54 protein-coding genes (1 of these 54 cut by a window edge) are annotated in these 56,233 nt (G+C 67.0%); 15 read left to right on the plus strand and 39 right to left on the minus strand.

All coding sequences use genetic code 11. From position 1 onward, the window contains the following. Positions 1-913 carry the 3' portion of a bifunctional 3-(3-hydroxy-phenyl)propionate/3-hydroxycinnamic acid hydroxylase gene (locus CDO44_RS10645; protein ID WP_087780212.1) on the plus strand. Its footprint begins 704 nt before the window's first position, so 913 of the gene's 1,617 nt are visible here — the last part of the coding sequence; its start codon lies beyond the left edge, outside the window; it ends in the stop codon at positions 911-913. A 38-nt stretch (positions 914-951) separates the two neighbouring features. Here the strand turns inward: CDO44_RS10645 and CDO44_RS10650 are convergent, their stop codons facing one another. Together CDO44_RS10650 and CDO44_RS10655 are read right to left on the minus strand one after the other, a co-directional pair. Beyond that, entirely contained in the window at positions 952-1,929 is a 978-nt protein-coding gene (locus tag CDO44_RS10650; protein ID WP_087780213.1) for a tripartite tricarboxylate transporter substrate binding protein, read from the minus strand. A 70-nt stretch (positions 1,930-1,999) separates the two neighbouring features. Then, positions 2,000-3,196, minus strand: coding sequence for a CaiB/BaiF CoA-transferase family protein (locus CDO44_RS10655; protein ID WP_087780276.1), 1,197 nt, complete (start codon positions 3,194-3,196; stop codon positions 2,000-2,002). Positions 3,197-3,363: 167 nt separating this feature from the next. Between CDO44_RS10655 and prpR the strand changes: the two genes are divergently transcribed. Beyond that, complete coding sequence (gene prpR / locus CDO44_RS10660; RefSeq protein ID WP_087780214.1) at positions 3,364-5,349, plus strand: propionate catabolism operon regulatory protein PrpR; 1,986 nt, start codon at positions 3,364-3,366, stop codon at positions 5,347-5,349. Here prpR and CDO44_RS10665 read toward each other — a convergent pair. Beyond that, a complete protein-coding gene (locus CDO44_RS10665) occupies positions 5,312-6,046 on the minus strand; it encodes a TetR/AcrR family transcriptional regulator (RefSeq protein ID WP_087780215.1) in 735 nt (244 codons plus the stop codon). The genes prpR and CDO44_RS10665 overlap by 38 nt on opposite strands. A 317-nt stretch (positions 6,047-6,363) precedes the next feature. Here CDO44_RS10665 and CDO44_RS10670 point away from each other — a divergent pair, with 317 nt between their 5' ends. Both CDO44_RS10670 and CDO44_RS10675 read left to right on the plus strand, forming a co-directional pair. Beyond that, positions 6,364-7,392 (plus strand): aromatic ring-hydroxylating dioxygenase subunit alpha, encoded by a 1,029-nt coding sequence (locus CDO44_RS10670; protein WP_233146127.1) that lies wholly within the window; start codon positions 6,364-6,366, stop codon positions 7,390-7,392. Between the two features lie 111 nt (positions 7,393-7,503). Next, positions 7,504-8,715 carry an ABC transporter substrate-binding protein gene (locus CDO44_RS10675; protein WP_087780217.1) on the plus strand — a complete coding sequence of 404 codons (1,212 nt, stop codon included), beginning with the start codon at positions 7,504-7,506 and terminating at the stop codon, positions 8,713-8,715. Between the two features lie 69 nt (positions 8,716-8,784). Here CDO44_RS10675 and CDO44_RS10680 read toward each other — a convergent pair whose 3' ends face one another. The 7 genes from CDO44_RS10680 to CDO44_RS10710 all read right to left on the minus strand — a co-directional run bounded on the left by CDO44_RS10680 (position 8,785) and on the right by CDO44_RS10710 (position 16,133). Then, positions 8,785-9,576, minus strand: a complete 792-nt coding sequence (locus tag CDO44_RS10680; RefSeq protein ID WP_369824605.1) for an ABC transporter ATP-binding protein — start codon at positions 9,574-9,576, stop codon at positions 8,785-8,787. Further along, positions 9,576-10,352, minus strand: coding sequence for an ABC transporter ATP-binding protein (locus CDO44_RS10685; protein WP_087780218.1), 777 nt, complete (start codon positions 10,350-10,352; stop codon positions 9,576-9,578). Before CDO44_RS10685 ends, CDO44_RS10680 begins: the two co-directional genes overlap by 1 nt. Next, positions 10,349-12,241 carry an ABC transporter permease gene (locus tag CDO44_RS10690; protein WP_087780219.1) on the minus strand — a complete coding sequence of 631 codons (1,893 nt, stop codon included), beginning with the start codon at positions 12,239-12,241 and terminating at the stop codon, positions 10,349-10,351. The genes CDO44_RS10685 and CDO44_RS10690 overlap by 4 nt, the downstream gene beginning before the upstream one ends. Positions 12,242-12,320: 79 nt before the next feature. After that, a complete protein-coding gene (locus CDO44_RS10695) occupies positions 12,321-12,905 on the minus strand; it encodes an amino acid synthesis family protein (RefSeq protein ID WP_087780220.1) in 585 nt (194 codons plus the stop codon). A 91-nt stretch (positions 12,906-12,996) separates the two neighbouring features. Continuing rightward, positions 12,997-13,620: an amino acid synthesis family protein gene (locus CDO44_RS10700; protein ID WP_087780221.1), complete on the minus strand. Its 624-nt coding sequence runs from the start codon at positions 13,618-13,620 to the stop codon at positions 12,997-12,999. 100 nt (positions 13,621-13,720) lie between these two features. Beyond that, the gene (locus CDO44_RS10705; protein ID WP_087780222.1) at positions 13,721-14,614 is read right to left on the minus strand and encodes a UPF0280 family protein; all 894 of its coding nucleotides are present in this window, start codon (positions 14,612-14,614) and stop codon (positions 13,721-13,723) included. A 7-nt stretch (positions 14,615-14,621) separates the two neighbouring features. After that, positions 14,622-16,133 (minus strand): 6-hydroxynicotinate reductase, encoded by a 1,512-nt coding sequence (locus CDO44_RS10710; protein WP_233146134.1) that lies wholly within the window; start codon positions 16,131-16,133, stop codon positions 14,622-14,624. A 258-nt stretch (positions 16,134-16,391) separates the two neighbouring features. Between CDO44_RS10710 and fdxA the strand changes: the two genes are divergently transcribed. Genes fdxA through CDO44_RS10725 form a run of 3 tightly spaced genes read left to right on the plus strand, consistent with a single transcriptional unit; the run spans position 16,392 to position 18,737 of the window. Continuing rightward, complete coding sequence (gene fdxA, locus CDO44_RS10715) at positions 16,392-16,715, plus strand: ferredoxin FdxA (protein WP_087780223.1); 324 nt, start codon at positions 16,392-16,394, stop codon at positions 16,713-16,715. Positions 16,716-16,732: 17 nt separating this feature from the next. Next, on the plus strand, positions 16,733-17,506 hold the full coding sequence (locus CDO44_RS10720) for a ferredoxin--NADP reductase (protein WP_087780224.1): 774 nt from the start codon (positions 16,733-16,735) through the stop codon (positions 17,504-17,506). Positions 17,507-17,540: 34 nt separating this feature from the next. Then, the gene (locus CDO44_RS10725) at positions 17,541-18,737 is read left to right on the plus strand and encodes an amidohydrolase family protein (protein ID WP_087780225.1); all 1,197 of its coding nucleotides are present in this window, start codon (positions 17,541-17,543) and stop codon (positions 18,735-18,737) included. A 167-nt stretch (positions 18,738-18,904) separates the two neighbouring features. Here CDO44_RS10725 and CDO44_RS10730 read toward each other — a convergent pair whose 3' ends face one another. From CDO44_RS10730 to CDO44_RS10740, 3 genes are all read right to left on the minus strand, one after another. Next, positions 18,905-19,441 (minus strand): phosphoribosyltransferase, encoded by a 537-nt coding sequence (locus tag CDO44_RS10730; RefSeq protein WP_087780226.1) that lies wholly within the window; start codon positions 19,439-19,441, stop codon positions 18,905-18,907. A 141-nt stretch (positions 19,442-19,582) separates the two neighbouring features. After that, a complete protein-coding gene (locus CDO44_RS10735) occupies positions 19,583-20,878 on the minus strand; it encodes an adenylosuccinate synthase (protein ID WP_087780227.1) in 1,296 nt (431 codons plus the stop codon). Positions 20,879-20,918: 40 nt separating this feature from the next. Continuing rightward, positions 20,919-22,112 (minus strand): ATP phosphoribosyltransferase regulatory subunit, encoded by a 1,194-nt coding sequence (locus CDO44_RS10740; protein WP_087780228.1) that lies wholly within the window; start codon positions 22,110-22,112, stop codon positions 20,919-20,921. A gap of 379 nt (positions 22,113-22,491) precedes the next feature. Between CDO44_RS10740 and CDO44_RS10745 the strand changes: the two genes are divergently transcribed. Together CDO44_RS10745 and CDO44_RS10750 are read left to right on the plus strand one after the other, a co-directional pair. Further along, a complete protein-coding gene (locus CDO44_RS10745) occupies positions 22,492-24,027 on the plus strand; it encodes a UbiD family decarboxylase (protein ID WP_233146128.1) in 1,536 nt (511 codons plus the stop codon). Positions 24,028-24,101: 74 nt separating this feature from the next. Next, a complete protein-coding gene (locus CDO44_RS10750) occupies positions 24,102-25,118 on the plus strand; it encodes a tripartite tricarboxylate transporter substrate binding protein (RefSeq protein WP_158213255.1) in 1,017 nt (338 codons plus the stop codon). Positions 25,119-25,296: 178 nt separating this feature from the next. On the opposite strand, the gene hflC is transcribed toward CDO44_RS10750, so the two are convergent. The 12 genes from hflC to ndk form a co-directional block, all read right to left on the minus strand. Beyond that, on the minus strand, positions 25,297-26,169 hold the full coding sequence (hflC, locus tag CDO44_RS10755; RefSeq protein ID WP_087780230.1) for a protease modulator HflC: 873 nt from the start codon (positions 26,167-26,169) through the stop codon (positions 25,297-25,299). A 130-nt stretch (positions 26,170-26,299) separates the two neighbouring features. Continuing rightward, the gene (gene hflK, locus CDO44_RS10760) at positions 26,300-27,610 is read right to left on the minus strand and encodes an FtsH protease activity modulator HflK (protein WP_369824607.1); all 1,311 of its coding nucleotides are present in this window, start codon (positions 27,608-27,610) and stop codon (positions 26,300-26,302) included. Between the two features lie 38 nt (positions 27,611-27,648). After that, positions 27,649-28,800, minus strand: coding sequence for a GTPase HflX (hflX, locus tag CDO44_RS10765; RefSeq protein ID WP_087780231.1), 1,152 nt, complete (start codon positions 28,798-28,800; stop codon positions 27,649-27,651). Positions 28,801-28,834: 34 nt separating this feature from the next. Further along, positions 28,835-29,071: an RNA chaperone Hfq gene (hfq, locus tag CDO44_RS10770; RefSeq protein ID WP_087780232.1), complete on the minus strand. Its 237-nt coding sequence runs from the start codon at positions 29,069-29,071 to the stop codon at positions 28,835-28,837. 163 nt (positions 29,072-29,234) lie between these two features. Further along, complete coding sequence (gene der, locus CDO44_RS10775) at positions 29,235-30,629, minus strand: ribosome biogenesis GTPase Der (RefSeq protein WP_087780233.1); 1,395 nt, start codon at positions 30,627-30,629, stop codon at positions 29,235-29,237. 20 nt (positions 30,630-30,649) lie between these two features. Beyond that, entirely contained in the window at positions 30,650-31,828 is a 1,179-nt protein-coding gene (gene bamB, locus CDO44_RS10780; RefSeq protein ID WP_087780234.1) for an outer membrane protein assembly factor BamB, read from the minus strand. Beyond that, on the minus strand, positions 31,828-32,460 hold the full coding sequence (locus tag CDO44_RS10785; RefSeq protein ID WP_087780235.1) for a tetratricopeptide repeat protein: 633 nt from the start codon (positions 32,458-32,460) through the stop codon (positions 31,828-31,830). Before CDO44_RS10785 ends, bamB begins: the two co-directional genes overlap by 1 nt. 125 nt (positions 32,461-32,585) lie before the next feature. Next, positions 32,586-33,884, minus strand: a complete 1,299-nt coding sequence (hisS, locus tag CDO44_RS10790; RefSeq protein ID WP_087780236.1) for a histidine--tRNA ligase — start codon at positions 33,882-33,884, stop codon at positions 32,586-32,588. A 236-nt stretch (positions 33,885-34,120) separates the two neighbouring features. Further along, complete coding sequence (gene ispG / locus CDO44_RS10795) at positions 34,121-35,416, minus strand: flavodoxin-dependent (E)-4-hydroxy-3-methylbut-2-enyl-diphosphate synthase (protein WP_087780237.1); 1,296 nt, start codon at positions 35,414-35,416, stop codon at positions 34,121-34,123. A gap of 13 nt (positions 35,417-35,429) precedes the next feature. Continuing rightward, positions 35,430-36,335, minus strand: a complete 906-nt coding sequence (locus tag CDO44_RS10800; RefSeq protein WP_158213256.1) for a RodZ domain-containing protein — start codon at positions 36,333-36,335, stop codon at positions 35,430-35,432. Positions 36,336-36,392: 57 nt separating this feature from the next. Further along, positions 36,393-37,604 (minus strand): 23S rRNA (adenine(2503)-C(2))-methyltransferase RlmN, encoded by a 1,212-nt coding sequence (rlmN, locus tag CDO44_RS10805; protein WP_087780239.1) that lies wholly within the window; start codon positions 37,602-37,604, stop codon positions 36,393-36,395. Positions 37,605-37,636: 32 nt separating this feature from the next. Then, positions 37,637-38,062 (minus strand): nucleoside-diphosphate kinase, encoded by a 426-nt coding sequence (gene ndk / locus CDO44_RS10810; protein ID WP_087780240.1) that lies wholly within the window; start codon positions 38,060-38,062, stop codon positions 37,637-37,639. Positions 38,063-38,275: 213 nt separating this feature from the next. Between ndk and CDO44_RS10815 the strand changes: the two genes are divergently transcribed. Further along, positions 38,276-38,977 (plus strand): Bax inhibitor-1/YccA family protein, encoded by a 702-nt coding sequence (locus CDO44_RS10815; protein ID WP_087780241.1) that lies wholly within the window; start codon positions 38,276-38,278, stop codon positions 38,975-38,977. A 113-nt stretch (positions 38,978-39,090) separates the two neighbouring features. Here CDO44_RS10815 and rlmD read toward each other — a convergent pair whose 3' ends face one another. The 6 genes from rlmD to CDO44_RS10845 form a co-directional block, all read right to left on the minus strand. Then, positions 39,091-40,482 carry a 23S rRNA (uracil(1939)-C(5))-methyltransferase RlmD gene (gene rlmD, locus CDO44_RS10820; protein WP_087780242.1) on the minus strand — a complete coding sequence of 464 codons (1,392 nt, stop codon included), beginning with the start codon at positions 40,480-40,482 and terminating at the stop codon, positions 39,091-39,093. Positions 40,483-40,538: 56 nt separating this feature from the next. Further along, entirely contained in the window at positions 40,539-41,309 is a 771-nt protein-coding gene (locus CDO44_RS10825) for a 3'-5' exonuclease (RefSeq protein ID WP_087780243.1), read from the minus strand. Between the two features lie 8 nt (positions 41,310-41,317). Then, positions 41,318-42,187, minus strand: a complete 870-nt coding sequence (locus tag CDO44_RS10830) for a peptidoglycan DD-metalloendopeptidase family protein (protein ID WP_087780281.1) — start codon at positions 42,185-42,187, stop codon at positions 41,318-41,320. 80 nt (positions 42,188-42,267) lie between these two features. Next, positions 42,268-43,044 (minus strand): protein-L-isoaspartate(D-aspartate) O-methyltransferase, encoded by a 777-nt coding sequence (locus tag CDO44_RS10835; RefSeq protein WP_369824612.1) that lies wholly within the window; start codon positions 43,042-43,044, stop codon positions 42,268-42,270. 125 nt (positions 43,045-43,169) lie between these two features. Beyond that, positions 43,170-43,934 carry a 5'/3'-nucleotidase SurE gene (gene surE, locus CDO44_RS10840; RefSeq protein WP_087780245.1) on the minus strand — a complete coding sequence of 255 codons (765 nt, stop codon included), beginning with the start codon at positions 43,932-43,934 and terminating at the stop codon, positions 43,170-43,172. Positions 43,935-44,198: 264 nt separating this feature from the next. Further along, positions 44,199-45,110 (minus strand): LysR family transcriptional regulator, encoded by a 912-nt coding sequence (locus tag CDO44_RS10845; RefSeq protein WP_087780246.1) that lies wholly within the window; start codon positions 45,108-45,110, stop codon positions 44,199-44,201. Between the two features lie 145 nt (positions 45,111-45,255). On the opposite strand from CDO44_RS10845, the gene CDO44_RS10850 reads away from it, so the two are divergent. Then, positions 45,256-45,894, plus strand: coding sequence for an FMN-dependent NADH-azoreductase (locus tag CDO44_RS10850; protein ID WP_087780247.1), 639 nt, complete (start codon positions 45,256-45,258; stop codon positions 45,892-45,894). Between the two features lie 34 nt (positions 45,895-45,928). Here the strand turns inward: CDO44_RS10850 and CDO44_RS10855 are convergent, their stop codons facing one another. After that, entirely contained in the window at positions 45,929-46,831 is a 903-nt protein-coding gene (locus tag CDO44_RS10855) for an EamA family transporter (RefSeq protein WP_198951341.1), read from the minus strand. A gap of 19 nt (positions 46,832-46,850) precedes the next feature. Then, the gene (locus CDO44_RS10860) at positions 46,851-47,681 is read right to left on the minus strand and encodes a helix-turn-helix domain-containing protein (RefSeq protein ID WP_087780248.1); all 831 of its coding nucleotides are present in this window, start codon (positions 47,679-47,681) and stop codon (positions 46,851-46,853) included. A gap of 101 nt (positions 47,682-47,782) precedes the next feature. Here CDO44_RS10860 and CDO44_RS10865 point away from each other — a divergent pair, with 101 nt between their 5' ends. The 3 genes from CDO44_RS10865 to CDO44_RS10875 all read left to right on the plus strand — a co-directional run bounded on the left by CDO44_RS10865 (position 47,783) and on the right by CDO44_RS10875 (position 51,054). Then, entirely contained in the window at positions 47,783-48,979 is a 1,197-nt protein-coding gene (locus CDO44_RS10865; RefSeq protein ID WP_087780249.1) for an MFS transporter, read from the plus strand. A gap of 255 nt (positions 48,980-49,234) precedes the next feature. Continuing rightward, positions 49,235-50,065, plus strand: coding sequence for an alpha/beta fold hydrolase (locus CDO44_RS10870; protein WP_087780283.1), 831 nt, complete (start codon positions 49,235-49,237; stop codon positions 50,063-50,065). Beyond that, positions 50,065-51,054 carry a tripartite tricarboxylate transporter substrate binding protein gene (locus CDO44_RS10875; RefSeq protein ID WP_087780250.1) on the plus strand — a complete coding sequence of 330 codons (990 nt, stop codon included), beginning with the start codon at positions 50,065-50,067 and terminating at the stop codon, positions 51,052-51,054. The genes CDO44_RS10870 and CDO44_RS10875 overlap by 1 nt, the downstream gene beginning before the upstream one ends. A 15-nt stretch (positions 51,055-51,069) precedes the next feature. On the opposite strand, the gene CDO44_RS10880 is transcribed toward CDO44_RS10875, so the two are convergent. From CDO44_RS10880 to CDO44_RS10890, 3 genes are read right to left on the minus strand one after another with little or no spacing between them, the layout of a single operon-like run. Then, a complete protein-coding gene (locus tag CDO44_RS10880) occupies positions 51,070-51,981 on the minus strand; it encodes a D-hexose-6-phosphate mutarotase (protein ID WP_087780251.1) in 912 nt (303 codons plus the stop codon). Positions 51,982-51,987: 6 nt separating this feature from the next. Further along, complete coding sequence (locus tag CDO44_RS10885; RefSeq protein WP_087780252.1) at positions 51,988-52,803, minus strand: siderophore-interacting protein; 816 nt, start codon at positions 52,801-52,803, stop codon at positions 51,988-51,990. A 32-nt stretch (positions 52,804-52,835) separates the two neighbouring features. Then, complete coding sequence (locus CDO44_RS10890) at positions 52,836-53,381, minus strand: PadR family transcriptional regulator (RefSeq protein ID WP_144389504.1); 546 nt, start codon at positions 53,379-53,381, stop codon at positions 52,836-52,838. Positions 53,382-53,621: 240 nt separating this feature from the next. Between CDO44_RS10890 and atpC the strand changes: the two genes are divergently transcribed. Beyond that, on the plus strand, positions 53,622-53,999 hold the full coding sequence (gene atpC / locus CDO44_RS10895; RefSeq protein ID WP_087780253.1) for an ATP synthase F1 subunit epsilon: 378 nt from the start codon (positions 53,622-53,624) through the stop codon (positions 53,997-53,999). A 134-nt stretch (positions 54,000-54,133) separates the two neighbouring features. On the opposite strand, the gene CDO44_RS10900 is transcribed toward atpC, so the two are convergent. From CDO44_RS10900 to CDO44_RS10910, 3 genes are all read right to left on the minus strand, one after another. Next, complete coding sequence (locus tag CDO44_RS10900) at positions 54,134-54,850, minus strand: MgtC/SapB family protein (protein ID WP_087780254.1); 717 nt, start codon at positions 54,848-54,850, stop codon at positions 54,134-54,136. 95 nt (positions 54,851-54,945) lie between these two features. Next, complete coding sequence (locus tag CDO44_RS10905) at positions 54,946-55,269, minus strand: hypothetical protein (protein WP_087780255.1); 324 nt, start codon at positions 55,267-55,269, stop codon at positions 54,946-54,948. 260 nt (positions 55,270-55,529) lie between these two features. Further along, positions 55,530-56,225, minus strand: a complete 696-nt coding sequence (locus tag CDO44_RS10910; protein ID WP_087780256.1) for a TetR/AcrR family transcriptional regulator — start codon at positions 56,223-56,225, stop codon at positions 55,530-55,532. Between the last annotated feature and the right edge of the window lie 8 nt (positions 56,226-56,233).

A 56,233-nucleotide genomic window follows, 5' to 3' on the forward strand; every position in this document is an offset into this window, starting at 1 on the left:
ATTCCTGCTGCTGCCCGATGAGGCCGAACGGCGCGATACCTCCGACGAAGCCATCTGGAAACTGCTGGCCCCCTGGCTTTCACCCGGCCAGGCGCGGATCTGGCGCGCGGCCGCGTATCGCTTCCATGCCGTGGTGCTCGAGCAATGGCGCCGCGGTGCCGTGCTGCTGGCCGGCGATGCCGCCCACCAGATGCCGCCGTTCCTCGCCCAGGGCATGTGCCAGGGCCTGCGCGACGCGGCGAATCTCGCCTGGAAACTGGACTGGGTGCTGGCCGGCCGGGCCGCCGCTTCGCTGCTCGATACCTACGGCGCCGAGCGAGGTCCCCAGGTCGAAGAGACGACGGCCACGGTCAAGCGCCTCGGCCGCATCATCTGCGAACGCGATCCCGGTCGCGCGCGGGAGCGGGACCGGGAGCTGCGCGGGCGGCAGGATGGGCAGGTCCGGCCGCAATTGCGCCAGAGCCTGCTGCCGGGCATACGCCATGGCTTGGTCGATGGCGACCGGCTCCCGGCGGGGACGCCTTTTCCCCAGCCGCTCTGCCGGACGGACGCGGCGCAACCGCCACGCAGGATGGACGACCTGCTTGCGCACAGTTTCGTACTGGCGCTGCGCTCGCCACCCGACGCCGGGATGGCGCGGCAGTGGGCCGAGTGCCTGCGTGTCCTCGATGCGACGGCGGTCTGCTTCGAAAGCGCAGGCCCGTCCCCTGCCCCTACCGGCATAGCCGTGCTGGACGAGGCCGACGGCATCATGGCGGACTGGTTCGCGCGTCACGAATGCGACGCGGCCCTGGTCCGCCCGGATCGGGTCGTATACGGCACGGCACGCCGCCTGGCGGACGTCCTGCAGCTGTTGCAAGGAGCGGTTCGGCGCCTGGAAGGGTTGAAGGAAGCGTCGGATACCACCGCCTGAGGCCAACGGCCAACAGGCCGAGCGCTGCCGGCGGCGCTTCAGTCGATGCGGATTTTCGCCGCCTTCACGACCTCCGCGTACTTTTGCAGGTCGGCTTCGATCTGGCGCCGGAACTCCGCCGGCGTATTTCCCGACGCCACGATGCCCAGCCCGGCCAGCCGCTCCCTGACCTGCGGCTGGTGGACCACCGCATGCACTTCCCGCTGCAGACGCTCGATGATGCCGGCGGGCGTGCCGGCCGGCGCCAGCAGACCTATCCAGGAAGTGACCTCGAAGCCGGGCACCGATTCGGACACCGTGGGCACGTCCGGCAACGATGCCAGCCGTTGGGCACTCGAGACCGCGATGGCCCGCATCTGCCCGCGCTGGATGAACGGATAGGCTCCGGCCACCGCGGTGTAGAGCATGGGCAGCGTGCCGCCGACCACGTCCGCCATGGCCTGGCCGCCGCCTTTGTAGGGAATGTGCACGAAATGGGCGCCGGTGCGCACGCGCAGCAGTTCTCCGGCCAGGTGCGGCGTACTCCCGGTGCCCGCGCTGCCGTACGACACGCCGGCCTCGTTGCGCTTGGAATAGGCCACCAGCGATGCGAAGTCGGTGACCGGCAGCGTCGGCGCGGTCACGATCACCAGCGCGGCATCGCCGATCTTGCTGATCGGCGCGAGGTCCTTGAGAGTGTCGAACGGAACCCTGGCATACACATGCGGATTGATCACCAGGGTGCCGTCGAACCCGACCACCAGCGTATAGCCGTCGGGGGCGGCGGCCGCCGCCATCTGCGTGCCGATATTGCCCGAGGCGCCGGGCTTGTTCTCAACGATTACCTGCTGGCCGAGCCGGTGGCCCAGTTGTTCCGCCACGATGCGCGCGCCGGTGTCCGTCACGCCGCCGGGCGCGAACGGAACGATCAGCCGGATCGGCTTGCCGGGATAGTCCCCGGCCTGCGCGGCGCCGGCGAGCAGGCATAGTGCGGCGAGGCACGGCATGCGGAACCGGGTAAGCCATCTCATCGCCATGGTGTCTCCTCCTTGGGGCGAGTTTTGTCGTTGTCGAAAGCGCCTGCTGGCGCGCCGTGGTCCGCGTCGTTCAGCCGATCGCTCCTTCCGCGCGCAGCCGCGCAAGCTTGTCCGCCCCATAGCCCAGCCAGCCGCCGAGCACGGCGTCGGTCTGCGCGCCCAGGCGTGGCGGCGCGCCGAACGATGCCGGCGCCGCGCCGGAGAGCTTGACCGGATTGCCCGGCATGCGCAGGGATTTGCCATCGCCAAGCGGCACGGCCGCGACCATGCCGCGCGCCTGCACTTGCGGATCGGCCAGGGCCTGCGCGAAATCGTTGACCGGCCCGCAAGGAATGCGGGCCGCCTCCAGCCGTTCCAGCCAGTGGGCGGTCGGCTGCTTGCGAAGTTCGGCCGCGATGATTTCGTCGATGCGGGCCTTGGCGGCAAAGCGCGCCGCCTGCCGGCGGTATTCGGGCTGCCTCAGCTCAGGTAGATCGATGAACTCGACGAAACGCTCGAAGAACGCGTCGCCGATGCAGGCGATGATGATGTGGCCGTCCGCCGTCGGGTAGCAGTTGTACGGCACGTGCACGAAGTGGCCGTTGCCGATCCCCTCCGGCACTTCGCCGGACATGAAGTACATGGTGGCCATGTAGTTCAGCAGCGATATCTGCACGTCGAGCATGGCGATGTCCACGTGCTGTCCGCGGCCCGTCCGCTCGCGTTCGACCAGGGCCGCCAGCACGCCCAGCGCGCCGAATACGCCGCCGCCGAGATCGCCGATGGGAATGCCGCTGCGCATGGGCCCGGTAGCCGGCGTACCGGTGATCGACATGCCGCCGCCCATGGCCTGCACGACCTGGTCGAAGGCGGGGCGCTCGGTGGCGGGACCGGTCTGGCCGAAGCCCGTGACCGAGCAGGTGACGATGCGGGGGTTGATCCGAGACAGCGCCGCGTGATCGATGCCCAGGCGTTCCGTAACGCCAACGCTGAAGTTGTCGAACACCACGTCGGCCTGCCGCACGAGGTCCAGGAATACGTCGCGTCCCCCGGGCTGCTTGAGGTCGACGCAGACGCTTTCCTTGTTGCGGTTGAGCGTGAGGTAGTAGGCGCCCATGCCGTCGTGCGAATACTGCGGATCGTTCTCGAGCAGGCGGCGTGTGCCCTCGCCGCGTCCCGGCGGTTCGATCTTGATGGTGCGGGCGCCGAGGTCGGCCAGCAGCATGGTGCCATAGGGGCCCGAAAGCATGTGGGTCAGGTCCAGCACGGTGATGTGTTCGAGGGCCAAGCCGGTATCTCCCGAAAAATGGATGCCGGGATCCTGCAATCGGCATGCCACGCGGGCCGCCACCGCCAAGGCATTGATTCTTCATTGTTTTCCCCGGGGACCGACTTTGTCCGGACGTTTCATGGGACAATCGTGAAACGACACAGGCGTTTCATCGAGACGATCCCATGCCCCCCTTTCCTCCTCCCGCCGCCGACTTGCCGCGTCTGTGTTTCGCCAGCTATCGGCATATCCGCGAGCTGGCCATGCCCGTGGTGTCCGAATACGCCGCCCGGGCGCAAATCGAAGTCGTCGATGCCACGTTCGGCGACGCCCTCGCCCTGGCCGAGGACCGGATCGAGCGCGGCATGGTGGATGCCTTCGTCAGCGCGGGGTCGAACGCCGCCATCCTCCGGGCGGGCCTGCAGGCGCCCGTGGCCACCATCCACCTGGGCGGCTTCGACCTGCTGCAGGTCCTGATCAAGGCACGCCGCATCGCCGACCGGGTCGGCGTGGTGATGTATGGCCAGACGATTCCCGAACTCGACGCCGTCAAGGACTTGCTCAACATCGGCATCAGCCAGCATGCCTACCTGACGCCCGACGATGCCCGGCATCGCTTCGAGACGCTGCGCCGCGAAGGATTCGAAGTGATCGTGGGTTCGAGCCTGGTGGTGGAACTGGCCGAGCAAGCCGGTCTCAAGGGCCTGCTTGCCTATTCGCTGGCCAGTATCCGCAAGGGATTCGACGACGCGCTGGACCTGGCCCGCGTCGCGCGGCTCGAGGCGGGCCGCTACGAGCAATTGCACAGCGTGCTGCACAACCTGCAGGAAGCGGTCGTCGCCGTCGACCGCGAAGACCGCATCATCGCCATCAATCCGCCGATGCAGCAATTGCTCGGCAAACCGGAGCTGCCGCTGCGCGGCCAACCACTGGGAGCGCTGGAGCCGGCGCTGTCCTTGCGCGCCACGCTGGATAGCGGTCGCCAGGAACGGGCCATCGCGCTGCGCTTCGGGCAACGCGACTGGGTGGTCGATCGCACGCCGATACGCGAACATGGCGACATCGTCGGCGCTGCGCTTACCTTGCACGACGCGGGCGCCATCCAGGCGGCCGACACCAGCCTGCGCATGCTGCAGCGGCGCCAGCAGCACACCGCTCGTCATACGTTCTCCAGCCTGGCCGGGTCCGGGGCGGCGATGCGCGCGGCCATTGCCAGCGCGCGCCGCTACGCCTGCACCGAGCTGGGCGTGCTCATCACGGGCGAGAGCGGCGTCGGCAAGGAGTTGTTCGCGCAGGCCATCCACAACGAAAGCCGGCGCGCGCAGCGGCCCTTCGTCGCGGTCAATTGCGCCTCGTTTCCCGAATCCTTGCTGGAAAGCGAACTCTTCGGCTACGAGGAAGGCGCGTTCACCGGTGCCCGGCGCGGCGGCAAGCGCGGCCTGTTCGAGGCGGCACATACCGGCACGCTGTTCCTCGACGAGATCGGCGACATGCCCCTGCCCCTGCAGACGCGCCTGCTGCGGGTGCTGCAGGAACGGGAAATCACCCGGCTGGGCGCCACGGCCCCCATCCCCATCGATATACGGGTCATCGCCGCCACCCACCAGCCGCTCGAGCGGATGATCGCCCAGCAACGCTTCCGCCAGGACCTCTATTACCGGCTCAATATCTTGCGGCTGGCCTTGCCGCCGCTACGCGGGCGTCGCGAGGACATTCCCACCCTGGTCACGCCCATGGTCGCGCGGTGCCTGGCTCGCCTCGGGGCGAGGCTCGACCCTGCCGCGGCGCTGGCGCCCTGGATGGCCAGGCTGCAGGCCTACGACTGGCCCGGCAACGTTCGCGAGCTGGAGAACCTGGCCGAAAGAATGGCCGTGGCGCTGGCGCAATACGAACGCCCCGAGGACGTACCGGCCGATGCGTTGCGGCACGATTGCCCGGAGCTTTTCGCCGGCGATGCGCCGCCGGAGGAAGACGGGATGCCCATGGCCGAACGCGTGCGCCGCGCACTGGCCCAGGCCGGCGGACGGCGGGCCGAGGCGGCGCGCCGGCTCGGCGTGAGCCGTTCCACCCTCTGGCGCTGGCTGGCCGAGCTCGAGCGCGAGGCGGCCCCGGGCGAGACCCGCTCCTGGCCTTTCAGCGAGGCTTCAGATCGCCCAGCACGACGCCGGTAATGTGCGCCAGCCAGGCGTCGCGGCGCTGGCTCTCCATCAGGTCCACGCCCAGCCAGCGTGAGCAGGTATGGTGGTTCGAGACGTAGAAAAAGCCCAGTGCCATGACCGTCATCAGTACCGTCTCGGCATCGACGTCCTTGCGGAACACCTGTTTCTGCTGCCCGCTTTCTAGAAGACTGCGGATCGTTTCGACCAAAGGCATCGAGACGCGCTTGATCTTGGCCGATTTCTTCACGTACTTGGCGCGCAGCAGGTTCTCGGTCATGAGCAGGCGCACCAGGTCCGGATTCCGGTTGTAGTGATGCCAGGAGTGGGCGATGAGTTGCTTCATGCCCTCCACGGGATCGCTTTCGGTCTGGACGAAGCTGCGCTGCTCCTCGACCATCTCGGCGTACAGGTGCTCGAGCACCGCCTGGTAGAGCCGCTCCTTGCTGCCGAAGTAGTAGTAGAGCATGCGGTCCACGGTCTTGGCCCGCTTGCTGATCTTGTCGATGCGCGCGCCCGAATAGCTGTGCTCGGCGAATTCGGCAATGGCGGCCGCCAGGATGCGCGCCTGCAGCTCCTCGGGGCTGCGCCGCCCCTTGGTCGGGCGGGTGGGCGCCCCGGCCGTGCCGGTCTTGGCGGCGGACCGCTTCCTGGCCGGCCGCTCGGGCGCTTCCTGCTCGATCTGCTGCTCCACTGCGGTGCTCTCTTTCATGCTTTGGACCTTGAAATTCTAGTGCATAGGCTGCACGAAGCGCTGCGCACCGACCGCGCAACCGCGGCCACGTGAGCCCTCTTGCAGTGCGGCCGGCACATCGGCGGGTCGCGCAAGGCATGCCTGCGCACAGGTTTCGTGCATCGGTATTTTCCCCTCCCAGTTTAATGTAGAAAATCCTCCATAAGTGGAGTATCTTCTTTTCGAAATGCGCATATGGCCCGGAATTTGCCTGCCACCATGGCATGGCCATCCGGCGCCACGCCGAACGTTCTTCCATCCGGGCTTGGCCCGGCCCAGCGAACAGGAGTGAAGAAGTGGGTCGATATGCACGCAATACCTGGTATCCCATCGCGTGGTCGCGCGACATCGGCCGGGCGCTCGCGCGCCGCACGGTCATCGAGGAAGACGTCGTCCTGTACCGCACCGAGGGCGGCGAGGTCGTCGCGCTGGAAGACGCCTGTCCCCACAAGCTTGCCCCGCTTTCCATCGGCCGCCTGGTCGGCGACGAAGTGGAATGCGGCTACCATGGCCTGACTTTCGACTGTGCCGGCCGCTGCACCAAGGTGCCGGGCATGGCCCATGCGCCGGCCAACATCCAGGTGCGCAGCTTCCCTACGGCCGAGAGCATGGGCATGGTGTGGATATGGATGGGCGACCCGGAGCGCGCCGCCGCCACCAAGGTGTTCGATCTGCCCCAGTACCACGATCCGGCCTTCAGCCTCGTCGAGGGCGACGCGCTGCTGGTCAAGGCGAATTATCTGAACCTCGCGGACAATCTCTGCGATCCGTCCCACGTCGGCTACGTGCATCGGTCGACTTTGTCGAACAGCCACCACGAAGCCGTGCCCGTCATGAACGAACGCCAGCGCGACAAGGTCGTGACCTGGCGCTGGGTGCTCGATTCGCCGCTCATCCCGGTCTTCCAGGGCCTGAAGGATTTCGGCGGCAACGTCGACAGGTGGCACTACTACCACTACTACGCGCCCAGCATCGCCGTCATCGATTTCGGCTCCGCCAAGACCGGCACCGGCGCTCCCGAAGGCAACCGGGACGACTGCATCCAGATGTATGCCTGCCACTTCATCACGCCGGTGGACGAGCGCACGTGCGTGCAGCATTGGCTGTGCCTGAAGAACGTTCCGTCCGATCCCGAGATCGACGCCCGCCTGCTGGCCGGCTTGCGTACCGCCTTCGACGAGGACAAGGCCGTGCTCGAAGCCATACAGCGCAATGAGGACCGCGTGCGCGACTGGCGGCCTGTCAAGCTCGCCATCGACGTCTCGTCCGTGAAGATGCGCAAGATGGTCGACGAAATGATCCAGGCGGAACACGCTCTCTCCTAGGGCCGGGACGCCGGGCTCCGCCCATGGGCCCAGCAACGGCCCGAGGGGCGTGGTTCCGGCGGCTCGCGGCCTCCTTGCAGCCTCCACTCTCGACCCACTGAGGAGCATTACATGAATCGGATTTTCGGGATCGGCGCGCTTGCCGCCGTCGTGCTGTCGGCAGCCTGCGGTCCGGCGTTCGCCGCGGACGACGTCATCCGCATCGGCGAGATCAACAGCTACAAGCTCTTGCCCGCCAACATGGTGCCCTACAAAAAGGGCTGGGAGCTGGCCCAGGACGAGATAAACGCCGCGGGCGGCCTGCTCGGCAAGAAAGTGGAAACCGTTTTCCGCGACGACAACGGCAACACCGGCGATGCCGTGCGCATGGCCGAAGAGCTGCTCTCGCGCGAGAAGGTCGACATCCTGGCCGGCGTCACGCTCTCGCACGTGGGCCTGGCCATCGCCGATTTCGCCAAGCAGCGCAAGGTCTTCTTCCTGGCCTCGGGCCCCTTCACCGACAGGGTGGTCTGGGAGAACGGCAACCGCTATACCTACCGCCTGCGCTATGGCACCTATTCGATGACCGCGGCGCTGGTCCAGGAAGCCGCCAAGATGAACAAGAAGCGCTGGGCCATCGTCTACCCCAACTACGAGTACGGCCAGTATGCCGCCAAGACCTTCAAGGAGGTGCTCAAGCAGGCCCAGCCGGACGTCGAGTTCGTCGCCGAGCAGGCCCCGCCCTTCGGCAAGATCGACGCCGGCGCGGTGGTGCAGGCGCTGGAGCAGTCCAAGCCGGATGCCATCTTCAACGTGCTGTTCGGACCCGATCTGACCAAGTTCGCGCGCGAAGGCCAGACACGGGGCCTGTTCAAGAATCGCGAGGTGGTCAGCCTGCTGACCGGCGAACCGGAATACCTCGATCCGCTCAAGCGCGATTCGCCCGACAACTGGCTGGTCACCGGCTATCCCTACCAGCTCATCGATACGCCGGAGCACAAGCAGTTCATCGACGCCTATCGCAAGAAATACAACGACTATCCGAGAATGAACTCGGTCATCGCCTATGCCACCATGAAGGCCATCGCGGCCGGCGTCACCAAGGCTGGCTCGACCGACACCGAAAAACTCATCCAGGCATTCAAGGGCCTGGAGTTCGATACGCCGCAAGGCCGTACCTCCTTCCGCACCCTGGACAACCAGTCGACGTTCGGCATCTACATCGGCCGCACCGCGGTCAAGGACGGCAAGGGCTACATGAAGACCGGCCGCTATGTGGACGGGTCCACCGTCATGCCGCCTGACGAGGTCGTGCGCAAGCTGCGCCCGGGCACGGACGGCTGACCCCGCTTTCCGGCCCTTCCCCGGTCCGCCGGCGCATCCGCCCGGCGGACTTCCGTCCCGCGCCAGGCGCTATACGCTCAAGTACGCCCGGCGCACATCCTCGTTCGCCGCCAGGGCCTCCATGCTGCCTTCGTATCGGATCTCGCCGCGTTCCAGCACATAGGCGCGATCCGAGACCAGTTCGGCGAAATGCATGTTCTGCTCTGACAGCAGGATGCTCACGCCTTGCTCCTTCAGCTCCAGGATCATGTGGGCCATTTGCTCGACGATGACAGGAGCGACGCCTTCGGACGGCTCGTCCAGCAACACCAGGTAGGGATTACCCATCAGCGTCCGCGCCACGGCGAGCATCTGCTGCTCGCCTCCGCTCATGCGGCCGCCCGGCCGATCGGGCATCTCGCCCAGGTTGGGAAAAAGATCGAACAGGCGCTCGGGCGTCCAGACCGGCGCCAGTCCTCCAGAGGGCCAGGCACGCGACGGCTGGCGCCCGACCTCCAGGTTCTCCATGACGGTGAGGTCCGTGAAGATGCGGCGGTCCTCGGGAACGTAGCCCAGGCCGGCGGCGGCCGCCTCGTGCGGCGCCGCCCTGGACAAATCCTTGCCCATGAAGGATATCCGGCCTTTGCGCTTGGCGATCATGCCCATGATGGCCTTCAGCGTGGTGGACTTGCCGGCACCGTTGCGGCCCATCAAGGCCACGACCTCGCCCCGGCGGACGTCGAGCTCGACGCCGAACAGTATCTGCGCGGCGCCATACCAGGCGGCCAGGCCGCTGACTTCCAGCAGCGGTTCGATCGTCGTTTCGGACATGGGCATGGGCACCTGCAAGGGAGTTTGCGTGGGAACGGCATACAGAGCCATCAGGCGGCCTCCTTCTTGGCGGCTTTCTCGAATGTCTTGCCTGTGCCGAAGTACACCTCCTGCACCTTGGGATGGTCGCGGATCTGGAGCGGCGTCCCTTCCGCGATCAGCCGGCCGCGGGCCAGCACGATGACCCGGTCGGAATGGGCGAACACCACGTCCATGCTGTGCTCGGTGAACAGCACGGCCATGCCGCGTTCGACCACCAGGCGCTTGGTCAGCGCCATCAGCTCGTTGCGTTCGCCCGGCGCCATGCCGGCGGTGGGCTCGTCCATCAGCAACAGCTTGGGCTGGTTGGCCATGGCGATGGCCAGCTCGACCCGCTTGACATCGCCATAGGCCAGCACGCTGCACGGCCGGTCGGCCTGGCCCGCCATGCCGACTTGTTCCAGCAGTGCCAGCGCATCGGCACGCCGGTAGTCACCCGCCCGGCGCCACATCGAGAACAGTTTGCGATCTGCCGACAACAGCGCCATCTGTACGTTCTCCACCACGGTCAGCGAGGCGAACGTCTCGGCGATCTGGAAAGTGCGGCCGACGCCCAGCCTCCAGATCTGCCTCGGCCGCAGGCCGACGAGCTCATGGCCGTCGAACCGGATCGAGCCGGCATTGGCGCGCAACTGCCCGTTGACCATGTTGAAGGTGGTCGATTTGCCGGCGCCATTGGGTCCGATCAACGCCAGCAGCTCGCCCGCCGCGATCTCGAAGTCGATGCCGTCGACCGCCTTGACGCCGCCGAACGACTTGCCTAGCCCCGAAACTTTCAACAAGCTCATTTCGCCACCTCTTGTGTACGGCGCTGCGCCAGTTGTCTGGCGAAGCCGGCGATCCCTTGCGGAAAGAGCAGCACGAGCACCAGGATGATGAAGCCCAGCATCGCACGCCAGTAGTCGGTGTTGCGTGCGACGGTATCCTGCAGCCAGGTGAAAGTCACCGCGCCGACGATGGGACCCGCCAGCGTCTGCAAGCCTCCCAGCAGGACCATGACCAGCCCGTCGATGGACTTCACCACGTTCAGGGTCTCCGGAGAAATGCTGCCTTTCGAGAAGACGAAGAGCGCCCCGGCCACGCCGGCGAACAGCCCGGCCACCACGAACGCCACCCATTGCATGCGCTTGACGTCGATGCCGATGGCGTCGGCACGCAGCGGCGAATCGCGTCCTGCCCGCAGCGCATAGCCGAACGGTGCGAAGAGCGCCCGCCGCAGCAGCAGGATGCCGGCCACCACGAACGCCAGCGTCAGGTAGTAATAGGCCCGCTTGTCCTGCAGCCACTCGGCCGGCCAGACGCCGGTCAGTCCGTTGCTGCCGCCGGTCAGCTCGTCCCACTGGAAGCAGACGGCCCAGACGATCTGGGCGAAGGCCAGCGTCAGCATGGCCAGGTAGACGCCCGACAGGCGGACGCTGAACCAGCCGAACACGAAGGCGCCGGCCACCGCGGCCAGCGGCCCTATGACCAGCGCCACCTCCATGGGCGCGCCCAGGGTCCGGACCAGCAAGGCCGCGCCGTAGGCGCCAAGTCCGAAATACGCGGCATGGCCGAACGAATGCATGCCTCCGGGCCCCATGATGAAATGCAGGCTGACCGCGAACAGCGCCGCGACCATCAGATCGATCAACAGAACTGTCGTATACGACGAGGCATCGATCGACAAGGGAAGCACGCACAACGCGGCCAGGAAAACCAGCGCGCCGCGCCGGACCCAGGGGCCGGCCAGGCGCAGCGGTGCCTCGATGGCCGCCGCGTTGCGGCTGGCTCCCTGGGGCCGCCCGAACAGGCCCCAGGGACGCAGGACGAGCACGACGGCCATCACCAGGAACTCGACCACCAGCGTCAGCTTGGAGAAATTGACGTCCATGCCGAACAGGTGCACGACGCCCATCCAGATGCAGAGCGCCTTGATCTCGGCAATCAGCAGCGCTGCCACGTAGGCGCCGGGTATCGATCCCATTCCGCCCACCACGACCACCACGAAGGCCGCTCCGATCGTGTGCATGTCCATTTCCAGATTGGCTGGCTCGCGCGGCAGTTGCAGCGCCCCGCCCAGGCCGGCCAGCAATGCGCCGAGCGCGAATACGGCCGTGAAGAGCCAGGCCTGGTTGACGCCCAGCGCCCCGACCATCTCCCGGTCCTGGGTCGCCGCCCGCACCAGCGTGCCCCAGCGCGTGCGAGTGAGCAGCAGCCACATGGCCGCCAGCACGACCGGTCCGATCGCAATCAGGAAGAGGTCATAGGCGGGAAACTGGCTGCCCAGGATTTCCACTGCCCCTTCCAGCCCTGGCGCGCGCGGCCCGAGCAGTTCTTCCGGCCCCCAGTACCAGAGGACGAGATCGCGTATCACCAGGACCAGCGCGAAGGTGGCGAGCAACTGGAACAGCTCCGGTGCGCGGTACACGCGGCGCAGCAGGACGATCTCGACCAGGCCGCCGAGGAGGCCTACCGCCAGCGCCGCCAGCACCAGCGCGGGCCAGAATCCCAGGCCCCCGCCGAGGTGCTCGACCAGGGAATAGGCTACATAGATGCCCACCATGTAGAACGAACCATGGGCGAAGTTGACGATGCGCGTCACGCCGAAAATGAGCGATAGTCCGGCGGCCACCAGGAATAGCGATGACGCATTGGCCAGGCCGTTGAGCGCCTGGATGAAGAATCCCGAAAAATTCATGCAAGGCCCCTTCTACACGGAAGGCTGGGTTGAACAGGCGGTGCGCGCGACATGCCGCACCGCCGCCTGGGCCGCTCGCCTAGCGCAGGCCATCCTTGCCCTGGATCTCCGACGCCTGCAGCCCGCCCACCCGAGGCAGGGGCCGTCCGCTGTCGGTTACCGCCACCGCCACCACGATCTCGCCGGCGCGCGGCGCATCGGCCACGCGCGCCTCGATGGCGTCGAAATGGCTGCGCACGTAGGCTGCGTCCTTGTGCCCCAGGGGCACGTCTATCGCCGCCCCCAGTCCACCGATCTTCTTGGCCGACGGAACCAGTGCCGCCCCCTGTCCGACCGCGGTGCGCAGCGGCGCGCCCAGCCGCGGATGCAGGATGGCCGCGGCGTGCTCGAGCTCGCCCGCCGAGCCGACGATGGCCGCCTTGCCGTAGCTGTGGGCCTGGGCGGGCGCGATGCCCAGCGCCTGCACGCACTTGCCCCCCAGCAATCCACCCAGTTCCTCGCCGATGGCGACCAGCTCGTCGAGGTTCTCCGCATAGCGGCCGGCGTACGGATTCTCGATGACTGCCATCGCCACCGCCTTGCGCGTGGGCGTGGCCAGCGCCTGCCCCATCTCGACGCGGGTCTCGTCCACCTGCACGATCAATTTCCGGATCTTGGCCGACATTTTCGATGCTCCTTGATTACCCTGTTTTCCATGGCGCTACGCGCCCCCCACCCCGATACAAGACACGGTCCCCGCAACCCCGGGGAAGGGGCTACCTCTGTCCGTCCCACTTGGATATTTCCGCAGCAGTCAGGCCGCCCACACGCGCATGGACCCGCGGGCCGGTGCTCATCACCAGGACGACCACCAGTTCCCCGGCGTGCGGCGCGCCTGGCACGCGAACTTCCATGGCATCGAAATGGCTGCGCACATAGGCCGCGTTGATGTGGATCAGCGGCACGTCCAGCGCGGTGCCCGGCGCTCCCACCTTCTTGGCGGACGGTACGATGGCCAGCGCGTTGCCGTGCTGGCCCGTCTGCGCATCCGCCTTGCGGTCGCCTTTCCAGCCCAGCAGCTCGCGCATGGCATAACCGCCCGGCACATGCCACAGGGCGCCGTGCTCGAGCTCGCCCGCCTCGCCCACCACGGCTCCCTTGCCGTAACCCTGGATGCTGTCGGCCGGCACGTCCATGGCAGCCAGCAACTGGCGGGCCATGTCGATGCCTACCGGCTCGAGCGCCTGCATGGCGGGCAGGATGTCCTCAACGTAGCGGCCGGCATACGGATTCGTCAGCACCGCGCCGATGGCCCCCCGCCTCAAGGGCCGGGCCGGGGCGGGGCCGAATTCGTGGAAGATATCTTCGACCTGGGTAAAGACTCGTCGGATTTCTATCATGCCTGCCTCTGGATGAATGAATCGCCGGCGCAGCCTCGATCGCGGACGCCCGGCGCGGATGACGCACATCCCGGGCGCCGGCGTGGCGCCACGGTGCGAATCAAGCAAGTACCGAACCAACCTCCTTCATGCCCGGTTCGCGCAATCGGCAAAGCGTCCGCCCGGCGAACCTCGCCTGCCCCTGGCACACCAGCGCAGCGCCCGCAATCAGGCCTTGCCTCTCCAGTTCCTGCGCCCTTGCGACCCCGGCGTCCAAGGCTGCGCGCACCGCCGCCGCCGGGAGTGCAGGCACATCCACGGTGACCAGCCTCTCGCCCAGGTCGGAATCGTCCTTGATTTCGCAGGCCGGCCGCCGCACGATGGCCGGATGGAAGGTGTCCACCGCATTGGCGATCACGGTGGCCGCCGCGTCGGCCGCCGCGGCATCGGCCGCCAGCACGGTCACGCTGTCGGCGATGCCCAACGAGAAACTGCGCCCGCGCCAACCGCTGGTCGCCACGCCCCGGACCGGCGCGGCGGCGTCGATCTCCATCCCGCCGTCCAGCGCGGCGGCGCGCGGCGCCCATCGACGGGCTGGATCGCTGCACAGGCCGATGCGCGTACGGGAACCCGGCGTCAGGTGCAGGGCGATGTCCCCGCCGTTGTTCACCCATGCCCGCGCGATGCCCGGGCGCCGGTAGGCCATGACGATTTCATCGGCCACCGCGCCGGCCACGGCCGCCATGGCCGTGAGCGCATGGCGCGACAGGGGCGCACAGGCGTGCCACATCCGGCGTGCCACCGGGCCGCGCACCGCGCAGCGCCGGCCGACCAGGCGGCGCAGTTCGGGCAGTTCCGCCACCAGCTCCGCCAACAGACCGCCGAAGCGCGCCCAGGCCGCGGCGTGCGCCTGCTCCACCGCGTCCCGGGCGCCATCGGCGCGCAGGATCAGGTCGATGGGACCATGGCAGAAATGCCAGCGGTCATCCGGCAGGCGCGCGCGCTGGGCTTGCATCGCGTCCTCAGCCCAGCATGGGAGGCCGGCCGAGCGGCCAGGGGTTGAGTTCCCCCCCTTTTTCCCAGCGCCGCCCCGTAGGAGCGCCATCGTGATGCCACGCCCCGGCGCGCAGGACCTCGTCCAGCGGGCGGACATAATCCATGTGGCCGCCCAGCGCCCGGTAATCGTCCAGTCGCATGCTGAACTCGATGGGGGCGACGATGGCGGGCGTGGGCACCGTGCCGAAACTATGGTCTGGCATGCGTAGCACGTCGGCCATGACGGTGATCCCGCCACCCGGCCAGACGTAGGCCGGCGCGCCGCCCATCGTCACGTTCACCAGGAGCTTCTTGATCGACCGGGTCAGCAGCACGGGATTCTCCGTCACGCCCGCGCGCAAGCTGCCGCCCGCCCCGGCCAGGAACATGACCGAGGCCAGGGACGGTTCGCAGTTCTCGCCGATGCGCGCCACCACCGCCGCCACTTCGGGGGGCATCGGCGCCTCGCGCGGCACCAGGGCTTCGTCCAGCACATACCATGCGGCGTGCTCGCCCGTGGTCGAGGTCATCAGCAGCCGCAGTCCGGGCCAGGCCACCTTTTCGTCCCAGCCCTCGATGATGGACAGCGGATCGCTGATATCGGTGCCGCCCCACCCGGTGCCGGGATTGGCCACCTGGAAATAGCGGCCGGGCGTGGACTTGCGCCCCTTGATGCGGATGCCGGAGTCACGCGTCGCCAGGCAGCGTCCCGCCTGGTGCTCGGTCAGCACGCCGGTGATGTGATCATCCACCACGACCACCTCGTCGACCTTGCCGTACAACTGCTTGGCAAAGATGCCGATGGTGGCCGATCCGCAGCCCACGCGCATGCGCTGCTCCTCGACCCCGTTCACCACCGGCGGGCGGCCCGCCTGTACAGTGATGCGTGCCCCACCCTCGATCTCGAGCTCGACCGCCTGCTTGTTGCCCAGTGTCTGCATCACGTCGAGCGTGACGCGCCCTTCCTTCTTGCTGCCGCCCGTGAGGTGGTGGACGCCTCCCAGCGACAACATCTGCGATCCGTATTCGATAGTCGTCACATGGCCGACGACCTCTCCCTTGCAGCGCACGTTCGCCTGCTCGGGCCCCAGGTAGCGGTCGGTGTCGATCTTCACCTTCAGGCTGCAGTAGCTGAAGATGCCTTCGGTCACCACGGTGACCATGTCAACGCCGTCGACCTGCGAGGAAACGATGAAGGGCGCGGGCTTGTAGTCGGGATACGTGGTGGAAGACCCGATGCCCGTCACGAAGACCTCGTTCGCCCGGAGCAGGTCGCCGTCCCAATCGGTGGGCTGGGGCGAGCCGCCGTCTTCGCCGGCGGGCGCGAAAGGCACCAGCGCTGCGGCGTCCTCGTCCAGCTTGCGGCGCAGCAGCACCACGGGATCGACCCGCACCAGGTTGCCGTCCACGTTGGCGTAGCGGTCGCAAGCACCCGAGCGCCCTTCTGTTATCTGGCACAGGACCGGACAGGCATTGCACTCGATCTTGCTCGAGCTCATGCGCTCGTTGCGCGGCTTGGCGCGCTCGAGGACCACCACGTCCTGGCTGCCTTGCGAGGGGCTTGCGGTATCGATCGGTTCGGACATTTTGCTCAAACCCTTCAGATGCGACACAGGCCTTGCCGTGCCAAATATTTTCTATGTAGTATTCACTACATTGAATGTTGTAAACACTACATTGAGCACAATCTAGCGCAATTGGTTGGGCTTCGCAATGTGTTTTTCCCTGCCCCTTTCCGGGGCGAAAAGGAGATCTGGATGACGCATGTGGTGAGCGATGCATGCATCCGGTGCAGGTACACCGATTGTGTCGACGTCTGTCCGGTCGACTGCTTCCGGGAAGGCAGCAATTTCCTGGTCATCGACCCCGACGAATGCATCGACTGCGCGGTCTGCATTCCCGAATGCCCCGTGGGCGCGATTTATGCAGAAGAAGACCTGCCCGAGGACCAGAAGATATTCGCCGGCATCAATGCAGAACTGGCAAGCCAATGGAAGAGCATCACCCGGCGCGCCGGTCCGCTGCCCGATGCCGAGGACTGGAAGGACAAGACCGGCAAGCTAGCCTATCTCGAACGCTAAACGCCCTGGAGTCGATCATGGCCGCATTCCACGAGGAAACCGTCCTCTCCGTCCACCACTGGACCGACCGCCTCTTCACCTTCAAGACTACCCGCGACCAGTCCCTGCGGTTCAGCAACGGCCACTTCACGATGATAGGACTGAAGGTGGACGGCAAGCCGCTGCTGCGCGCCTACAGCATCGTCAGCGCCAACTACGAGGAGCACCTTGAATTCCTTAGCATCAAGGTGCCCGACGGCCCCCTCACCTCGCGCCTGCAGCACATCCAGGTCGGCGACGCCATCCTCGTCGGCCGCAAGCCCACCGGCACGCTGCTCACCGACTACCTACTTCCCGGCCGCCGCCTTTATCTGCTGTCCACGGGCACGGGGCTCGCCCCCTTCATGAGCATCGTGCGCGACCCCGAGTCATACGAGAAATTCGAACAGATCATCCTCGTGCACGGCGTCAGGCAGGTGGACGAACTGGCCTATCACGACCTCCTGGTCGAACACCTGCCCAATCACGAGTTCCTGGGCGAGCTGGTCAGCAGCAAGCTGCGCTACTACCCCACCGTCACCCGCGAGTCCTACCGCAACATGGGACGCATCACGGAGCTGATCGAGAGCGGCAAGCTGTTCGCCGACCTGCAGACGCCGCCGCTCGACCCCATGCACGACCGCATCATGCTCTGCGGCAGCCCTTCCATGCTGCGGGACCTGAAGTCGATGCTGGAGAAGCGCGGTTTCAACGAGGGCAATACCTCGACGCCGGGCGACTTCGTCATCGAACGCGCGTTTGCCGAGCAGTAGCGCAACCTTTCCCACCCCAGACAGAGGCAGAGACATGGCAGAAGCCGCAAGCACCGCGAAGTCCGGCAAGGTCGTCATCAGGAACATCGGCCTGCTGCTCTCCGGCGACATCGACCGGCCCATCCTCGAGGCCGATACCATCGTCGCGCGCGATGGCATGATCGAGGCCGTCGGCAAGGAGGCGGACTGCGACACCGGGCAGCCGGACCTGCTGGTGGACGCCCGCCGCACCTGTGTGGCCCCGGGCCTGATCGACAGCCACGTCCATCCTGTCTTCGGCGACTGGACGCCGCGCCAGGGACAGCTCGGCTGGATCGATTCCACCATGCACGGCGGCGTCACGACCATGATATCGGCCGGCGAGGTTCACCTGCCGGGCCGGCCCAAGGACATCGTCGGCCTCAAGGCCCTGGCGATCACCGCGCAGCGCGCCTTCGACAACTTCCGCCCCGGCGGCGTGAAGGTGCTGGCCGGCGCGCCGGTGATCGAACAAGGCATGGTGGAACAGGACTTCAAGGATCTCGCCGATGCCGGGGTCAAGCTGCTGGGAGAAATCGGCCTCGGTTCGGTCAAGGCCGGGGCCGAGGCCGGCCGGATGGTGGCCTGGGCCCGCAAATACGGCATCCAGAGCACTATCCACACGGGCGGCCCTTCCATTCCCGGATCGGGACTGATCGACAAGGACGTGGTGCTGGAGGCCGACGCCGACGTGATCGGCCACATCAACGGCGGCCATACCTCCTTGCCCGAAAGCCATGTCTGCGAGCTGTGCGAACGCTCCTCCCGGGCCATCGAAATCGTCCACAACGGCAACGAGAAAATCGCCATCGCCGCTGCGCAGGCAGCGCTGCAGCTCAAGTGCCCCCATCGCGTCATCCTCGGCACCGACAGCCCCGCCGGGTCGGGGGTCCAGCCGCTGGGCATGTTGCGCCTGATCGCCCTGCTCTCCAGCCTGGGCAACCTTCCCGCGGAACTGGTGTTCTGCTTCGCCACCGGCAATACCGCCCGCATCCGCAACCTCGATTGCGGCCTCATCGAACCCGGCCGCGCGGCCGACTTCGTCTTCATGGACAAAGCCCAGCACACCGCCGGCCGCACCCTGCTGGAAAGCGTACGGGCCGGCGACATTCCCGGCATCGGCATGGTCATGATCGACGGTATCGTCCGCTGCGGCCGCAGCCGAAACACCCCGCCGGCCACGGAAGTACCAACGGTCGTGACCGGTCACTGACTTCACGCAATAGCGTCAGTCAGTCGATTGCCGTCGTAGCGTTCGCATCGCCCCCGGGATTCGGCACCGAGCCGCCCCCAAGCGGGTCCGCCCCCCTCGGGAGGCTGCCGCGCAGCGCCTGGGGGCCGCCGGTCCAGGCGCGCGTCAGCGCGTAGGGGGGCTCTCTATCAGTCGCTCTTTCCCTTCCTGACCCAGGCCTCGAGCTGATACGGCCGGATGCTGTCGTAGTCCTCGAAGGGCTGGTGAATCCACGGATTCGTCGGCAGCTTCTGCACGTAGTAGTCGGGCACCACCTTCGAGTGCCCCTTGAACCACAGCACCGCCGTGCGCATCTCGGTGATCGAGGAGAACTGGTTCAGCAAGTGCTGGTGCACCTTGTCGAAGGTGACGCCGGTATCGACCATGTCGTCGACCAGCAGCACCTTGCCTTCCAGCGTCCCGCGCGTGATCGTGATGAATTGCGCGATGTCCAGGCGCCCCTGCTCCGTGCCCGCGGCCTCGCGGTAGCTGCTGGTGGCGAGGATGCCGAGCGGCACGTCGTAGATCCGCGATAGCACGTCGCCCACGCGCATGCCGCCGCGCGCCAGGCAGACGATCTGGTCGAATTTCCAGCCCGACTGGTGGACCTGCAGGGCCAGTTGCTCGATGAGTTGGTGGTAGCGTTCCCAGCTGATCCAGAGGTCTTTGTCGGTGTCTTGCTGCATGGCGTATGCGTATTGCAAAAAATGCCCCCACGCTAAGCCCTTCAGGCTGTCGCTGCCCCCCCAGGGGGCGCTTTTAGCCTTGGGGCGGCCCGGCGGCAAAAAAGCCCCGGGTTCTACCGGGGCGCTCGGGTTAAGCCTGGATCAAGCCTTGAACGGATGCCGCAGCACGATCGTTTCGGTGCGGTCCGGACCGGTGGAGACCAGGTCGATGGGCACGCCGCACACTTCGGACATCCGCTCGAGGTAGCGGCGGGCGTTGACCGGGAGTTTATCGTATTCGGTCACGCCCACGGTGGATTCGCTCCAGCCCGGCATTTCCTCCAGCACCGGCTCGCTGCTGGCCACCGCCGCCGCGCCGTAGGGCAGCACGTCGCGGAACTCGCCGTTGACCCGGTAGCCCACGCCCAGCTTGATGGTTTCCAGGCCGTCCAGCACGTCCAGTTTCGTGATGCAAAGGCCGGAGATGCCGTTGAGCCGGATCGAGCGCTTGAGCGCGGCGCCGTCGAACCAGCCGCAGCGGCGCGGCCGGCCGGTGACCGAACCGAACTCCTTGCCGACCGAGGCCAAGTGGGCGCCGATGTCGTCGGCCAGCTCGGTCGGGAACGGGCCGGATCCCACGCGGGTGGCGTAGGCCTTGGTGATGCCCAGCACGTACTCGAGCTTCTGCGGCCCCACGCCGGCGCCGGCCGAGGCCGCGCCCGCCACGCAGTTGCTGCTGGTGACGTACGGATAGGTGCCGTGATCGACGTCCAGCAGGGCGCCCTGGGCACCCTCGAACAGCAGCTTCTGGCCGGCGGCCGAAGCTTCGTAGAGCGCGTTGGCGACATCCGCCACCATGGGCTTGAGCACCGGCGCCAGGGCCATGGCCTGGTCGCGCACCTGGGCCGCGTCCACGGCCTGTGCGCCCAGGTAGTTGGTCAGCACGAAATTGTGGTAATCGAGCGCTTCCTCCAGCTTGGCGTCGAACGCCGCCGGATCGTAGAGATCCTGCACGCGGATGGCGCGCCGGGCGACCTTGTCCTCGTAGGCGGGGCCGATGCCGCGCCCGGTCGTGCCGATCTTGCCGGCGCCCTTGCGGGCCTCGCGCGCCTGGTCGACCGCGACGTGATAGGGCAGGATCAGCGGGCAGGCTTCCGAGACGCGCAGCCGCGCGCGCACCTCGACGCCGGCGGCCTCGAGCTCTTCGATCTCCCGCAGCAGCGCTTCCGGCGACAGCACCACGCCGTTGCCGATGTAGCAGATCATGCCCGGGTGCATGATGCCCGACGGAATCAGGCGCAGGATGGTCTTCTTGCCGGCGATCCAGAGGGTGTGGCCGGCATTGTGGCCGCCCTGGAAACGCACTACGCCCTGGGCCGATTCGGCCAGCCAGTCGACGATCTTGCCTTTGCCTTCGTCACCCCACTGGGTGCCGATAACCACGACGTTATTAGCCATGTTGCTTCTGCTTCTCTACTAAGTCCGCCCGCGACGGGCGTCAGATTGCGGTGGATGAGGATGGCCGGGCGGCCACAGGGGCCCCGGTCAGCGATTCGACCTGCCAGACGCCGTCGCGCAGCACCAGCTCGCGATCGCAGACGAATTCCTGCTGATCGTGCTCGTGTCCCGGCAGGATCTGGACGACGATCTGCCCGGCCGCGCGCAGGGCCCGCACGGCCTCGACCAGATCGGGTTCCAGCCCCCAGGGCGCGCGCACCGCGGGACTGGGCATGGCGGGTGCGAGCAGCCCCGCCAGTTCGCGCAGATCGAGACTGAAACCGGTGGCCGGACGGGCCCGGCCGAAGACCCGGCCGATGTCGTCGTAGCGGCCGCCGCGCACCACGGCGTTCGGCCAGCCGCCGCAATAGACGGCAAACACCACGCCCGTGTGGTAATGGAAGCTGCGCACGTCCGCCAGGTCGACGCCGATGTCGACGTCGGGCAGCGCCTTGGCCAGCGCCGCCAGCATGTCCAGCGCCTGCCGGATGCGCGGCAGAGCGGGCAGCTGCGCGCGGGCCCGTTCCAGCACGTCCAGTTCGCCATACAGGGTGGGCAGGACCTGCAGCGCATGGGCGGTGGCCGGCGCCAGTCCGGATGCCAGGGCCGCGAGGCCGGGCACGTCCTTGTCGCGCAGCAGGCCGAAGATCTCGTCGGCGCGGGCGGCCGCGACCGGATCGGTCTCCAGCAGCGCGCGGACCACGCCAAGGTGGCTCAGGTCGATGCGGCAATCGGCCACACCGGCTCGCCGCACGCTTTCGAGCGCAAGCTGGACGGCCTCGATGTCGGCCTCGGGACCGGCATGGCCGTACAGCTCGGCGCCTATCTGCAGCGGCTCGCGTGTCGCCCACAGCCCGCGGGGCAAGGTGTGCAGCACGCTGCCGCAATAGCACAGCCGGGTAGTGCCGGCCCGGTTGAGCAGGTGGGCGTCGATGCGTGTGACCTGCGGCGTCATGTCGGCGCGGATACCCAGCGACCGGCCGGACATCTGGTCGACCAGCTTGAAGGTGTGCAGGTCCAGGTCTCCCCCGCTGGCCGAGAGCAGCGAGTCGAGGTACTCCACCAGCGGCGGCATGACGAGCTCATAGCCGTAGGTGCGGTACAGGTCCAGCAACAAGCGGCGCAGCTCTTCGATGCGCCGGGCCTCGGCCGGCAGGATGTCTGCCAGGCTCTCGGGCAACAGCCATTTGCCCATGCGGGGATCTCGCAATGATTCAGTAAAAACGATGGACGAAAAAAAAGCGGCTGCGGGTATGCACACGGTGCAAGCCCTTCAACCGCTTCTTCCAAGCTTGGGTAGCCCGCTTTATGCACCATTCTGGTGCAATGGGAAAACCGGACGTACCTCTTGGCTTACACGCTATTGTCTACTCGAATCCCTACAAAATCAAGTTTACGTGGCACGACGCCCACGCATTGTTCACGTTCTTCTATGACGTGATCCAAATGTTTTGCTTACGCGCGCCGAGGCGGTGCATTTAAATATCGCGGCAGCATGGGAAGGACGGCTACCGGCCGCCGGCGCGGCGGAACGGGCCCGCTCCCTCTTTTCCCGGACCCAACCGGAGACCGCCTTGGCCCCCTCTTCCGCTCTGCCCGACTTCGACGCCTTCCGCCTGAAGCGCTTCCTGCAATCCCTGAACGAGGACGCCTTGCTGCGCCAGCCCGAAGCGGCCCTCGGCGACGTCGCCGCGATCCTGGAGCGCAGCCCGCGCGCCGTGCTGATCGAACGGCCCGGCGGCGGCGACACCCCGCTGTGCGGCAACGTCGCTGGCAGCCGAGAAAGGCTCGCCCATGCCTTCGGTACGACGGCCGCCGAGCTCCCTACCGAAGTCATCCGCCGGCTGCGCAACAAGCCCGAGTTCATCGAAGTGCCGCCGGCGCAGGCGCCGGTACGGGAAGTCGTCCTCGAGGGAAGCGATTGCGACCTGACCCGGCTGCCCGTGCATCTGCAGCACGGCCTGGACGGCGCCCCCTATATTTCCGCCTCCATCGATTTCGTCAGGGATCCCGATACGGGCTGGACCAACGTCGGCGTACGCAGGCTCATGCTGCGCGGCCGCCGCGTGGCCGGCATCGACCTGGTCGCCCCCTCGGACCTGCGGGCGATCTACCTGAAACAGTCCGGAAGGGGGGCACGCGTACCCATCGCCTTCGCGGTCGGGTCGCACCCCATCGACCACATCGCGGCCACCATGCGCATTCCCGGCGACGAGCTCGGCCTGCTCTCCAGCCTCCGCGCCGCCCCGCTGCCCGTGGTCAGGTGCCTGACCAACGACCTGCTGGTGCCCGCGGACGCGGAATTCATCATCGAGGGCTATCTGGACGAGGCGGGCCACGTCGAGCCCGAAGGCCCTTACGGCGAGTTCCTTGGCTATTACGGCGTGGTCAAGAAGAATCCGCTGTTCCACGTCACCGCCATCACCCATCGCCGCGACGCGATTTTCCAGACCGCCACCATCAGCGGCCCCAACATGGCCTGGACCGATACCGCGCAATTGAATGCCCTGCGGACCGAAGTCATGGTGTGGCGCGCGCTGGAGACCGCCGTGCGCGAAGTCAAGGGCGTGTTCGCGGCGCCGGCCAACGGCGGCATGTTCAACGTGCGGGTCGCCCTGCAGCAGCGGGTGCCGGGCGAGGCGCGCAACGCCATCGCTGCCGTGTTCGGGTCCCTTTCCAACGTCAAGCACGTATTCGTGGTCGATCCCGACATCGATATCTTCTCTGACACCCAGATGGACTGGGCGCTCGGCACGCGCTTCCAGGCCGACCGCGACCTGGTCGTGCAGACCGGCATGCGCGCCATGCCGCTGGATCCGTCCCTGCAGGGCAGCCGCCAGGGCGCCAAGGCGGGTTTCGACCTGACGCTGCCCTTGCTGGGCCCGGGCGAGTCGCGCCCGCTGGAGTACCGCGTCCCGGAGGCGCCCCGCTTCCAGGGACGCCGGTTCGATTCGCTCGAAGCCGCCCTCGAGGACGGGCCCAAGTACTTCGAGGAACTCATGGCGGCGACCGGCAGCGGAGATGGCCGCGAGATCGTCCGCTGGCTGGAAGACATGGCGGCCGTCCGGCCCCTCGTCCGCGACGACGAAGGCCGCTACCGCTTCCGTTGATCGTTCCCCCGCACGCATTCCCCACCAAGAAAGAGGACGGCGGAGCCTCCGCTGTTCCCAGAGGAGACATGGCAATGACGAAGAGGCTATCGAGGAACGCCCAAAACGTGGATGGACACCGCCGCGCCGCGCTCGTGGTCACCCTGGCGGCCGCCCTGGCCGCGTGGCAGCCCGCCGCCGCCCAGGACGCCGCCGACTATCCCAGCAAGCCGATCAAGATCGTTTCCCCCCATGCCGCCGGCGGGCTGGGCGACACCTTCGCGCGCTACATCGCCCAGCAACTGGCCTCCACCTTCGGCCAGCCGGTGATCGTCGAGAACCGGCCGGGCGCCAGCCAGACCATCGCCGCAGAAACCGTGGCCAAGTCGCCGCCCGACGGCTACACCCTGCTCATCGCCACGCAAAGCGCCATGGTGTTCAACCCCCTGCTGCGCAAGCAGCTGCCGTACGACCCGCTGAAGGATTTCACGCCGATCTCGATGCTGTTCGACACCCCGACCTACCTGGTGGTGAACAAGGCCTTGCCCATGCGCACCGTGGCCGATCTCATCGCCGCCGCCAAAGTCTCTCCCGGCAAGTTCACGTATGCCTCGCTGGGTACCGGCAGCTCGCATCACCTGCTGGCGGAGATGTTCAAGAAACAGGCCGGCGTGGACATCCTGCACGTGCCCTACAAGGGGAGCTCCAATGCCAGCACCGACCTGATCGCCGGCCAGGTCGACATGATGTTCGAAGGCGGCGCATCCTCCCTGCCGCACGTGCGCGCCGGCAAGCTCACCGCGCTCGCCTCCACCGGAGAAAAGCGCACGGAAATCATGCCCGACCTGCCCACGGTCAGCGAAACCCTGCCCGGATTCAGCGCCAACGTCTGGTTCGCCCTCTCCGGCCCAGCCGGCCTGCCCGCCCCCATCGTCGCCAAACTCAACCGCGAAGTCGTGCGCATCCTCAAGCAGCCTGCCACCCACGACAAATTCGTCGACATAGGCGTGGAACTGCTGCCCAGCACCCCCAAGGAAATGGCCGACCGCATCCGCACCGAAATCCCCGAATGGCGCACCGTCGTCATGGCCGCCGGCATCCAACCCGAATAACGCGCCCAACAAAAAAGGCAGCCAAGCTGCCTTTTTTTCACTGCGCTGCATTCGCGCAGCCACACCTCCAGCGCCACACCCTCAAAGACGCTTCCTGGACCCAGGATGCGGTGGATCCGGCTCCGCCGGTCCACCCGCATCGCCCCCTGGGGGGCGCGCGTAAGCGCGTAGGGGGGGCCTACTTCCCCTCAGCCGACTTCATGAACCGGAAGAACTCCGAACTCGGATCCATCACCAGCATGTCGGCCTTGGAGCCGAACGACGCGCGGTAGGCTTCCAGGCTCTTGTAGAAGCGGTAGAACTCGCGATCCTGGCCGAAGGCCTGGGCGTAGATGGCCGAGGCCTTGGCGTCGCCCTCGCCTTTCATCTGCTGCGCCTTGCGATAGGCTTCGGCCAGGATGACCTCGCGCTGGCGGTCCGCATCGGCGCGGATCTTCTCGCCCTCGGCGGCGCCGATGGAACGCTGTTCGTTGGCCACGCGCTTGCGCTCGGCCTCCATCCGGCGATAGACCGACTCCGAGATCTCGGGCACGAAATCCACCCGCTTCAGGCGTACGTCGACGATCTCCACGCCCAGCAACTTGGCCGCCGCTTCGGTATTGGCGCGAATTTCCTGCATGATCTTGTCGCGCTCCTTGGACGTGACGTCGTTCACGGTGCGGCGGTTGATCGAGGCGTTCAGGGCATCGCGGATCAGTGCCTGCAGCCGTTCCTGGGCGGCGCGCTCGTTGCCGCCGAAGGTCACGTAGTAGGTGCGCGGATTCGAAATGCGCCACTTCACGAAAGAGTCGATCAGAAGATTCTTCTTCTCGGAAGTCTGCACCCGCTCGCTTTCGGCCGAGTCGATGGTCAGGATGCGCTTGTCGAACTGCTGCACGTTCTGGAACGGCGGCGGGAGCTTGAAGTACAGGCCCGGTTCGTCGATGACCTCCTTGATCTCGCCCAGGGCGAAGACGACGGCATAGTTGCGCTCGTTGACCACGAAGACGCACGAAGACAACACAGCCAACCCAACGAGCAGACCAATCACCGCCGGAATCAAACGGTCCATGGTGGTATTCCTTGTCAATAATCCAGTTACTGCGCGCCCCGCACCGCATCCGGCCAGGACGCCGCGGATCCGGTTCCACCGGTCCGCCGGCACGGCCCTGGCGGGCGCGCGTCAGCGCGCAGGGAAAGCATCACCTAGCGTTGCGGTCGCGCGAACGCAGGGCGTCGCGTCCGGCCTCGGGCAGCACGCTCCCCGTAAGCGGCTGCGGCAGCCCGTTCGAGCCAGCTCCCGCCGCCGTGGACGACGAGCGCGCCCCCGTCGAGGTTTCCTGGGAAACCTGCTGCATCAGCTTGTCGAGCGGCAGGTACAGCAGGTTGCTGCCGTTGCGCGTATCCACCAGCACCTTGGAGGTGTTGGCGAAGACCTGCTGCATGGTCTCGAGATAGAGGCGGTCGCGCGTGACCTGCGGCGCCTTGCGGTACTCGGCCAGGATCTGCGCGAACCGGGCGGCATCGCCCTCGGCGTTCTCGACGATGCGCTGGCGATAGCCCTCCGCTTCCTGCAACAGGCGCGAGGCCGCGCCCGCAGCGCGGGGCACCACGTCGTTGGCGTAGGCCTGCCCTTCGTTGATCTGGCGCTCCCGGTCCTGGCCGGCCTTGACCGCGTCGTCGAAGGCTGCCTGGACCTGTTCGGGCGGCTGCGCGTTCTGGATCGCGACGGTGCTGATCAGCACGCCGGTGCCGTACAGATCCATGATCTGCTGCATCAGCGTGGCCACTTCCGAGGCGACCTGTGTACGGCCTTCGTACAGCACGAAGTCCATCTTCTTCTTGCCCACGATCTCGCGCATCGCGGTTTCGGCCGCCTGCTTGACCGCTTCGTCGGGACCTCGGTTGTTGAACAGGTAGTCGCGCGCGCCGGTTTCCTTCAGGCGGTACTGGACGACGAACTGCATGTCGACGATGTTCTCGTCGTCCGTCAGCATCAGGGATTCCTGCAGCACTTTGCTGCGGGAGGTATTGCGGAAGCCGACCTCGATGGTCCGCAACTGCGAGAGATTGACGATCTCGTGGCTCTGGATGGGATACGGCAGGCGCCATTGGAAGCCGGCGCGCGTGGTTTCCTTGTATTTGCCGAACTGCGTGATGACCGCGACCTGGCCTTCCTGCACGATGAAGAAGCCCGACGCCAGCCACAGCAGCGCCACCACCACGACCACCACCAGCAGGCCGACGCCGGTGCCGCGGGAAGAAGGCGAAAAACGGCCGCCGCCGTTGTTGCCGCCGCCCGGAGGCCCGGAGGGCTTGCGGCCGAACAATCCGCCCAGCTTGCGGTTGAAGTCGCGCCACAGCTCGTCGAGATCGGGAGGTCCGCCGCTATTGTTGTCCCGTCCGTCGTTGGGCGGTCGCCGGGGAGGCTCGTTGCCGGAGCCGCCGCCGCTTCCGCGGCCCCAGTTGGAGTCGTTCAGATTGAATATTCGAGTTATCGAAGGCAGACGCATCTTTGTAGTAAGCGAAGCGGACGGGACGAACCCGTCGCCTAGGATCGGGCGTCAGCCGCAGGGCTGACGGACGAAGACAGCGTACGAAAGCGCGGATCGCCACTATTATTACCCAGGGCAACCGGATCTGCTTGACTGGCCTCGACAATCGCACCCCGCAGTGCATCCAGGCCGCAACGCTCGATCGCGCTCACGAACACCCGCGAGATCGTACCATGCTCGTTGCGCTCGACTCCGGCCTCGTGGCGGCTTTGGTCGATCTTGTTGTAGACCAGGATGCGCGGGATGTCCGCCGCCCCGATTTCCTCGAGCACCTTGTCCACCTGGGCGATCTGTTCGTCGCGCTGGGGGCTGGCGGCGTCCACCACGTGCAGGAGCAGGTCGGCGTGGACGGTCTCTTCGAGGGTGGCGCGGAATGCCGCGATCAGCGTGTGCGGCAGTTCCCGGATGAAGCCCACCGTATCCGACACGACGACCGAGCCCGCCCCTTCGATCCAGATGCGTCGGGTAGTGGTATCGAGAGTGGCGAACAACTGGTCGGCCGCGTAGACGTCGGCGCGCGTCAGGGCGTTGAACAACGTCGACTTGCCGGCGTTGGTGTAGCCCACCAGCGAGACCGAGAACGCCCCGCCGCGCGCCCGCGAGCGGCGCTGCGTCTGCCGCTGGCGTTCGAGCTTGTCGAGCCGGTCCCGCAGGGTGCGTACCTTGTCGCCGATCATGCGGCGGTCCATTTCCAGCTGCGACTCGCCCGGTCCGCGCATGCCTATGCCGCCACGCTGGCGCTCCAGGTGGGACCACATCCGCGTCAGGCGCGTGGCCAGGTGCTGCAGTTGCGCGAGCTCGACCTGCAGCTTGCCTTCGTGGCTCTGCGCCCGCAGCGCGAAGATGTCGAGGATGAGCGCGACCCGGTCGACCACCCGCATGTTCAGGGCGCGCTCCAGGTTGCGTTGCTGGGCCGGGGTCAGATTGTGGTTAAACAGGATGATCTCTGCCTGGCCCGCCGCGGCCGCCAGGGAGATTTCTTCCACCTTGCCCGAGCCGACGAATAGTGCGGCGTCCGGCCGCGCCCGGCGGGCAACGATGGTATCGACGATATGCGCGCCGGCCCCTTTGGCCAGCATGACGAATTCGTCGGTTTGTGCCTGGAATTCGGGCTCGCCGAAATCGACGCTGACGATCAGCGCCCGCATCAGCGGCCCGGCATTCCGGTTTGGGATTGGAGGATTAGTCTGCAGCGGCTTCAACCTGGAAGTTGACCGGACGCGAAGGCACCACGGTCGAGATGGCGTGTTTGTAGACCATTTGCGTCACGGTATTGCGCAGCAGCACGACGTATTGATCGAAGGATTCGATCTGGCCTTGCAGCTTGATGCCGTTGACGAGGTAAATGGAAACGGGAACGTGTTCTTTACGCAGCACGTTAAGGAACGGGTCTTGTAGCAATTGCCCTTTATTGCTCATTAGTGGGCTCCTGGATGTGTTTTTCTTGGCGGATGCCAACTCTGTTACTGTACCGGGTTTTCCCCAGGGAAACTAGCGAATCTCAAAACTGAGAAATGCCGTTCCCTTTATATGGGGATGCCGCTGCATTCCCACAAGAGCACTGCACCCGGAAAATACTCGGTTACCCCGCCTTGTCGAGATAAGGATTCCTCGAGTTTCTAAACTCGATCCTCAATGGAGTTCCCTGCAGCAAGAAAGTTTCCCGGAATCGCGTTTCGAGGTATCTGCGATACGAATCCGGAATCTGGTCCAGCGCGCTGCCGTGAATCACAATGAGCGGAGGATTCTGCCCCCCCTGGTGAGCATAACGCAGCTTGGGCCGGAAAATACCCTTGCGCGGAGGTTGCTGCTGATCCACGGCGGCTTGCAGCGCCCGCGTCAGCTTGGGCGTGGAAAGCTTGGCGAAAGCGGCGGCATGGGCCGCTTCGATGGATTTCAGCAACGGGCCGATGCCCGCATTGCGCAGCGCCGACACCGTGTGCATCTTGGCGAAGGAAAGAAAACGCAGTTTGCGGTCGAATTCGCGCTTGATTTCGTCCCGCCGGTCGCTGTCGGCGCGGTCCCACTTGTTGATGGCGACCACCAGCGCGCGGCCGGTCTCCAGCACGAAGCCGGCGATGTGGGCATCCTGCTCGGAGATCTCGGCGCTGGCGTCGAGCATCAGCAGCACCACGTTGCTGGCCTCGATCGCCTGCAGGGTCTTGATGACCGAGAACTTCTCGACCGCCTCGAACACCTTGCCCCGCTTGCGCAGGCCGGCGGTGTCGATCAGGGTGTAGCGGCGGCCGCCGCGCTCGAACTCGATCTCGATGGCATCGCGCGTCGTGCCAGGCTGGTCGAAGGCGATGACGCGCTCTTCCCCCAGCAGCGTGTTGACCAGCGTGGACTTGCCCACGTTGGGCCGGCCGACGATGGCCAGCTTGATCCGGTGGTCGACGGGGTCGACCGGGGCAAAGCCCTCTTCCCCCTCCACGGGCTCGCCGTCCTCCTCGGGCTCGGGCGCGGCCTCGACCAGGCCTTCCAACGCGGTCTCGATCAGGTCCACCACGCCGTCGCCGTGGGCGGCCGAAATCGCATGCGGCTCGCCCAGCCCCAACTCGTAGAACTCGGCGGACGCGGCCGTGCGGGACATGCCTTCGGCCTTGTTGACCGCCAGCAGCACCTTGCGCCCGGAGCGCCGCAGGCGCTCGGCGATCTCGCGGTCATGCCCGGTCAGGCCGACGCGGCCGTCGGTCAGGAATACCACGGCATCGGCCTCGTCCACCGCCTGGACGGTCTGCTTGGCCATTTCCGCCATGATCCCGTTCTTGGCCACCGGCTCGAAGCCGCCGGTATCGACGACGATGAAGGGATGATCCCCCACCCTGCCCTCGCCGTAATGGCGATCGCGCGTCAGGCCCGGGAAGTCGGCCACGAGCGCGTCGCGCGAACGGGTCAGCCGGTTGAACAACGTGGACTTGCCCACGTTGGGCCGTCCCACCAGGACGACCACCGGTTTGAATACAGAGGGTTTCATCGTCGAAAAAGCCTTGCTACTTATTGACCGACATTGATCAGGGACAGATTGCCCTTGGAGGTCTGCACCAGCACGCCGCGGTCGGTCGGCACGGGCGGCGCCAGGATGGCGCTGCCGTCGGTTGCGATGCGGGCCAGCAGGCTGCCGTCCTCCCGCTGCAGGAAATGCACGTAGCCCTGGTAATCGCCCACGGCGATGGCCCGGCCGACGGATGCCGGCGCGGTCAGGCCGCGGTTCTGCAGGACGTCCTGCTTCCAGATGTTGGCGCCGCTGTCGAGCGCGAAGCCGAAGACCACGCTACGGTCATTGACCGCATAGGCGAAGCGTACGTCGGCGGCCAGGCCCGTCACGCTGGAAAACTCGCGCGACCAGGTCGAATTGCCCGAGCCCACGTCGAAGCAATTGATGCGGCCCTGGTAGGTGACGGCGCACAACTGCCGGCCCGATATGACCGGCGCGCCCACGACGTCGGCGACACGCTCGAGCTCGCTGGTGCCGCTCGGATTGGCTACGGTGCCTTCCCAGCGCACCGCGCCGCCGTTGGTCGCGATGGCGATCAGCTTGCCGCCCGGCAGGCCGGTGAAGACGTAGCCGCCGGAGAGCAGCATCTCGCCCGGCGCGCGCAGCGCCAGCGCGGGCCCAGGACGCTGGACGCTCCAGCGCCGGCGGCCGGTGTCGGCGTCATAGGCCTGGATCCGGTAGTCGCCGCTGCGCACGACGACCAGGCCGTCGCCCACCAGGGGCGGGATGGTGATCTCGCTGGACGCCTGGGCACGCCACTTGACCGCTCCCGTGTCATCGAGGGCGATTACCTCGCCGCGCGGCGTCGCCACCGCGGTGACACGGCCGTCGCTGCCGACGCCCGCGGACAGGTTGGTCTTGGTCGAGGTGCGCCAGATCTCGGCGCCGGTGGCCAGCGAGTATTTGCCGACCGAGCCGTTGGTGGTGGCGGCGTAGACGGCGTCGCCCACTACCACGGGCACGAAGCCGACCCCGGATTTGTTGCCTACCGATACGCTCCAGCCATTGCTGACCGGCAGCGTGGCATTGAAATTGGTCAGGGGAGCCGGCGGATAGCGCGGCTTCTCGCTGGAGAACAGCGAACATCCTCCGAGCGCGAGCACGGCCGCGATCGCGGCGGCCTGGCGCAGGCGGCGCCAGCCGAGGCGCTCGCCGGTATGGCGGTTAAGCAACTCCATCAAGCTCCTCCGAGGGCATCGAGTTTCAGTTGGATGGACGAACGCAGGTCGGTGGACGGATCGAGCTTGGCGAGCGCTTCCTCGTAGGCCTTGCGAGCCTCGTCGCGCTTGCCCTGCCCGGCCAGCACGTCGCCGCGGCGGTCCGCGTACAGGGCGGCAAAGGCGGCGGGCGGCTGCGAACCGAGCACGCCGAGCGCCTCGTCGTAGCTCTTCTCGTCCAGCAGCAGTCCGGCCAGCCGCAGGCGCGCCACCGCGGCCAGGGCTTCGTCGTCGCCGCGGTCGATCACCCACTGCAACTGGGCGCGCGCCGACTTGGCGTCGCCCGCATTCTGGTAGGCATGCGCCGCCAGCAGCGCCGCCCGGGGCGCGTAGCCGGTGCCCGCGTACTTCTCGAGGATGGTTCCGGCCGCATCCTTCACCCGGGCCATGTCGCCGGCTTCGGCGGCCTTTTCCAGCGCCTCGAACTGGCCCATGGCGTTGGCCGCCTGGTTGCGCTGGTACCACTGCCAGCCGTTCCAGGCCGCCGCGGCCAGCAGCACGATGGCCGCCACCCCCAGTATGAGGTTGCCGTACTTGGCCCACCAAGCCTTGAGTGATTCCAGTTGTTCCTGTTCGTCGATGTCGTAGGCCATGCACGCCCCGGTTGATTGGATAATGGCAAGAATATGTCGCGGGCCGGCTGCAACCCGCGGAAACTCAAGAGCCGCAAGATTAACTGATACGGCGCCGTCCCGTATCCGGCGGCCGTGAAAGCCGGCTATTCCGACCCGCTGGCGACCAGTTCGTTCACCAGGAATCGCGGCAGCTCGGCCATCGAGACCCGGCGCTGGGGCACCCCCTCGGCGCGCAACGCCTTGACGCTGGCTGCGCCTTCGGCCATTTCGTCCTCGCCGAGGATCACCGCGTATTCGGCCCCGCTGCCATCGGCGCGCTTCATCTGCGACTTGAAGCTGCCGCCGCCGCAATGCAGGATCACGTCCAGCCCCTCATCGCGCAAGGCTTCGGCCAGCCGCATGGCGGCGCGGGCTGCCGGCTCGCCCTGGTGCACCACGTAGACGTCGCACTCGGGCTGGGCTTGCGCCGGCCGCGCCTGGGACCACAGGTCCAGCAGCCGCTCCATGCCGATGGCGAATCCCACCGCCGGCGCCGGCTTGCCGCCCAGGAGCGAGATCAGGCCATCGTAGCGCCCTCCCCCGCAGACGGTCCCCTGGGCGCCGAGCCGGTCGGTCACCCACTCGAACACGGTCAGGTTGTAGTAGTCCAGGCCGCGCACGAGGCGCGGATTCACCCGGTAGGAGATGCCCGCATCGTCGAGCCTCTCGCGCACGCCGTTGAAATGCGCCAGCGACGCCTCGCCCAGGTAGTCGAGCAGGCGCGGCGCGTTGTCGGCCATCTCCTGCAGCGCGGGGTTCTTGGTATCGAGCACGCGCAGCGGATTGGTATAGAGCCGCCGCTTGCCGTCCTCGTCGAGCTGGTCCTTGTAGCCTTCCAGGTAGGCGATCAGCGCCTGCCGATGCGCGAGGCGCTCCTCGGCCGAACCGAGCGAGTTGATCTCCAGCCGGATGTCGGCCAGGCCGAGAATCTTCCAGAGCCTGGCCAGCATGAGGATCAGCTCGACGTCGATGTCGGGCCCCGCCAATCCGAGCGCTTCCACGTCGATCTGGTGGAACTGGCGGTAGCGGCCCCGCTGCGGGCGCTCGTGCCGGAACACCGGGCCGATCGCGAACACCCGCTGCGGGCGGTCGTAGATCAGGTTGTGCTCGATGGTGGCGCGCACCATGCCGGCCGTGAACTCGGGCCGCATGGTGAGCGAATCGCCGTTCAGCGAGTCGGTGAAGCTGTACATCTCTTTTTCGACGATGTCCGTCACCTCGCCGATGCCGCGCGTGAACAGCCGCGTCTGCTCCAGCACCGGCGTGCGCAGATTGCGGTAGCCGTAGCTGCGCAACCACTCGCGCACCAGCGACTCCAGCCGCTCCCACTGCCCCGAATCGGCCGGCAGGATATCGTTCATGCCGCGGATCGCGGACACTTTCTGGAAATTTTCGTTAGTCATTTTGGGGTACCCCCCTACGCGCTGACGCGCGCCCCCCAGGGGGCGGCGCTGGCGGACCGGCAAAGCCGGATCCGCGGCGCCCTGGATCTAGTACGGCTTTCCTGGTTCGTGCGCTGTTGCCACCGCTGGCAGCCAGCGAAGCACCGATGCCACAACCCAAGATAACGGTACTAGACCCAGGATGCGGTGGATCCGGCTTTGCCGGTCCACCCGCATCGCCCCCTGGGGGGCGCCCGTCAGGGCGTAGGGGGGGGATTGAACCTTTTTTCTACGTAATCTTCCACCAGCGCCTGGAACTCGCGGGCGATGTGCTCGCCCTTGAGCGTGACCGAGCGCTGGCCATCGATGAACACCGGCGCCACCGGCTGCTCGCCCGTGCCGGGCAGGCTGATGCCGATGTCCGCGAACTTGCTTTCGCCCGGGCCGTTCACCACACAGCCCATGACCGCCACGTGCAGGTTTTCGGCACCAGGGTACTTCAACCGCCACACCGGCATCTGCGCCCGCAGGTAGTGCTGGATGTCGGCCGCCAGCTCCTGGAACACGGTGCTGCTGGTGCGACCGCAGCCCGGGCAGGCCACCACCACGGGCGCGAACGCGCGCAGCCCCAGGCTTTGCAGGATTTCCTGCGCGACCACCACCTCCTTGGTGCGGTCGCCATTGGGCTCGGGCGTCAGCGAGACCCGGATGGTGTCGCCGATGCCCTCCTGCAGGAGGATGCTCATGGCCGCGGTCGAGGCGACGATGCCCTTGCTCCCCATGCCGGCCTCGGTCAGGCCGAGATGCAGCGGGTACTCGCAGCGCCGCGCGAGATCGCGGTACACCGCGATCAGATCCTGCGCGTTGCTGACCTTGCACGACAGGATGATGCGATCGCCGGGCAACCCCAGCGACTCCGCCCGCCGGGCATTGTCCACCGCCGACACCACCAGCGCGTCGCGCATGACGGCCTGGGCGTCCCAGGGCCTGGCCCGGCGGCCGTTCTCGTCCATCATGCGCGCCAGCAGATCCTGGTCCAGGCTGCCCCAGTTGACGCCGATCCGCACCGGCTTGTCGTAGCGGCACGCGACCTCGATCATCTGCGCGAAATTGTCGTCCCGCTTCCTGCCCGCTCCCATGTTGCCCGGATTGATCCGGTACTTGGACAAGGCCTGCGCGCACTCCGGATACTGCGTCAGCAGCTTGTGCCCGTTGTAGTGGAAGTCGCCCACCAGGGGAACGTCCACGCCCATGCGGTCGAGCTGCTCGCGTATGGCGGGCACCTCGCGGGCGGCTTCGGCGGTATTGACGGTGATGCGCACCACCTCGGAGCCGGCCAGCGCGAGTTCCTTGACCTGGATGGCGGTGGCGATGGCATCGGCCGTGTCGGTGTTGGTCATGGACTGGACCATCACCGGCGCGTCGCCGCCTACCGCGACCGATTTGCCCGCCCAGCCGATGCGGACCTGGCGGGTCGGCCGGCGCGTGGCGGGCCCCGCGGGGAACGGGGCGTTGTCGCTCGAGGATTCGGCTACGGGCTGCGTAGGGTTCATGATGCGGAATACGCTATTGCAGGGTGAGCCGGGCCACGTTGTCCCGGCGATACGGCGCCAGGTCGACCGGAGCGCCGCGCCAGCTCAAGTCTACCCCGTTGACGTTGCCGATCACGACACGGTAGGGAGCGCCGGACGGGTCGAGCGCATAGGGTTCGTTGGCCGGGATGATGCGCGAGACGGCCACGGTGCCGTCCGCGCGCCGGATCTCGACCCAACTGGCCTGTTTCAGGGTCAGCGCCAGGCCAGGCTCGGGGGCCGGCGCAGGAGCGGGCTCGGGAGGCGCAACCGGCTCCAGCGCGGGCGCGGGCGTGGCGGGCGGCGCCGCGGGCGTTTCGGCCGTAGTGGCGGGCGCCAGCGGCGTCTCCACCTGGATGGCGGTCTTGCTGCCGGCGACGTCCAGGTCCGTGGACGCCGATTGCTGGCCGAAGGAAAGCTTGCCCTGCTGGTTGAGCGCATAGCCAAGCAGCACCAGCGCCAGTACGGCCATCACGCCGCCCACCAGCCACGGCGCCAGGCGCTTGCGCCCTCCCGCGGCAGGCCAGGCGCGGCCGGACGATTGCGCCAGCGGGCTGGACAGCGACGATGCCTGCTCCAGCGAAACCGGATCGGCAACCTGCAACTGCGGCGACAGGGCCTGCAGCATCGGGGCCGGATCGATCTCGAGCAGGCGCGCGTAATTGCGCACGAAACCCCGCAGCGGCATGCCTTGCGGCAGCTCGGCCCAGTTTTCGTTCTCGAGTGCGCGGATCTGGCGCACGGCGAACTTCAGGCGGTCGGAGACATATTCCTGGGACCAGCCCCGCGCTTCGCGCAGGCGCGCCAGTTCCCGGCCCACGGACGACGAAGACGGCGCGCCGGACGCGGGCGCATCGCCACCCCGCAGTCCGAGCTGGCCGGTTTCGTTGTGTTCAGACATCGACGACTCCTTGTCAGGCCCCATCGCCGAAGAGGCCGGGCCGGCACCGCGGTTGCATCATTCGCGCACCTCGACGATGCGGCCGAAGCGGGTTTCGCCCGCCAGGCGCTCCTTGAGGCGGGTGCGATCCTTGACCTCGCCGGCCAGTTGGCCGCAGGCGGCGTCGATGTCGTCGCCGCGCGTCTTGCGCACGGTCGTGACGATGCCTGCGTCCATGAGGCGCTGCGCGAACAGTCTCACCCTCGCCGCCGGCGAGCGCTTGAGCCCCGACTGCGGGAAGGGATTGAAAGGAATGAGGTTGAACTTGCACGACACCTGTCGCGCAATGTCTATGAGTTGCCGCGCGTGCTCGTCGCCATCGTTGATGCCGTCGAGCATGACGTATTCGAAGGTGATGAAGTCGCGCGGCGCGAATTCGAGATAGCGCTGGCAGGCGGCGATGAGCTCGCTCAGCGGGTACTTGCGGTTGAGCGGCACGAGGTCGTCGCGCAAGGCGTCGTTGGGCGCGTGCAGCGACACCGCCAGCGCCACCGGGCAATCGCGCGCGAGCCGGTCCATCATCGGCACCACGCCCGAGGTGGACACCGTCACCCGCCGGCGCGACAAGCCGTAGGCGTTGTCGTCGAGCATCAGGCGCAGCGCCGAAACCGTGTTGTCGTAATTGAGCAGGGGTTCTCCCATGCCCATCATGACCACGTTGCTGATGACCCGGTCGTCGCCGGCGCCCAGCTGGACCGGTGCGCCCCGGACCAGGCGCGCCCCTTCCCTGTCGGCCTCGATGGTGCGACGCGCCAGCCACAACTGGCCGATGATCTCGTCCACGCCGAGGTTGCGGTTGAACCCCTGGTGGCCGGTGGAACAGAAGCGGCAGGCGACGGTACAGCCCGCCTGCGTGGAAATGCAGAGCGTGCCGCGGTCGTCTTCGGGAATGAAGACGGTTTCGACCGCGTTGCCATTGCCGACGTCGAGCAGCCATTTGCGCGTGCCATCGGCCGACTTGTGCGCCGTGACCACGCCGGGAACCCGGATCTCGCAGTGGCGGGCAAGCTTCTCGCGAAACGACTTCGCCAGGTCGGTCATCTGCTCGAAATCGTCCACGCCGCGCTGGTGCAACCAGCGCTGCAACTGCTTGGCGCGGAACGGTTTGTCCCCCCAGTTTTCCACCAGCGAGGCGAGCGCGGCCCCGTCCAGCCCCAGCAGATTGACAGGCGGGGATTCGGGACGTGGCGCGGCCTTGTCGGCCTGGGCGATCGGCGAGATCGGATTCATCTCGGCCTCCTGGGGAAAACGGGCATCCGGGCTCAGCGGCTGTGGATGCTCAGTTCGGGGAAGAAGAAGGCGATTTCGACCTTCGCGGTTTCCGGGGCGTCCGAGCCGTGCACCGCGTTGGCGTCGATGCTGTCGGCGAAATCGGCGCGGATCGTGCCTTTCTCGGCCTTCTTCGGGTCGGTGGCGCCCATCAGGTCGCGGTTCTTCTGGATGGCGTTCTCGCCCTCCAGCACTTGCACGAACACCGGGCCGGAGACCATGAAGTCGACCAGGTCCTTGAAGAACGGGCGCGCGGCGTGCACGGCGTAGAAACGCTCGGCGTCGGTACGCGAGAGCTGCAGCATGCGCGCGGCCACGACCTTGAGGCCGGCGGCCTCGAAACGGGAAACGATCTGGCCGATGACGTTCTTGGAAACCGCATCCGGCTTGATGATCGAAAGGGTGCGCTCGATGGCCATCAAAAACTCCAATAAAAACAAATACTTTGAGGGGAACTTAAACGTTAAATTGTATCACGCCTGCTTGACGGAACGCGTGTCCGCAAACGCCTCTGAAACTTGGCGCCAGCCCCACTGGAAGCGGGCGGAACCCTGGGGCATACTCGGTGTCTGACACACCATGCCCGCTCGCGGGGCTGAACGAGCAAAAAGACCACAAGGAGTCGCTCAATCATGAACGATCTACGCACCTCTCCCTTCGGCCGAACCGGGACTGCGCCCGGCGAAGTCGCGCGCAATCGCGTTTTGCGCAACACCTATTGGCTGCTGGCCCTGTCGCTGATCCCCACCGTCCTGGGCGCGGCCATCGGCGTCAACACCGGCCTGGCCCAGATCATGGGCGGCAGCCCCGGCATCACCACCGTGGTCTTCCTGGTCGGCGCCTTCGGCCTGATGTTCGCAATCGAGAAGAACAAGCACAGCAGCCTGGGCGTGGTCCTGCTCCTGGCTTTCACCTTCTTCATGGGCCTGATGCTGTCGCGCATGATCGGCTTCGTGCTGGGCATGGCCAACGGCGCCACCCTCATCATGACCGCCTTCGGCGGCACGGCGGTGGTATTCGGCACCATGGCGACGCTTGCCACCACGATCAAGCGCGACCTCTCGGCCCTGGGCAAATGGCTGTTCATCGGCGCCGTGGTCATCCTGGTGGCGGCGCTGGCCAACATCTTCCTGCAGTTGCCCGCGCTGATGCTGACCATTTCGGTCCTGGCCATCGTCATCTTCTCGGCCTTCATGCTGGTCGACCTGCAGCGCGTCGTCAACGGCGGCGAAACCAACTATGTCTCGGCCACCCTGGCGATCTACCTCGACATCTACAACGTGTTCGTCAACCTGTTGATGCTGCTGGGGATCTTTGGCGGGGATAGGGAGTAGCCCCCCTACTCGCTGACGCGCCCCCCCCAGGGGGCGATGCGGGTGGACCGGCGGAGCCGGATCCGCGGTGCCCCCTGGGGGCGCGCGTCAGCGCGTAGGGAGGGATCCCTTCCTCAAGCGATTGCAGGTTCGCCGGGTTCGAATACGGCGATGGACTCTACGTGGCCGGTGTGGGGGAACATGTTGATCACGCCGGCGGCGCGCAGGATGAATCCGCCTTCGTGGACGAGGATGGCGGCGTCGCGGGCCAGGGTCGAGGGATTACAGGACACGTAGACGATGCGCCGGGGCCGGTCCTCGCCGAGCGTGGAAAGGGCCTTGGCTACCGCCAGCGCGCCTTCCCGGGGCGGATCGATCAGCATCCGGTCGAAATGGCCCAGGCTGCGTAGCCAGGCCTCGTCCACCTCGAACAGATTCAAGGTCGAGAAGGCGGTGTGGGCCTCGAGCCCCTGCCTGCGGGCTGCCTCGAGGGCGCGGTCGGTCAGCGCCTGGCTGCCTTCCACGCCGACGACCTCGCGGCAGCGGGTAGCCAGCGCGAGCGTGAAGTTGCCCAGGCCGCAGAACAGGTCCGCCACCCGGTCTGCCGGCCGGGGATCGAGCAAGGCGATGGCGCGCGACACCAGGACGCGGTTGATCGCATGGTTGACCTGGGTGAAATCGGTCGGCTTGAACGGCATGCGCAGGCCGAACTCAGGCAAGGCATAGGCCAGCCCGTCGGCATCCTCGGGTTCGAGCGGATGCACGCTGTCGGGCCCCTTGGGCTGCAGCCACCAATGGACGCCGTGGCGCGCCGCAAACGCCCTGAGGACAGCCAGGTCCTCGTCGACCAGCGGAATCAGGTGCCTCAGCACCAGCACGACCTGGCTGTCGCCTACCGCCACCTCGATCTGCGGAATGCGGTCGCGCGCCGGCATCGCGGCCACCATTTCCCGCAGCGGCACGAGCAGCGACGCGACGTGCGGATGCAGCACGTGGCATTCACGCATATCGGCCACGTAGCTGCTCTTGCGTTCGCGGAAACCGACCAGCACGCCTCCTTTCTTGACGACCACCCGCACCGACAGCCTGGCGCGATAGCGATAGCCCCAGGACGGGCCGTAGATGGGGGGCAGTATCCGTTGCGGCACCAGTTTGCCGATGTGCCACAAGGTGTCCTCCAAGACGCGCTGCTTGATCGCCACCTGCGCGGCCGGGTCGACGTGTTGCATCGCACAGCCCCCGCATACGCCGAAATGCGCACAGCGCGGCGCCACCCGCTGCGGCGAAGCGCGCACGACACTTTCCGTCTCGGCCAGCTCATAGGAGGGTTTGCGCTTGATCACCTTCAGCGTCACCCGTTCGCCCGGCAAGGCGCCTTCGACGAACACCACCTTGCCCTGGCGCCGCGCAATGCCGCGTCCTTCCAGGTCGACCGATTCGATGGCCACGGAACCGTCGTGGAACTCGTCGGCAACGGCCTGCCCTTCCAGCCCGTGCTGGAACGTTTGATCTGCTTCTTGACTCATGTTGGGTTCACTTAGCGCCGCGCCGCGAGCGTCCCGGGCCGCGCGTGCGGCCACGCCTACCACGCGGCGAGGTATTCCTTCCAGTGCGGCTGGTCCAGGGACTCGAGCGTGCTGCGCACCAGCTCGAGCTCCGCGTCGTACTGGGCGCGCGACAGCATGCCCCGCACCAGGCGGAAGCGGCAATAGACCAGCCAGGTATTGACCACGTCCGTCTCGCAATAGGCCCGCACCTCTTCCTGCCGGCCCGAGCTCCACGCCTTCCACACCTGGCTGCCGTCCATGCCCAGCTTGCCGGGAAAGCCGCACAGCTTGGCCAGCTCGTCCAGCGGGGCATTGGCGCGTCCATTGTATTTGGCCAGCAGGTCCATCAGGTCGCAATGCCGATTGTGGTAGCGGCTGATGTAGTTGCTGTAGCGGAAATCGCGGTCGTCTTCCCCCATGTCCCAATAGCGCGAGGCCTGGATGCCGTGGATCAGCCCGCGGTAATGCAGCACGGGCAGATCGAAGCCCGAGCCGTTCCAGCTGATGAGCTGCGGCGTGTAGCGGTCGATGGTCTTGAAGAATCCGGAAATCAGCGTGGCCTCGGAATCGTCGGCCTTGCCTATGCACTTGACCCGGAAACCGTCGTCGTCGCGGAACACGCATCCCACCACCGCCACCTTCTGCAGGTGCAGCGGCAGGAAATCGTGCCCGACCGCCTCGCGCCGGGCGGCGGTGGCCCGCTCGACCACCTCCGCGTCCGGCACGTCGTTCCCCCAGCCGTTGAGCGTGCGCAGGCCTTCCACGTCCGGAATGGTTTCGAGGTCGAAGACCAGCATGGGCGTCATTGCGAACCTCAGCGCGAAGGCAGGTAGTCGATGGGGTCGACCGGACGGCCCTGGCGGCGTATCTCGAAATGCACGCGGGGCGACTCGGCGTCGGTGCTGCCGAGCTCGGCGATCTTCTGTCCGCGCCGCACCGCCTGCCCTTCCTTGACCAGCATGGCGCGGTTGTGCGCATAGGCGGACAGGAAGGTGTTGTTGTGCTTGATGATGATCAATTGCCCGTAGCCGCGCAATCCGCTGCCGCTGTAGACCACCTTGCCGTCGGCCGCCGCCAGGACCGGATCGCCGACGTTGCCGGCGATGTCCAGGCCCTTGTTGCGGGTCTCGTGGAAGTTCTCGATGATCTTGCCGCTGGCCGGCCATCCCCATTCGACGCGCTCGCTCGCCGGTTCCGTGCGAGAAGGAGCCGGCGCAGGCGTCGCGGGAGGCGTGCTGGGCGCTGGCGTGGCAGGCGTGGCGGGTGCCGGCGTCGGCGTGCCCAGCGGACGCGTGGTCGACTGGGAAGGAGCCGGCACCGGCGTGACCTGGGCTACGCCGGTATCGGCGGGCTTGGGTGTGGTCGACCCCGGCCGGGTGACGCGCAGCACCTGCCCCGGACGGATCTGGTTCGGGTCCTCGAGATTGTTCCACTGGGCGATGTCGCGCCAGTCCTGGCCATGGTCGAGGGCGATGCGGATCAGCGTGTCGCCGCGCTTGACCACGTAGGTGTCGGCATCGACCAGGCGCGAGGATTCCCGGCCCGCCGTGGCGGGGGGCTCGGCGGACTTGGCCGGCGTGGTGCGATCGACCACGGGGACCGTCCTCGGCGCGGATCCGCAGGCCGCCAGCAGCAATGCGCAGCCCGTCCAGGCCAGCGCATGCATTGCGGCCCGTCCGAGCATCCCGGGCGCCAGGCGCCGGGGTCGATTGGATTCCTCGCGGCTCGGCTTGCGCCAATTCTGCATCCCTGATCTCCTATTCATTACAACAACACACCCGACTGCAGCGGCACGAAACGCACCGGCTCCAGTTCGGTCCGCACCCAGCTCTGGGCTCCGGTGCGCTCTATCATGACCAGTCTTTGCCTGGCGCCGCCTTCCGGCGCCACCAGCCTGCCACCGAGCGCCAGCTGCGCCAGCAGGGCCTCGGGAATCTTCAATCCCGCCGCCGCCACCACGATGGCGTCGAAGGGAGCGGCGCTCGGCACGCCTTGCATGCCGTCGCCGAAAACCAGGCGCACGTGGGCGAACCGGAACGGCCGCAGCCGGTTGCGCGCCAGTTCATGCAGGGCCTTGATGCGTTCGATGGAATACACCTCCCGCGCCACGCCCGCCAGCACCGCGGCCTGATACCCGCAACCGGTTCCGACCTCCAGCACCTTGCCGAGTTCGCGCCCGTTGCGCGCGGCCGCGATCATGCGCGCCACGATCCAGGGTTGCGAGATCGTCTGGCCGTGCCCGATGGGCAGCGCCGCATCCTCGTACGCGCGGCTGGCAAGCGCCTCGTCGACGAAGCGATGCCGCGGTATGGCCTGCACCGCCTCGAGCACCCGTTCGTCGCCGATGCCCTGGGCGCGCAGGCGCGCCACCAGCGAGCTGCGCATGCGTTCGGAATTGAGCCCGTGATTCGGCTCGGCGGCGGGCGGCCGGGCCTGCCCCGCGGCGGGCACCACCAGGCGGGCAGGCGCCAGCCGCGTATTGCTGTTGGTGGGTTTGGCCTCGTCGGGACGCGGAGGCTTGGCCGGTACGCTCCGGACCACCGGCGGCCGGCCGGTGCTGACCCGTGTATTGCTGTTGGCCGCCGTGATGGGTGGCGACGAGGGCACCGCCCGGCGCGGCGCGGCGCGGGTTTCTCCCGTGTCGCGGGCCCGGGCGGGCGCGGGCGTCAGCGGTTTGCGCCTGTCCATTCCGCGGGAATCCATTCGCGCATCGGTTCGATCTGCGCAGCGTGCGTCAGGTCGAACCGCAGCGGGGTGACCGAGACCGCGCCGTCGGCGCAGGCATGGAAATCCGTCCCGGGCGTCGCGTCGGCCGCCTTGCCGGCCGGGCCGATCCAGTAGACCGGCTCGCCATAGGGCGTGGACGAGCGAACGACCGGCTCGGAGGGATGGCGGCGTCCCAGGCGGGTGACCCGCGGCGGCTTGAGCTCCGATAACGGCAGGTTGGGAATATTGACGTTCAGCAGCGTGGGCGCCTCGAGCGGTCGGGCGATGAAGCGCTCGACGAAGCTGCGCGCCGCCGCGGCGGCCGCGTCCAGGTGTGTCCAGCCCTTGGATACCTGGGAAAAGGCGATCGAAGGGATGCCGAACAGGTAGCCTTCGGTCGCCGCGGCGACCGTCCCGGAATACAGGGTGTCCTCGCCCATGTTCTGGCCGTCGTTGATGCCCGACACCACGAGGTCCGGCCGGCGATCGAGCAGGCCGGTCAGGGCGACGTGCACGCAATCGGACGGCGTGCCGTTGACATAGAGAAAACCGTTGGTGGCCTTGCGCACGGACAGGGGCCGGTCCAGCGTGAGGGAATTGGACGATCCGCTGCGATTGGTCTCGGGCGCGACCACGATCAATTCGGCGAGCGGGCGCAGCGCCTCGACCAGGGCAGCCAGGCCGGGGGCGAAATAGCCGTCGTCGTTGGAAATCAGAATCAACATCTATCGCCCCGAACTCTCACGCAATGCCATCTCCAGTTAGCGGCAAAAGAATCTTGCTGTCGGCGCTGCCTGCCGCAACGAAAAAAGCCCGCACGGCGACCCTGCGGGCTTGTGTCGTCCGGAACGAGCCGGGCAGCCTCCTGGTTGCTTGACGGTTCCGGACGCGCGTCCGTTTCCGGCCCACCGAATGCTCTCGGATTGTACATGAGCCCCCTTCCCGCCCGTAGAGGAATCCCCCAGGCGTTGCGCCGCCGCCCTAGGGAGTCAGCACGGCGCGGGCAATTGCTTCTCGTACGCCGCGACCAGCGCGTCGAGGAAACCGCGCACCGCCGGCACCAGCCCGCGTCGCGACGGAAACACGGCCTGTACGATGCCTTCGGGCAGCGAATATTGGGTCAGCGTAACCTGCAATCGCCCCGCCTCGACGTCGGCCGCCACCATGAACCAGGGCAGACAGGCCAGCCCCAGTCCCTGCAGGACGGCGGTTTGCAGCGTACTGAGATCGTCCACCGACAAGCGGGGGACATGGGCTACCGAAACTTCCTTTCCGTCGGGGCCGGTGAAGCGCCAGACGTGCTTTTCGGCAGCCTGCATCATGCTCAGCGTCGGCATGCGCGCGAGGTCCCGCACATCCTGGGGCTGCCCGTGCCGCGCGAAAAAGCCCGGCGTGGCGGCCAGCACCATGCGGCTTGTGGCCAGGGGCCGCACCACCAGCTCGGAATCCTCCAGGGGCGGCTGGCGCACGCGCAACGCCAGGTCGAACCCCTCCTCCACCACGTCCACCCGCCGGGAAGTAGCGTCGATCTGCACGCGCACGAGCGGATTGCGTTCGAGGTAGTCCGACACAATGCGCGCGACGTCGCTTTGCAACAGGCCGACCGGGCAGCTGAAACGTATCAGCCCTTGCGGCTGCGAGGTGGTGCGGTCCACCGCCTCCCGGGCCGCGGCCGCCTCGGCCGCAAGCGCCGCGCAGTGCTGGTAGTAGGTGTGGCCGATCTCCGTCACCGATATTTTTCGCGTCGTGCGGTTGAGCAGCCGGACTCCCAGCTCGTCTTCGAGACCGGCGATACGGCGGCTGATGCGCGACACCGGTATTCCCAGGGCCTGGGACGCAGCGGTATAGCCGCCGTGCTCGACCACCTTGGCGAACAAATACATGTCATTGAGGTCCTGCATGGCTTTCCCCCCGGCCAACTATTCCATACATGGAAAAGTTATTCTCATGAAGGCCAGTTTAAAAATGATTGTTGAGGATATATCTTGTCGGAGTGGCGGAGATCATCCGCATTAACCCTTACAACCTCTTGTTCCAGGAATCCTCATGAAAGTCCTGCACATCGATTCCAGCTCCACCGGGGCCGCATCCGTGTCCCGCGAATTGACTGCCGCCGTGGTGCAGGCCCTGCGCCAGGCCGACCCCGGACTGGAGGTCCGCTACCGGGACCTGATCGCCCAGCCGCCCGCCCACCTGGACGGCGCGCTGCTGCAGTCCCTGCGGCCCCAGCCCGGCACGGTGCTGCCCGACGATGCCGAGTTCCGCAAGGAAGTCGCCTACACCGACGAACTGCTCGAGGAATTCCTCGCCGCCGACGTGGTGGTGGTGGGTGCGCCCATGTACAACTTTTCCATTCCCTCGCAGCTGAAGGCGTGGATCGATCGTGTCGCGCAGGCCGGCAAGACCTTCCGCTATACCGCCAACGGGCCGGAAGGACTGGCCGGCGACAAAAAGGTCGTGATCGTGTCGTCGCGCGGCGGCAAGTACGTGGGCACGCCCATCGAGACCATGCTCGATCATCAGGAGTCCTACCTGCGCGCCGTGTTCGGCTTCTTCGGCGTGGTCGACGTCGACATTCTCCGCGCCGAAGGTGTGGCGCTCGGCACGGAGGCGCGCGCCGAGGCGGTGGAGGAAGCCCTGCAACGCGCCGGCCTGCTGGCCGGGGAGTTGGCCGCGGTCGCCTGATACCCGCGGCTCCGGCTCCAGGGCGCCGCGTCCGTCAGCGCGGCGCCCCGTAGAGCAGCAGCAACAGCCCCGCCACCACCAGGGCCATGCCGTACCGCTCGCGCCGGCTTGCATGCTGGGCGAACACGCGCCTGGACGCGAGCTGAGCGAAGAGCACTTCCACCAGCCCCAGCGTGCGTACATTGGCTGCCGAGGTCAGGGCAAAGCCGATGTACCAGCACTGCGAGGCGAATGCCCCCATGAAGCCGGCCGCCAGCGAGGAACGCCACGCCGCCAGGACACCGCGCAGCACGTCGCGCTGGAACAGGGCCTGCCAGGCCACGAGCGCGGCGGTCTGCATCAGCAGTCCCACCACCAGCGTCATGCTGGCGCGCAGTGCGAACGAACCTGTTCCGAGCGAGACGATGGCGCCGCGAAAAGCGACCGCCGACAAGGCGAAAAACGCCCCCGATGCGATGCCGAGCAGCGCCGGGCGCCAGCTGCTCCCCGCCCCTGCCCCCGGCTTCCAGGACATCGTCACGACCCCTGCCGTTGCCACCACGACGGCGCATGCGGCCGGGATCCCGAGCGGATCGCCCAGCACCAGCACGGCGAAGACCGCAACCAGCACCGGCTCGGTCTTCACGTAGACCGTACTCAACGCGAAATTGCGCAACTGCATGGTCGCCAGCATCAGCACGGTGGCGAGGATCTGCGCCGCCGCGGCGCCCGCCGCGAACAGCAGGAACTCGCCGTTGGCGGCCGGCAACGGTTCGCGCCCCGCCAGCATCACGACGGCGAGAAAAACCAGGGAGAACGGCAGGCCATAGAGAAAGCGCACCTGCGCCGCGCCCAGCGTGCCCAAGGTGCTGGTCAGCTTGTGCTGCATGGTATTGCGGGCGGTCTGCGCGGCCGCGGCGATCAGCGTGGCGGGAATCCAGAGCAGCGAAGTGTCCAAGGGCACGGCCTGTAAACGGTCAGCCCGGGATCATACCGTGCGGCATGCCGGCATACTCCTGCCGGCCGTTGCGTTCGGCCAGGTAGCGGCCGGGCGGCTTGCCCAGCGCCTTCCTGAACATGGTGATGAAGGCGCTGACCGACTCGTAGCCCAGGTCCATCGCTACCCGCTGCACGGGCATGCCGGCGGACAGGCGCTGCAAAGCCGCGATCACGTGCAATTGCTGGCGCCACCTGCCGAAACTCATGCCTGTCTCGGCCTTGATGAGCCGCGCGAGGCTGCGCTCGCTCATCGCGACCTGTTGCGCCCATTGCGAGACGGTGCTGCGGTTCGACGGATCGGCGGCCAGCGCGTCGGCGATCTTGCGCAAGCGGCTGTGCGCGGGCACCGGCAGATGCAATTGCTCCGTGGGCATCTGCGCCAGTTGTTCGAGCAGCACGGCGGCCAGCCGGGCCGTGGGCCCGCCGGGCGAGTAGTCGGAAGATTGCGTCGCGAGGTGAAGGATCATTTCGCGCAGCAGCGGCGAGATCGACAGGGTGCAGCACACCTGCGGCAGCGCCGCGGCGCCGGGCTCGACGAACAGCAGGCACACCTGGCCGTGCAGCGATACGGTGTTGCTGTGCGGCATGCCGGGCGGCACCCATACAGCGCAATGCGGCGGCACCATCCAGACGCCCTGGGGCACCCGGCAGGTGACCGAACCGCGCAGCGCCATCAACAACTGCCCCTTGCGATGCCGATGCACCGGCTGCTCGCTGCGGCGGTCGTATGCGGTCAGGTGCACCGCGGTAGCCGGACTGGCGGTGCGGTCCGGATCGAACTGGGTATAGCAGGCGGCGAAATCGTCCATGGCGGGTATTTGGCGGATTTTAGCTACTTTCTGTCATCTTATCCAAAGACAGACAAACGCAAAACGCCTAAAGTGCGAGGCAACGCCATACAGGACCTTCCATGGTTTCGATTCCCGCCAAGACCGCCGTTCCCCGCCCTGCCTGGCTCATCGCCGGCATCCTGCTCATCGCCGCCAACCTGCGCGCGCCCGTCACCGGCGTGGCCCCGGTGCTCGACATGATCCGCTCCGACCTGGATCTGACTGCCGCCGCTGCGGGCCTGCTCACCACGCTACCCTTGCTGGCCTTCGCCGCCGGATCGCCGGTGGCCGCCATGGTGGCCAGGCGCTACGGGCTGGAACGCGCGCTCATGGCGGCCCTGCTGGCGCTTACGGCGGGCCTGTGCCTCCGCCCCGCAGGAGCGGTCTGGGCCTTGTTCGCCGGTACGCTGCTGATCGGCGGCGCCATTGCGTTCGGCAACGTCCTGCTGCCCAGTCTGCTCAAGCGCGATTTTCCGAATCGCATCGCCAGCCTGACCTCCGGCTATGCCTTGACCATGGGCGTGGCTTCGGGAGTCGCCTCCGTGGTCGCGGTTCCTCTTGCGCTCTGGCCTGCGGGACCGGGCTGGCCGCTGGCCCTGTTCGCGCCCATCGTGCTGGCGGCGATCAGCACGGCGGTATGGCTGCCTCAATGGCGTGCCCGAGGCGCTGTCCCCGCGCCGTCGCCGCGGACCGCGAGCGGCCCGGACCGCCCCGTATGGAGGTCGGCGCTGGCCTGGCAGATTACGTTGTTCCTGGGCTTCAATTCGCTGGTCTATTACATCGTCTCGAGCTGGCTGCCGTCCATGCTGCACGATGCCGGCTATTCGCCGGCCGCCACGGGATCGCTCCATGGCATGCTGCAAGTGGCCTCGGCCGTCGTCGGCCTGCTCCTCATGCCGCTGGTCCGGCGCGTGCGCGACCAGCGCTGGCTGGCATTCGGAGTATCGGCGCTGTCGGTCGCCGGCCTCGCCGGCTTGCTGCTGGCGCCTGGATGGGCCGTGGCCTGGACGGTGCTTTACGGCTTCGGCGGCGGCGCCTCCATCATCCTGGGCCTGGCCTTCGTCAGTTTGCGCGTCGGCAATGCGCACCAGGCCGCCGCGCTGTCCGGGATGGCGCAGGCCATCGGCTATCTGCTGGCCGCGGGCGGCCCCACGGCCATCGGCGCGGTACACGACTGGGCCGGCGGCTGGACCGCCGCGCTGCTGATTTGCATCGCCTGCGCCTGCACGCAAGCGGTTTTCGGGCTATACGCCGGGCGCGACCGGCAACTGGCCTGACGGCCTGGGGGACCGCTCCGCGGCCCCTCCTTCATCGACCCTCCCTCTGGCGTTCGACACGGCGCCCCGCATGGGCGCGCCGTCGTCCGGCTTCCCGCATAACAGCTTTGATTTCGCCGCCATAGGTGGCACTGCCGGTGCCGCCTACAGTATCGCCCGGGCATGGTGTGCGGACTCCCCGCGGCTCGCGCGCGGGGTATTTTCGACGTCCGTCACAGGCCCGAGAGACAAGAACCATAAGGAGAGGAGATGACCATGGCCGTTCATCGGCATGGCGCGTCACACGACATTCCGGGTGCGTCGCCCTTTTCGCATCACATCGTGCCAAACGGGGAGGCGCGCATTCGCGTTACCGCTTGCGGCCAGGGCATGCCCATCGTGCTGCTGCCCTCGCTGGGCCGCGACGTCGAGGACTTTTTCCCCATCGCCCGGGACCTGGCCGCCGCGGGCTGGCGCGTGCTCATGCCCAGTCCGCGCGGCATGGGCGGCAGCGTCGGTCCGCTGGCCGGCATACGGCTGCACGACCTGGCCTCGGACATCGCCGCGGTCATCGAACATGAGCGGGCCGGGCCGGCACTGGTGGCGGGTCACGCCTTCGGCAACTGGGTCGCGCGCACCACGGCGGCCGATCACCCCAGCCTGGTCGCGGGCGTGGCGATCCTGGCCGCCGCTCACAAGCACTTTCCCGCATCGCTGCGAGCGAGCATCGATGCCGCCATGGACGCTTCGTTGCCCACCGAGACGCGCCTGACGCATCTGCGCACGGCGTTCTTCGCTTCCGGCAGCGATCCCTCGGTATGGCTCGATGGCTGGCATCCCGCGATTGCGCGAGCCCAACGCGCCGCCTCGGCCGCCACGGTGCAGTCCGCATGGTGGGCGGCGGGCGCCGCGCCCCTGCTCGACGTGCAGGCGAGCGAAGACGCCTTCGCCCCCCGCGCCGGCGCGCACTTGCTGCGGCAGGAGCTGGGTCCGCGGGTACGCATCGCCACCATCGAGAACGCCGGCCACGCCTTGCTGCCCGAACAGCCTCGCGACGTCGCTGCCGCCCTCGTCGCATTCGCACAGACCTTGGAGAGGAGAAACTGATGGATGTCTTTCGTATCGCCTTGCGACCCGCGTTCAATTGGGCCGCGGCCTTGTTGCTGTTCCTGGTCGGCGGCGCCCATGCCGCCGGCCCGTATCCCGACCGTCCGCTGCGCCTGATCGTGCCTTTCCCCGCCGGCGGGGCGGCCGACATCATGGCACGTGGACTGGCGCAGCAACTGTCCGAGCAGTTGGGCCAGCAGGTCGTCATCGAGAACCGTGGCGGCGCCGGAGGCACGACGGCGGCCGAGTCCGTCGCCCAGGCCACGCCGGACGGTTATACGCTGTTCTTCGCCACGATGGGCACGCAGGCCATCAATCCGTCGCTCTATGCCAAGCTGCGTTACGACCCGCTCAAGGATTTCGAGTACGTCAGCCTGACGCACACCACGCCCCGGGTATTGGTGGTGCACCCTTCCGTCCCCGCGCGCTCGGTCCAGGAACTGATCGCCCTGGCGAAAGCGCGGCCGGGCGCCTTGACTTACGGATCCGCCGGAAATGGGAGTTCGAGCCATTTGTCCGGCGCCCTGTTCGCCTCGATGGCCGACGTGCAGATGCTGCACGTGCCCTACAAAGGCAGCGCGCCGCTGCTGAACGACCTGCTGGCGGGACGCCTGACCATGACATTCGACTCCTACGCGGTCTACGCGGAGCACATTCGCTCGGGCAAGGTCCGGGCGCTGGGCGTCACCACGCTGACCCGCATGAGTGCATTGCCCGACCTTCCCGCCATATCCGAAGCGGGATTGCAGGGGTACGATGTTTCGAACTGGCTCGGCGTCGTCGCGCCCAAGGGCACGCCTCAGGCAGTCGTGCAACGGCTGAACGCCGCCATTGCCAAGAGCATGGCGGACGAAGCCGGCCGGCGCCATCTGGCTTCCATGGGCATCGAGGCCACTTCAAGCACGCCGGCGGAGTTCGCAGCCATGGTGGAAAGAGAAATCCCCAAATGGGCGCAGGTGGTCAGGAAATCCGGAGCGACGGTCGATTGACGCCGGGCCGGCGGTTCACGCCGGCCAGTCGGAGGATCGCAGCGTCATTCCCATTTGTTCCGTGGCGCCGGGCTCGACGTGCAATACGTCGTCCCATACGCGGGCGGTTTCTATGCAGAGCATGTCGCGCCACGCGTCCGGACGGAACTGTGACAGCCGGAGCGACTTGTCGACCCATGGGTTCCACACCACGGCCGAACGGGAGCCGAAGGCCTGGACATGGAGGGTCCGGCGCCAGCCGGGATCGCGAATCGAAAGCGGCCGGTCTATGCCTGTATAGATTCGATCGGTCTCGGCCTCGATCGGCAGCGGTCCTTGTTGCACATGCATCGACCACTCCCGCAGCGTATCGACATAGTGCGTTCCCTCGAGCCCTTCCACCGTCACGCCGCGGACGTCGCTGACCGCGAAATAGGTATGCAGCGCCTGGCTGATCGTCAGTGTTTCGCGCCCGGTATTGCGGGTCGACAAAGTGAGCGTCAACGCCTCGTCCAGGCGGACTTCCAGCATCAACTCGGCCGCGTGCTGCCATCCGCCCCAACCGGATGGCAGCACGAGCCGCAGGCACAGGCGCGCCGCCCCCGGCTGCGGGCCGGCTTCGGCCACGTCCCAGTCGAGCGCGCGAACGAAGCCGTGGGCAGGTGCATCGGCTCCCGCGGCAAGCATGGCACGCACTGCCGCAGGATTGCGGTCGAACTGGCCGAACCACGGCCAGCACACCGGGATGCCGCCGCGCACCGGCTGCCCGGCCGCGAATGCCGCGGCATCGCTGAGCCACACCACGGGCCGTTGTCCGCGCGGCGTATAGCGCAGCAGTTGCGCGCCCTGCCGCGCCACCAGCGCCTCGCCATGAGGCGAAACCAGGCGCCAGCAAGGCAGTTCGCCGACAGTGCATGCCTCGACGGCGGTGGACAGCTTTTCGTCCATGGCGGTTCAGTCCTCGTGGTTTTCGTGCGTGGCCGAGGCCCCCTGCTTCCAATAGCCCGCGGCCTTGATCCATTCCTTGGGCACTTGCCAATTCTGCACCAGTATCTGGCGCACGCGCTTGGCCACGCCCGACTCGGCGGCCACCCAGACATACCAGTCGCCCTCCGGTTTGCGCAACGCGGAGACCGCTCCCGCAAGCAACTCGGGATTGCCGGGCTGCGCGCCATTGCGATGGATCCAGTGGACCTGCGCCTGCGCGCGCGTGGAGAAAACCTGCTCCTCGGCCGCGTCGGCCACCTCCACCACCACCGTGGCGCGTGCGTCGGCGGGCAGCTCCTCCAGTCGCCGGGCGATGGCCGGCAAGGCCGTCTCGTCGCCTACCAGGAGGTAGCCATCGAACGCGCCGTCCACCACGAACGAGCCACGCGGGCCGCCTACGCCCAGGTACTGGCCGACGGCGGCCTGCTGCGCCCATTCGGCCGCCGGACCGTCGCCATGCAGCGCGAATTCGATGTCCAGTTCGCCGGCCGCCGGGTCATACCGGCGTGGCGTGTAGTCGCGTGCAGGCGGTCGAGGCTGGCCTTCGGGGAAGACCATGCCGTTGGGCCCGGGCGACGGCACCGCGGGCCGCTCCTGGCCGGGCGCGGGAAAGAAGAGCTTGACGTGGTCGTCATAGGCGGCGCTGACGAAGCCCGCCAGATCGTCGCCACCCAGCGTCACGCGCAAGAGGCGCGGCGTGACCGGCTTGACCGCGCGCACCTGCAGCAGGCGGAATTTGAGTTCGTGGCGAATGCGGCGAGCCGCTCGTTCGATTTTTTCCATGGTTCTTCCAGAATCGTTACAGGGATGGCGGCCTACTTGCCGAGGATCTCGGCCGTGGCGCGCCGAAGAATGGCGGCGATGCGCATGGCTTCGCCTGCATCACAGGCGCCGACTTCATGCAGGGCCTGCTTGAGCGCATAGCGTGCGAGCATGAGGTCTTCGGGCGTACCCGGAGCGATGGTGTCGAGACGGTCTTCGCCTTCGAACACGCGACGTACCTGGGCCATGCGCGCGCCGACCCGCTCGAGGTCCCCAAGAATGCGATCGGCCTGCTCGCGATGGCGGTCCAGATGGATGCGCCCTTCCTCTGTCAGGCTGTAGCGCTTTTTCGTGCCTTCCACGCTGACGACGGCATGGCCGACGTCTTCGAGATAGGCCAGCGCCGGGTACACCATGCCCGAGCTGGGGTTGTAGAAACCGGACGACCGTTCGGACAACTGCTTGATCAATTCGTATCCGTGGCGCGGCTGTTCTTCCAGCAGCGCCAGGAGAATGAGTTGCAGGTCCTCCGCCGCTAGCTTGCGTCCCATTCGCATGCCCAGGCCACGTCCGGGGGGCGCGGTATTGCCGGCTTGCATCACTGTTTCCACTCCATGCACACTATATCTAAAAACATGTTTTCCGATATATCTTAAAACATAAATAGCACCAGAACCAGCGTCCCGGACGGGTCTGGTGGCTTATCCACCACTTCTGTGGACAAGCTTGGGGATAGCATGGTGATGACGTCGCCAAACCCGCATGGAGACACGCTTTGAAACACTTCGCCCATCCGCCGGGCAGCCGTCCCGGGGGTCGGACGTCGGCACTAGGACATCATGCTGATAGACATCGTCAATGCGGAAGCCACCGTTTTCTCCGGAAACGCCAGCTTCGTCCGGCTTCCGGGCAAGGAAGGATCACTTGGCATACTGCCGGGCCACATCCCGCTCCTGACCTGGCTCAGGGAAGGAGTGATCTACATACGGCGGCAGGAAGGCGACGAGCAGGTTTATGTGTCCGGCGGACTGGCCGAAGTCATGCCCCAGGGGGTGACGGTTCTGGCCGATACGGCGGTGCGGACGACAGGGATGGACGAAGCCCGGGCCAGCCAGGCGCGTACCCAGGCCCTCAACCGTACGCATGACCGGCTCGACGCGATGCGCTACGCCGCCGCGCGGGCCGAGCTGCTGACGAGCCTGAAGCGGGGGCGCTGATCTGTAACGGGGAGTTATCCCCGGCCGCTGTGGACAAGCCTGGGGATAGGCCTGGGATATGGACAGGCGAGGCCCGGCCTACCGGGCCTGGCAACAGATCGATCAAAAAATCGGCATCGTCCGCCAGGCGACCATCAATCCGAAATACTCGGCGCCCAGAACACCTGGGCGATGGCGGGATTGCCGGCCAGCTTGGCCGTCACCCGGTCCAGATCGGAGCCCTGGATGGACGTCGCCATCAGCGTAGCCTTGATTTCGATTTCGTCGTCGCCGAATGGCACCACCTCGAGATCGCCCAGCGGGTAGTTCTCCTTTTCCAGCTCGGCCTCGAGCGCAGCCATGGCCGCGGTGCGATGGGCCGTGCCGGTGATCACGTGAATGATGCTGGTGACCTCGGACGACAGAACGTCCACGGGCTTGCGATTGAAGGTATTGACCACGGGCCGCAGCAGCGTATTGGCGGCCAGCACGAACACCGTGGCCAGCACGGCCTCGGCGATCAGGTCCGCGCCCGCGCAGGAACCGATGGCGGCCGACCCCCACAGCGTGGCGGCGGTATTGAGGCCGCGCACATTGCCCTCTTCCCGCATGATCACGCCCGCACCCAGGAACCCCACGCCCGATACCACGTAGGACGCGACCCGCGCGGCGCCCTCCGGCCCGGCGATGCGCATCGCCATGTCGACGAAGATGGCGGCGCCCAGCGCCACCAGGACGTTGGTACGCAAGCCCGCGGTACGCTGCCGGTACTGACGCTCGAGCCCGACGAGCGCGCCGAGCACGAACGCGGTGGTCAGACTGACCAGCGTATCGAGCAGTTCCAGGGTCTGGATATTGGCAAGAGCCTTCATGAGGACCTCGTTGTTCTTGTTGTGGCCGGCGGCGCAAGGCGAATGCGGGCTGCCGGCCGCTCGGCCGGCAGCATAGCGCGCCTTTGCCGCAAGGCTTATTGCAGTTGTTCGTATCGCACGCGCTGGATGTCGGGATGCCGGCCCAGGCCCAGCGCAACGGCGTTCAGCGCGCCGCGCAGATGGGGCGGGCACTGCAAGGTGACCGACATGCGGTGGATCGAATCATGGGCGGGCGCGCTAGCCACCCGCATCTGGGAAATGCGCAAATCCCTGGCAGAGAGCTCGGCGTGCAGATGCTGGCGCAGCCGGTCCAGCCTCGGGTTGGCGCTGAAAACGGTCAGCCGGTAGGACTGCACCCGCTTGCGTGATGCGCGCGCGGCCTTGCCGCGCCAGGCGCCCAGGATGTTGGCGAAACGCATGATGACCTCCTGGCAGACAGGAAGACGGACCATGCCGCTCGGCGAACGCGGCGGCCTGCCTTGGGCAGGCGCAAGAAGACGGGGAACCTCGGGGATCGGGGAAACCGCATCCTGGCTTGGCAGGACGCGGCAGACAAATCTGCGGACCTGCTAAGCGGCGTTTGCCGAAATGGCGCGACTACTGCCGTCGTTATCCACGACTTGCCTCGAAAAAAGTTGGAACCCCATGATTCTAGCCCAGCCCCGCTCTAGGGACAACCCTAGGCCGTGCGTCCCGACGGCTTGCCGCGGCGGACAGCCCGGCGCGGCAGTTGCTGGTAGACGATGCGCACCCAGTCCTGGATGTACTGCTCGTAATGCGCCTCGTCGTGTTGCCAGAGATTGTTCAGCGCCATGCCGCGCACCAGGTTCAGCGACAGGTTCAGTGCGACCAGCGCCTGCTCGCGCGTAAAACCGGCCCGCTGGAATACGTCCAGCCACAGCGCATTGGTCGATGAACGATAGCGCTCCATCACAGGCAGGATCTTGCTCATGAGGTCCGCATCGGTGCGCGCGACCATGATGACCTCGATGGCGGCGATGAACGGCCAGTCGAAGTAGACGCTCCAGCAATCCTTGATGAAACCTTCGATCGGGCGCTCGATGGCCTGCGGCGAGTGCGCCTCGCGCTGGCCGCGTCGGATGGACTCCTCGTAGACCTCGGCCGTGGCCGCCACCACCAGCTCGGCCTTGGTGGCGTAGTGATGCATCAAGGCCCCGTTGGACATGCCGGCGCACCGCGCCACTTCCTTGGTGGTCAGGCCGCTGTAGCCGGACCGCATCAGTACCTCTATGGTGGCGGCCAGCAGGCGCTCGCGCGCGTCGCGGCTGCGATTGGCCTGGGTACGGCGCTGCGTGGTGCGGGGTTCGGCCGGCGCCGGCGAGGTGGGTGGCGCGGCTGGACGAGTCTCTTGCATTGCTCCCT

Origin of the sequence: Pigmentiphaga sp. NML080357, from assembly GCF_002188465.1 — a bacterium.
Lineage (GTDB): Bacteria > Pseudomonadota > Gammaproteobacteria > Burkholderiales > Burkholderiaceae_B > Pigmentiphaga.

Coding starts and splice junctions, on each gene's coding strand:
- hfq (WP_087780232.1), bottom strand. CDS start 29,071: ATGAGCAATAAAGGGCAATTGCTACAAGACCCGTTCCTTAACGTGCTG.
- CDO44_RS10695 (WP_087780220.1), bottom strand. CDS start 12,905: ATGTCGGCCAAGATCCGGAAATTGATCGTGCAGGTGGACGAGACCCGC.
- CDO44_RS10910 (WP_087780256.1), bottom strand. CDS start 56,225: ATGCAAGAGACTCGTCCAGCCGCGCCACCCACCTCGCCGGCGCCGGCC.
- CDO44_RS10850 (WP_087780247.1), top strand. CDS start 45,256: ATGAAAGTCCTGCACATCGATTCCAGCTCCACCGGGGCCGCATCCGTG.
- CDO44_RS10735 (WP_087780227.1), bottom strand. CDS start 20,878: ATGGCTAATAACGTCGTGGTTATCGGCACCCAGTGGGGTGACGAAGGC.
- CDO44_RS10665 (WP_087780215.1), bottom strand. CDS start 6,046: ATGAAAGAGAGCACCGCAGTGGAGCAGCAGATCGAGCAGGAAGCGCCC.
- CDO44_RS10740 (WP_087780228.1), bottom strand. CDS start 22,112: ATGGGCAAATGGCTGTTGCCCGAGAGCCTGGCAGACATCCTGCCGGCC.
- CDO44_RS10880 (WP_087780251.1), bottom strand. CDS start 51,981: ATGGACGAAAAGCTGTCCACCGCCGTCGAGGCATGCACTGTCGGCGAA.
- CDO44_RS10725 (WP_087780225.1), top strand. CDS start 17,541: ATGGCAGAAGCCGCAAGCACCGCGAAGTCCGGCAAGGTCGTCATCAGG.
- rlmD (WP_087780242.1), bottom strand. CDS start 40,482: ATGAGTCAAGAAGCAGATCAAACGTTCCAGCACGGGCTGGAAGGGCAG.
- CDO44_RS10690 (WP_087780219.1), bottom strand. CDS start 12,241: ATGAATTTTTCGGGATTCTTCATCCAGGCGCTCAACGGCCTGGCCAAT.
- CDO44_RS10885 (WP_087780252.1), bottom strand. CDS start 52,803: ATGGAAAAAATCGAACGAGCGGCTCGCCGCATTCGCCACGAACTCAAA.
- CDO44_RS10870 (WP_087780283.1), top strand. CDS start 49,235: ATGGCCGTTCATCGGCATGGCGCGTCACACGACATTCCGGGTGCGTCG.
- ispG (WP_087780237.1), bottom strand. CDS start 35,416: ATGAACCCTACGCAGCCCGTAGCCGAATCCTCGAGCGACAACGCCCCG.
- CDO44_RS10685 (WP_087780218.1), bottom strand. CDS start 10,352: ATGAGCTTGTTGAAAGTTTCGGGGCTAGGCAAGTCGTTCGGCGGCGTC.
- CDO44_RS10900 (WP_087780254.1), bottom strand. CDS start 54,850: ATGAAGGCTCTTGCCAATATCCAGACCCTGGAACTGCTCGATACGCTG.
- CDO44_RS10675 (WP_087780217.1), top strand. CDS start 7,504: ATGAATCGGATTTTCGGGATCGGCGCGCTTGCCGCCGTCGTGCTGTCG.
- fdxA (WP_087780223.1), top strand. CDS start 16,392: ATGACGCATGTGGTGAGCGATGCATGCATCCGGTGCAGGTACACCGAT.
- CDO44_RS10825 (WP_087780243.1), bottom strand. CDS start 41,309: ATGACGCCCATGCTGGTCTTCGACCTCGAAACCATTCCGGACGTGGAA.
- CDO44_RS10730 (WP_087780226.1), bottom strand. CDS start 19,441: ATGCAGCAAGACACCGACAAAGACCTCTGGATCAGCTGGGAACGCTAC.
- hflC (WP_087780230.1), bottom strand. CDS start 26,169: ATGGACCGTTTGATTCCGGCGGTGATTGGTCTGCTCGTTGGGTTGGCT.
- CDO44_RS10680 (WP_369824605.1), bottom strand. CDS start 9,576: ATGGCTCTGTATGCCGTTCCCACGCAAACTCCCTTGCAGGTGCCCATG.
- ndk (WP_087780240.1), bottom strand. CDS start 38,062: ATGGCCATCGAGCGCACCCTTTCGATCATCAAGCCGGATGCGGTTTCC.
- CDO44_RS10705 (WP_087780222.1), bottom strand. CDS start 14,614: ATGCAAGCCCAGCGCGCGCGCCTGCCGGATGACCGCTGGCATTTCTGC.
- hflK (WP_369824607.1), bottom strand. CDS start 27,610: ATGCGTCTGCCTTCGATAACTCGAATATTCAATCTGAACGACTCCAAC.
- CDO44_RS10830 (WP_087780281.1), bottom strand. CDS start 42,187: ATGCTCGGACGGGCCGCAATGCATGCGCTGGCCTGGACGGGCTGCGCA.
- rlmN (WP_087780239.1), bottom strand. CDS start 37,604: ATGAATCCGATCTCGCCGATCGCCCAGGCCGACAAGGCCGCGCCACGT.
- der (WP_087780233.1), bottom strand. CDS start 30,629: ATGAAACCCTCTGTATTCAAACCGGTGGTCGTCCTGGTGGGACGGCCC.
- CDO44_RS10750 (WP_158213255.1), top strand. CDS start 24,102: ATGACGAAGAGGCTATCGAGGAACGCCCAAAACGTGGATGGACACCGC.
- bamB (WP_087780234.1), bottom strand. CDS start 31,828: ATGGAGTTGCTTAACCGCCATACCGGCGAGCGCCTCGGCTGGCGCCGC.
- surE (WP_087780245.1), bottom strand. CDS start 43,934: ATGTTGATTCTGATTTCCAACGACGACGGCTATTTCGCCCCCGGCCTG.
- CDO44_RS10650 (WP_087780213.1), bottom strand. CDS start 1,929: ATGGCGATGAGATGGCTTACCCGGTTCCGCATGCCGTGCCTCGCCGCA.
- CDO44_RS10860 (WP_087780248.1), bottom strand. CDS start 47,681: ATGGACGATTTCGCCGCCTGCTATACCCAGTTCGATCCGGACCGCACC.
- CDO44_RS10785 (WP_087780235.1), bottom strand. CDS start 32,460: ATGGCCTACGACATCGACGAACAGGAACAACTGGAATCACTCAAGGCT.
- CDO44_RS10720 (WP_087780224.1), top strand. CDS start 16,733: ATGGCCGCATTCCACGAGGAAACCGTCCTCTCCGTCCACCACTGGACC.
- CDO44_RS10875 (WP_087780250.1), top strand. CDS start 50,065: ATGGATGTCTTTCGTATCGCCTTGCGACCCGCGTTCAATTGGGCCGCG.
- prpR (WP_087780214.1), top strand. CDS start 3,364: ATGCCCCCCTTTCCTCCTCCCGCCGCCGACTTGCCGCGTCTGTGTTTC.
- CDO44_RS10800 (WP_158213256.1), bottom strand. CDS start 36,335: ATGTCTGAACACAACGAAACCGGCCAGCTCGGACTGCGGGGTGGCGAT.
- hisS (WP_087780236.1), bottom strand. CDS start 33,884: ATGACTAACGAAAATTTCCAGAAAGTGTCCGCGATCCGCGGCATGAAC.
- CDO44_RS10905 (WP_087780255.1), bottom strand. CDS start 55,269: ATGCGTTTCGCCAACATCCTGGGCGCCTGGCGCGGCAAGGCCGCGCGC.
- CDO44_RS10890 (WP_144389504.1), bottom strand. CDS start 53,381: ATGCAAGCCGGCAATACCGCGCCCCCCGGACGTGGCCTGGGCATGCGA.
- CDO44_RS10710 (WP_233146134.1), bottom strand. CDS start 16,133: ATGAGCTCGAGCAAGATCGAGTGCAATGCCTGTCCGGTCCTGTGCCAG.
- atpC (WP_087780253.1), top strand. CDS start 53,622: ATGCTGATAGACATCGTCAATGCGGAAGCCACCGTTTTCTCCGGAAAC.
- CDO44_RS10845 (WP_087780246.1), bottom strand. CDS start 45,110: ATGCAGGACCTCAATGACATGTATTTGTTCGCCAAGGTGGTCGAGCAC.
- CDO44_RS10700 (WP_087780221.1), bottom strand. CDS start 13,620: ATGATAGAAATCCGACGAGTCTTTACCCAGGTCGAAGATATCTTCCAC.
- hflX (WP_087780231.1), bottom strand. CDS start 28,800: ATGCGGGCGCTGATCGTCAGCGTCGATTTCGGCGAGCCCGAATTCCAG.
- CDO44_RS10865 (WP_087780249.1), top strand. CDS start 47,783: ATGGTTTCGATTCCCGCCAAGACCGCCGTTCCCCGCCCTGCCTGGCTC.
- CDO44_RS10815 (WP_087780241.1), top strand. CDS start 38,276: ATGAACGATCTACGCACCTCTCCCTTCGGCCGAACCGGGACTGCGCCC.